49 protein-coding genes, 4 tRNA genes and 1 pseudogene (2 of these 54 cut by a window edge) are annotated in these 57,671 nt (G+C 56.6%); 42 read left to right on the top strand and 12 right to left on the bottom strand.

Translation table 11 applies throughout. The features are described 5' to 3' along the window. Positions 1–1,801, top strand: the 3' portion of a protein-coding gene (locus RQ935_RS01525) for a DNA topoisomerase IV subunit B (protein ID WP_311496904.1). The gene continues 311 nt to the left of window position 1, outside the view; the window shows 1,801 of its 2,112 coding nt (coding positions 312–2,112); its start codon lies off the left edge, out of view; it ends in the stop codon at positions 1,799–1,801. 94 nt (positions 1,802–1,895) lie between these two features. After that, entirely contained in the window at positions 1,896–2,966 is a 1,071-nt protein-coding gene (locus RQ935_RS01520; RefSeq protein WP_311496903.1) for an N-acetyltransferase, read from the top strand. 98 nt (positions 2,967–3,064) lie between these two features. On the opposite strand, the gene RQ935_RS01515 is transcribed toward RQ935_RS01520, so the two are convergent. Next, complete coding sequence (locus tag RQ935_RS01515; protein ID WP_311496902.1) at positions 3,065–5,611, bottom strand: DNA topoisomerase (ATP-hydrolyzing); 2,547 nt, start codon at positions 5,609–5,611, stop codon at positions 3,065–3,067. 77 nt (positions 5,612–5,688) lie between these two features. Here RQ935_RS01515 and RQ935_RS01510 point away from each other — a divergent pair, with 77 nt between their 5' ends. Next, positions 5,689–6,864, top strand: coding sequence for an alkaline phosphatase family protein (locus RQ935_RS01510; protein WP_311496901.1), 1,176 nt, complete (start codon positions 5,689–5,691; stop codon positions 6,862–6,864). Between the two features lie 7 nt (positions 6,865–6,871). Here the strand turns inward: RQ935_RS01510 and sepH are convergent, their stop codons facing one another. After that, positions 6,872–7,957, bottom strand: coding sequence for a septation protein SepH (gene sepH / locus RQ935_RS01505; protein WP_311496900.1), 1,086 nt, complete (start codon positions 7,955–7,957; stop codon positions 6,872–6,874). Positions 7,958–8,096: 139 nt separating this feature from the next. Between sepH and RQ935_RS01500 the strand changes: the two genes are divergently transcribed. From RQ935_RS01500 to RQ935_RS01485, 4 genes and pseudogenes are all read left to right on the top strand, one after another. Further along, positions 8,097–8,402 carry a DUF4193 domain-containing protein gene (locus tag RQ935_RS01500; protein ID WP_297721864.1) on the top strand — a complete coding sequence of 102 codons (306 nt, stop codon included), beginning with the start codon at positions 8,097–8,099 and terminating at the stop codon, positions 8,400–8,402. Then, positions 8,402–9,133 (top strand): DUF3710 domain-containing protein, encoded by a 732-nt coding sequence (locus RQ935_RS01495; RefSeq protein ID WP_311496899.1) that lies wholly within the window; start codon positions 8,402–8,404, stop codon positions 9,131–9,133. The genes RQ935_RS01500 and RQ935_RS01495 overlap by 1 nt, the downstream gene beginning before the upstream one ends. A 25-nt stretch (positions 9,134–9,158) precedes the next feature. Beyond that, complete coding sequence (locus tag RQ935_RS01490) at positions 9,159–9,410, top strand: hypothetical protein (RefSeq protein WP_311496898.1); 252 nt, start codon at positions 9,159–9,161, stop codon at positions 9,408–9,410. Continuing rightward, a pseudogene (locus RQ935_RS01485) lies at positions 9,407–10,024 on the top strand (DUF3159 domain-containing protein); the annotation flags it as partial. The gene RQ935_RS01490 and the pseudogene RQ935_RS01485, both read left to right, overlap by 4 nt. A gap of 12 nt (positions 10,025–10,036) precedes the next feature. Here the strand turns inward: RQ935_RS01485 and RQ935_RS01480 are convergent. Further along, positions 10,037–10,888, bottom strand: a complete 852-nt coding sequence (locus RQ935_RS01480; RefSeq protein WP_311496897.1) for a TrkA family potassium uptake protein — start codon at positions 10,886–10,888, stop codon at positions 10,037–10,039. Then, complete coding sequence (locus RQ935_RS01475; protein WP_311496896.1) at positions 10,885–11,547, bottom strand: TrkA family potassium uptake protein; 663 nt, start codon at positions 11,545–11,547, stop codon at positions 10,885–10,887. The genes RQ935_RS01480 and RQ935_RS01475 overlap by 4 nt, the downstream gene beginning before the upstream one ends. 98 nt (positions 11,548–11,645) lie before the next feature. Between RQ935_RS01475 and RQ935_RS01470 the strand changes: the two genes are divergently transcribed. The 6 genes from RQ935_RS01470 (at position 11,646) to RQ935_RS01445 (ending at position 17,856) form a co-directional block, all read left to right on the top strand. Beyond that, positions 11,646–13,481, top strand: a complete 1,836-nt coding sequence (locus RQ935_RS01470; protein WP_311496895.1) for an amino acid transporter — start codon at positions 11,646–11,648, stop codon at positions 13,479–13,481. Positions 13,482–13,491: 10 nt separating this feature from the next. Then, positions 13,492–14,736 (top strand): TRAM domain-containing protein, encoded by a 1,245-nt coding sequence (locus RQ935_RS01465; protein WP_311496894.1) that lies wholly within the window; start codon positions 13,492–13,494, stop codon positions 14,734–14,736. Positions 14,737–14,740: 4 nt separating this feature from the next. Continuing rightward, the gene (locus RQ935_RS01460) at positions 14,741–15,310 is read left to right on the top strand and encodes a GNAT family N-acetyltransferase (protein ID WP_311496893.1); all 570 of its coding nucleotides are present in this window, start codon (positions 14,741–14,743) and stop codon (positions 15,308–15,310) included. Positions 15,311–15,570: 260 nt separating this feature from the next. Next, positions 15,571–16,146 carry a hypothetical protein gene (locus tag RQ935_RS01455; protein ID WP_311496892.1) on the top strand — a complete coding sequence of 192 codons (576 nt, stop codon included), beginning with the start codon at positions 15,571–15,573 and terminating at the stop codon, positions 16,144–16,146. Positions 16,147–16,199: 53 nt separating this feature from the next. Beyond that, complete coding sequence (locus RQ935_RS01450; RefSeq protein WP_311496891.1) at positions 16,200–16,799, top strand: DNA alkylation repair protein; 600 nt, start codon at positions 16,200–16,202, stop codon at positions 16,797–16,799. A 166-nt stretch (positions 16,800–16,965) separates the two neighbouring features. Further along, complete coding sequence (locus tag RQ935_RS01445) at positions 16,966–17,856, top strand: hypothetical protein (protein ID WP_311496890.1); 891 nt, start codon at positions 16,966–16,968, stop codon at positions 17,854–17,856. A 136-nt stretch (positions 17,857–17,992) separates the two neighbouring features. On the opposite strand, the gene RQ935_RS01440 is transcribed toward RQ935_RS01445, so the two are convergent. Next, the gene (locus RQ935_RS01440; protein ID WP_311496889.1) at positions 17,993–18,271 is read right to left on the bottom strand and encodes a type II toxin-antitoxin system YafQ family toxin; all 279 of its coding nucleotides are present in this window, start codon (positions 18,269–18,271) and stop codon (positions 17,993–17,995) included. 3 nt (positions 18,272–18,274) lie between these two features. Next, on the bottom strand, positions 18,275–18,559 hold the full coding sequence (locus tag RQ935_RS01435; protein ID WP_311496888.1) for a type II toxin-antitoxin system RelB/DinJ family antitoxin: 285 nt from the start codon (positions 18,557–18,559) through the stop codon (positions 18,275–18,277). A 484-nt stretch (positions 18,560–19,043) separates the two neighbouring features. Between RQ935_RS01435 and acnA the strand changes: the two genes are divergently transcribed. Further along, the gene (gene acnA / locus RQ935_RS01430) at positions 19,044–21,728 is read left to right on the top strand and encodes an aconitate hydratase AcnA (protein WP_311496887.1); all 2,685 of its coding nucleotides are present in this window, start codon (positions 19,044–19,046) and stop codon (positions 21,726–21,728) included. 184 nt (positions 21,729–21,912) lie between these two features. After that, positions 21,913–23,880, top strand: coding sequence for a 1-deoxy-D-xylulose-5-phosphate synthase (dxs, locus tag RQ935_RS01425; RefSeq protein WP_399531763.1), 1,968 nt, complete (start codon positions 21,913–21,915; stop codon positions 23,878–23,880). On the opposite strand, the gene RQ935_RS01420 is transcribed toward dxs, so the two are convergent. The 5 genes from RQ935_RS01420 to RQ935_RS01400 form a co-directional block, all read right to left on the bottom strand. Then, on the bottom strand, positions 23,864–25,096 hold the full coding sequence (locus RQ935_RS01420; protein ID WP_311496885.1) for an HRDC domain-containing protein: 1,233 nt from the start codon (positions 25,094–25,096) through the stop codon (positions 23,864–23,866). The two genes, dxs and RQ935_RS01420, sit on opposite strands and share 17 nt — an antisense overlap. Positions 25,097–25,200: 104 nt before the next feature. Further along, positions 25,201–25,776, bottom strand: a complete 576-nt coding sequence (locus RQ935_RS01415; RefSeq protein ID WP_311496884.1) for a DUF3000 domain-containing protein — start codon at positions 25,774–25,776, stop codon at positions 25,201–25,203. 92 nt (positions 25,777–25,868) lie between these two features. Then, positions 25,869–28,013, bottom strand: a complete 2,145-nt coding sequence (gene glgX, locus RQ935_RS01410) for a glycogen debranching protein GlgX (protein WP_311496883.1) — start codon at positions 28,011–28,013, stop codon at positions 25,869–25,871. A gap of 43 nt (positions 28,014–28,056) precedes the next feature. Continuing rightward, positions 28,057–29,157 (bottom strand): SGNH/GDSL hydrolase family protein, encoded by a 1,101-nt coding sequence (locus RQ935_RS01405; protein ID WP_311496882.1) that lies wholly within the window; start codon positions 29,155–29,157, stop codon positions 28,057–28,059. A 51-nt stretch (positions 29,158–29,208) separates the two neighbouring features. Further along, a tRNA-Val gene (locus RQ935_RS01400) sits at positions 29,209–29,283 on the bottom strand. A 243-nt stretch (positions 29,284–29,526) separates the two neighbouring features. On the opposite strand from RQ935_RS01400, the gene RQ935_RS01395 reads away from it, so the two are divergent. The 22 genes from RQ935_RS01395 (at position 29,527) to RQ935_RS01290 (ending at position 49,934) form a co-directional block, all read left to right on the top strand. Continuing rightward, positions 29,527–30,525 (top strand): LacI family DNA-binding transcriptional regulator, encoded by a 999-nt coding sequence (locus RQ935_RS01395; RefSeq protein ID WP_311496881.1) that lies wholly within the window; start codon positions 29,527–29,529, stop codon positions 30,523–30,525. A gap of 107 nt (positions 30,526–30,632) precedes the next feature. After that, a tRNA-Gly gene (locus tag RQ935_RS01390) sits at positions 30,633–30,705 on the top strand. 121 nt (positions 30,706–30,826) lie between these two features. Further along, a tRNA-Cys gene (locus RQ935_RS01385) sits at positions 30,827–30,897 on the top strand. Between the two features lie 4 nt (positions 30,898–30,901). Further along, positions 30,902–30,978 (top strand) — tRNA-Val (locus RQ935_RS01380). A gap of 579 nt (positions 30,979–31,557) precedes the next feature. Further along, complete coding sequence (locus RQ935_RS01375; RefSeq protein ID WP_311496880.1) at positions 31,558–31,842, top strand: transposase; 285 nt, start codon at positions 31,558–31,560, stop codon at positions 31,840–31,842. After that, positions 31,812–32,693, top strand: a complete 882-nt coding sequence (locus RQ935_RS01370) for an IS3 family transposase (RefSeq protein WP_311496879.1) — start codon at positions 31,812–31,814, stop codon at positions 32,691–32,693. Before RQ935_RS01375 ends, RQ935_RS01370 begins: the two co-directional genes overlap by 31 nt. A 111-nt stretch (positions 32,694–32,804) precedes the next feature. Further along, a complete protein-coding gene (thrS, locus tag RQ935_RS01365; protein WP_311496878.1) occupies positions 32,805–34,814 on the top strand; it encodes a threonine--tRNA ligase in 2,010 nt (669 codons plus the stop codon). Position 34,815: 1 nt separating this feature from the next. Then, entirely contained in the window at positions 34,816–35,373 is a 558-nt protein-coding gene (locus RQ935_RS01360; protein ID WP_311496877.1) for an HIT domain-containing protein, read from the top strand. Between the two features lie 42 nt (positions 35,374–35,415). Further along, positions 35,416–35,889 (top strand): Cys-tRNA(Pro) deacylase, encoded by a 474-nt coding sequence (gene ybaK / locus RQ935_RS01355; RefSeq protein WP_299293972.1) that lies wholly within the window; start codon positions 35,416–35,418, stop codon positions 35,887–35,889. Between the two features lie 61 nt (positions 35,890–35,950). Continuing rightward, positions 35,951–36,850 carry a pyridoxal 5'-phosphate synthase lyase subunit PdxS gene (gene pdxS, locus RQ935_RS01350; protein ID WP_311496876.1) on the top strand — a complete coding sequence of 300 codons (900 nt, stop codon included), beginning with the start codon at positions 35,951–35,953 and terminating at the stop codon, positions 36,848–36,850. Between the two features lie 42 nt (positions 36,851–36,892). After that, positions 36,893–37,519: a pyridoxal 5'-phosphate synthase glutaminase subunit PdxT gene (gene pdxT / locus RQ935_RS01345; RefSeq protein ID WP_311496875.1), complete on the top strand. Its 627-nt coding sequence runs from the start codon at positions 36,893–36,895 to the stop codon at positions 37,517–37,519. A 30-nt stretch (positions 37,520–37,549) separates the two neighbouring features. Continuing rightward, positions 37,550–38,182: an NUDIX domain-containing protein gene (locus tag RQ935_RS01340; RefSeq protein ID WP_311496874.1), complete on the top strand. Its 633-nt coding sequence runs from the start codon at positions 37,550–37,552 to the stop codon at positions 38,180–38,182. Between the two features lie 180 nt (positions 38,183–38,362). Continuing rightward, positions 38,363–39,802 carry an L-serine ammonia-lyase gene (locus RQ935_RS01335; protein ID WP_311496873.1) on the top strand — a complete coding sequence of 480 codons (1,440 nt, stop codon included), beginning with the start codon at positions 38,363–38,365 and terminating at the stop codon, positions 39,800–39,802. A 149-nt stretch (positions 39,803–39,951) separates the two neighbouring features. Then, complete coding sequence (locus RQ935_RS01330) at positions 39,952–40,713, top strand: YebC/PmpR family DNA-binding transcriptional regulator (protein ID WP_311496872.1); 762 nt, start codon at positions 39,952–39,954, stop codon at positions 40,711–40,713. A gap of 8 nt (positions 40,714–40,721) precedes the next feature. Further along, entirely contained in the window at positions 40,722–41,363 is a 642-nt protein-coding gene (ruvC, locus tag RQ935_RS01325; protein WP_311496871.1) for a crossover junction endodeoxyribonuclease RuvC, read from the top strand. 36 nt (positions 41,364–41,399) lie between these two features. Further along, positions 41,400–41,984 (top strand): Holliday junction branch migration protein RuvA, encoded by a 585-nt coding sequence (ruvA, locus tag RQ935_RS01320; protein ID WP_311496870.1) that lies wholly within the window; start codon positions 41,400–41,402, stop codon positions 41,982–41,984. Further along, entirely contained in the window at positions 41,977–43,014 is a 1,038-nt protein-coding gene (ruvB, locus tag RQ935_RS01315; protein ID WP_311496869.1) for a Holliday junction branch migration DNA helicase RuvB, read from the top strand. The genes ruvA and ruvB overlap by 8 nt, the downstream gene beginning before the upstream one ends. Positions 43,015–43,086: 72 nt before the next feature. Continuing rightward, positions 43,087–43,575: a preprotein translocase subunit YajC gene (gene yajC, locus RQ935_RS01310; RefSeq protein ID WP_311496868.1), complete on the top strand. Its 489-nt coding sequence runs from the start codon at positions 43,087–43,089 to the stop codon at positions 43,573–43,575. 55 nt (positions 43,576–43,630) lie between these two features. Next, entirely contained in the window at positions 43,631–45,808 is a 2,178-nt protein-coding gene (gene secD / locus RQ935_RS01305) for a protein translocase subunit SecD (RefSeq protein ID WP_311496867.1), read from the top strand. Next, positions 45,805–46,920, top strand: coding sequence for a protein translocase subunit SecF (gene secF / locus RQ935_RS01300; protein ID WP_311496866.1), 1,116 nt, complete (start codon positions 45,805–45,807; stop codon positions 46,918–46,920). The genes secD and secF overlap by 4 nt, the downstream gene beginning before the upstream one ends. Continuing rightward, the gene (locus tag RQ935_RS01295; protein ID WP_311496865.1) at positions 46,917–47,462 is read left to right on the top strand and encodes an adenine phosphoribosyltransferase; all 546 of its coding nucleotides are present in this window, start codon (positions 46,917–46,919) and stop codon (positions 47,460–47,462) included. The genes secF and RQ935_RS01295 overlap by 4 nt, the downstream gene beginning before the upstream one ends. 129 nt (positions 47,463–47,591) lie before the next feature. Then, positions 47,592–49,934, top strand: a complete 2,343-nt coding sequence (locus RQ935_RS01290) for a bifunctional (p)ppGpp synthetase/guanosine-3',5'-bis(diphosphate) 3'-pyrophosphohydrolase (protein WP_311496864.1) — start codon at positions 47,592–47,594, stop codon at positions 49,932–49,934. A gap of 49 nt (positions 49,935–49,983) precedes the next feature. Here RQ935_RS01290 and RQ935_RS01285 read toward each other — a convergent pair whose 3' ends face one another. Beyond that, positions 49,984–51,561 (bottom strand): DUF349 domain-containing protein, encoded by a 1,578-nt coding sequence (locus RQ935_RS01285; RefSeq protein WP_311496863.1) that lies wholly within the window; start codon positions 51,559–51,561, stop codon positions 49,984–49,986. Between the two features lie 150 nt (positions 51,562–51,711). On the opposite strand from RQ935_RS01285, the gene RQ935_RS01280 reads away from it, so the two are divergent. The 5 genes from RQ935_RS01280 to aspS form a co-directional block, all read left to right on the top strand. Beyond that, positions 51,712–52,422, top strand: coding sequence for an MBL fold metallo-hydrolase (locus tag RQ935_RS01280; RefSeq protein ID WP_311496862.1), 711 nt, complete (start codon positions 51,712–51,714; stop codon positions 52,420–52,422). A 19-nt stretch (positions 52,423–52,441) separates the two neighbouring features. Continuing rightward, positions 52,442–53,761, top strand: coding sequence for a histidine--tRNA ligase (gene hisS / locus RQ935_RS01275; RefSeq protein ID WP_311496861.1), 1,320 nt, complete (start codon positions 52,442–52,444; stop codon positions 53,759–53,761). Then, a complete protein-coding gene (locus RQ935_RS01270; protein WP_311496860.1) occupies positions 53,754–55,448 on the top strand; it encodes a dynamin family protein in 1,695 nt (564 codons plus the stop codon). The genes hisS and RQ935_RS01270 overlap by 8 nt, the downstream gene beginning before the upstream one ends. Beyond that, positions 55,448–57,322 carry an ABC transporter gene (locus RQ935_RS01265; protein ID WP_311496859.1) on the top strand — a complete coding sequence of 625 codons (1,875 nt, stop codon included), beginning with the start codon at positions 55,448–55,450 and terminating at the stop codon, positions 57,320–57,322. The genes RQ935_RS01270 and RQ935_RS01265 overlap by 1 nt, the downstream gene beginning before the upstream one ends. A gap of 143 nt (positions 57,323–57,465) precedes the next feature. Continuing rightward, on the top strand, positions 57,466–57,671 hold the beginning of the coding sequence (gene aspS / locus RQ935_RS01260) for an aspartate--tRNA ligase (RefSeq protein ID WP_311496858.1). It continues 1,621 nt past the right edge of the window; only the first 206 of its 1,827 coding nucleotides appear in the window; the start codon lies at positions 57,466–57,468; the stop codon falls past the right edge of the window.

The following is a 57,671-nucleotide window of genomic DNA, read 5'->3' as shown; positions in this document are numbered from 1 at the left end:
GGGCGGCAAATTCGACGCGGGGCTGTACAAGGTCGCGGGAGGCTTGCACGGGGTGGGAGCCTCGGTGGTCAACGCCCTGTCGGCCCGAATGGACGTGGCGGTAGACCGGGGCGGGGTCACCCACGGCTTACAGTTTCGTCGGGGCGAACCCGGGGTGTTCAGCGACAAGGAGGAACTGAACCCCAACAATGACTTCCATCCTTTTGAACACTCTTCAAAGCTGACAAAGCTCGGCAAGGTTAAGAAAGGCACCACCGGGACGCGGGTACGGTTCTGGGCGGACTACCAGATTTTCCCCAAGGACGTTGACTTCAGTTACGAGGACCTGTCCAACCGGGCGCGCAAAACTTCGTTCCTGGTTCCCGGATTATCCATCACCGTCACCGACCTGCGCGGGGAGGAAACCCTCACCGACACGTTCTTGCACAAGGGCGGCACGGTCGACTTTGTGGACTATCTTGCACCGGACCGAGCCATCACCGACACCTGGCAGCTACAGGGGAGCGGCACCTTCACGGAGACTGTGCAAGTGCCGAACCAGAAAACGGGTCACCTGGAACCCAAAGAGATGGAGCGCACCTGTGAGGTTGACGTGGCGCTGCGCTGGGGAGTGGGCTATGACACCGTGGAACAAAGCTACGTGAACATTATCGAGACCCCGGTCGGTGGCACGCACCTGGCCGGCTTCGAGGCAGGACTGGTGAAAACCCTACGCGCGGCAATCCAAGCCAACTCGCGGCGCCTGAAACTGGGCGCTAAAGAATCGAAAATCGAGAAAGAGGACATTCTGGCGGGCATGACCGCCATCATCACCGTGCGCCTGCCCGAACCGGAATTTGAGGGGCAAACGAAAGAAGCCCTGGGCAGCGCCAAAGTTAAGCCGATTGTGACCAAAGTCGTAACTGAGGGGCTCGAAGCGAAACTGAATTCCCGGAAGCGCGAGGACAAGAACCAAGTTTCCGCCCTTCTGGACAAAATCGTGGCCGAGATGCGTTCGCGCCTGTCCGCCCGGCTGTCCAAAGAAATCACGCGGCGGAAAAACGCGTTGGAAACCTCGACACTTCCGACGAAACTTGTGGATTGCCGCAGTGACGATGTTCAGAAATCCGAGCTGTTTATCGTGGAGGGCGATTCTGCGCTCGGCACCGCGAAAGCCGCCCGGAACTCCGAATTCCAAGCCCTGTTCCCGATTCGCGGCAAAATCCTCAACGTGCAAAAGACCGGAACCGCCCAGATGCTGGCGAACGCGGAGTGCGCGGCGATTATCCAGGTGCTTGGGGCCGGGTCGGGGCGGACTTTCGACATTTCACAAGCCCGGTACGGCAAAGTCATCATGATGACGGATGCGGACGTGGATGGGGCGCATATCCGCACGCTGCTGTTGACCCTGTTCTTCCGCTATATGCGGCCCATGATTGCCGCAGGTCGGGTTTTTGCGGCCGTTCCGCCGCTGCACCGGATTCAGGTCAACGCGAAAGGCAAGACGCCGGGCGAGTTCCGCTACACCTATTCCGAGGAACAGCTGCACAAAGAACTGGGGAAACTGGAGCAGACCGGGCGAACCTATAAGGAACCCATTCAGCGCTACAAGGGCCTGGGCGAGATGGACGCCGACCAGTTGGCAGAAACGACCATGGATCCGTTACATCGCACGCTGCGGAGAATCCGTTTAAGTGATGAAGCCGCTGTCAACCGGGCGGAAGAAGTCTTTGAACTGTTGATGGGTTCGGCGGTGCCGCCGCGGCGGGAATTCATCATCGAGGGAGCCTCCAAGTTGGACGCCGAGATGATTGACGCCTAGAATCGTCAGATAAGCTCCAGGTTTATATGCGGTTTTTTCACCGGTCGCATTAACCGAGCTCACGGCAACGGCTCCTAACAAGCGAGGGAGAGACTTGGCTCAACTTTTTGCGTATCCAGCTGCCACTCCAGGCATCACCTGGAAACCGCTGGAAGCCGCGCATAAGCGGGACCTGATGCGGCTCATAGTCGATATGGAACGTATCGACAATCCGCCCTATCGCACTTCGCAGGCAGAAGTTGATTCGATTTTTCAATCCGATTTTTGTGGCCTGAGCGCTTGGGACCAGGACTCGCGGATGGTCGCCTACGCCATCGTGCGTGTCGAGGAAACCGATGGATTCCAGGCGGTTTGTTCCGGGGGCGTGGAGGCGAGTTGGCGGAATCGCGGAGTCGGTTCCATCATTTTCCAATGGGAAGTTCAAACCGCTCACGCCATGCTGGCGGAAAAGCCGCGACCGGCCCAGATTGTGTGTTTCGTGGATCGAGCGGCGAGAGATGCGGCGCACCAACTGCAGGAGAATGGTTTTCAGCCCGCCCATACTTACCTGGAACTGCGCCGAGATTTGGCAGCACCGGGGGAACTGGTGGCACCCGGCCAGTATCTGGAAATTATCCCGTGGTCTGCGGATTTCGATGACCATGTGCGCCGGGCTCACAATGAGTTGATGGCTCTGGCGACGGGGGCTCCCGCCCAAGATTTGCAAACGTGGCAGTCGAATCGGCCTTTCTTTGCTCCACAGTGGTCTTTTATAGCCTTGGACAAGTCCAGCGATGTCGCCGAGGTCGCGGGTTATCTGCTTTCCGCTCGCTACGAGCAGGACTGGGAGGCGATGGGGTTCACCCAAGGCTATACCGAAATCCTGGGAGTTTTGCCCGATTATGCGGAAACACAGGTCGCCGCGGCACTGCTGTCACACGCCATTGCGGCTTACCAGGAATCGGGAATGCAGTTCGCGGCGGTAGGGCTGGACCAGGAAAATCCGACAGAAGTCGCGAAGCTTTATACTGATTTTGGGTATGAAGTTACCGGAGGCTCGACCGAGTGGGTGGTGAACTTGCCTGTTGAGGCGCAAAAGTCAGTGGATCCCTCAGTTTTGCGTGAGGAAGTCGCTCAGATGAACCGCCAGTCAGCCGCTGCGTTGCCGACACGAAAAAGCGAGTGAGAACGGGCTTGAGGCTCTGAACATCGCGCCGCGAGTGCAATGTATTGCCTTTGCCATGGCCCCGTTAGACAGAAAAGGAAATATACTGAAATCCTGTATCAACCAAAATAGGCGATATTAGATTTCAAGTTCGAACCGGAAGCGTCCCGACGTTCGTCCAGTTCCGGCAGTTTGACCGGCTTACCTTTCGCGTCCACAGCATGAACCGGATCAGGACCCACAAAAGCCATATCGAGCACGTACTCGCCCTTCAGGAAACGCTGCACCCGCACCCCTTGTGCACCCCGGCCTTTTATGGGATAGCGATCCAGAGGCGTGAGCTTGATGGAACTTTGGTTTGCTCCGGGCATGGCGTTCATAATGGCGGCAACAGTGGCTACAGTGGTAGCGGCGACCAGCTCATCAGGGACGATTGCCCCGGCAATAACCTGCGTATTTTCTTTCAGGTTCATACCCGCGACCCCGCCCGCGTTGCGCCCTTGGGGGCGAACTTTACTCGCCGGGGTGCGCAGCAGCTGGGCATCCGTTGAAATCATCACAATTTGGGCGTCATCCGGGCAAGCCCCGGCGTAAACCAACTGGTCAGTGCCCTCTAGGTTGATGATGCTAAACCGGTTTTGAGTGCTGGGATAGTCCGGACGCATCCGTTTCACGATGCCCTGTTCGGTCACCATTCCGACCGTTTCATCCTCATCCAAGGTGAGGATACCGACCACGGTTTCCCCATCCTCCAATCGAGCTGCTGCTGACAGCTGCGGTGCTCCGTCCAAAGACCAGAGTGGCGCGCTTTCCTCGAGGCTCGCCGCAACGTTTGCCGCGGCACTTGCCGTCGCGGCCGATTCTGTTGACCCGGCAGCATTGGAACTGGCAGAGCCAGCCAGCGGGGACTTTTCTCCTGGAGGAAGATTCAATACGTCCAGGCGCACCACAAAACCCGATGAGGTAACGACCCCGAAAGACCCCCGCGTATGGGTCAAGATAGAGCCGGCGACCGTACTGTTGAACCCCTCTAAGCGCGTTACGGGACCGGTATGCGCCAAACGGATAGCCCGCCCGTCGGCACCCAGGACAATCCGGCACGGCACATCGGGAACCTCCAAGGGCACATCCGTAACCGTCATTGCTCCGAAAACCGGCAGCGCGGCGTCTTCGGAAGCCGCCACGGCCGAACCGTCCTCTTCCATCAACACGGTACGCCGCGGCGTGGAGAGTCTCGCCGCAGTCTGGCGCAGATCATTTCGCACCACGTCATGCAGTTTCTCGGTGGACGCCAAAATCTGTTCTAGCTCGGCAATCGCTTGGCGCAGCTCGTCAGCTTCTGCTTCCAGTTCCAGCCGAGAAAACTTGGTCAACCGGCGCAACCGCAGCTCCAGGATGAACTCCGCTTGGGCTTCGGACAAATCGAATACCGCCATCAAGCGTTGGCGGGCCGCGGCGGAATCATCCGAGGTCCGAATGACCTCGATGACTTCGTCCAGGTTCAGTACGGCGATGAGCAATCCATCGACCAAATGCAGACGTTCCTGCTTTTTCTTCAATCGGAACTCGCTGCGCCGCCGCGTGACCTCAATGCGGTGATCGACAAACACTTGCAGGGCTGCTTTCAGACCCAGCGTGCGCGGCTGACCATCGACTAGGGCGACCGTATTAATGCCGAAAGATTCCTGTAGGGGAGTGTACTTGTACAGCGAAGCCAAAACAGCCTCGGGATGAAAACCGTTCTTAACCTCGACCACCAGGCGCATTCCGTGAGTTCGGTCAGACAGATCCTGCCAGCCCGAAACGCCTTTGACCTTGCCGGAGCTGACGGTTTCTTTCAGCTTTTCAGCCACCCTTTCGGGGCCGACCTGGTAAGGCAGTTCGGTAATGACGATGCCGCGCTTGCGCGCCGTGACCTGCTCGATAGTCGCCCGGGCACGAGTGGTGAAAATTCCTCTCCCGGTTTCGTAGGCTTCGCGGATTCCGTCCAAGCCCACAATAATTCCGCCGCCGGGAAGGTCCGGGCCGGGGCAGTACTTCATGAGTTCCGCGGTATCGGCTTGCGGATGATCCAGCAGGTAGATGGCGGCGTTGATGGTTTCGCCCACATTGTGGGGCGGGATGTTGGTGGCCATGCCCACCGCGATGCCATTCGCGCCGTTGACCAGCAGGTTAGGGAACGCTGCGGGGAGTACCGCGGGCTGGGTGAGCTGATTGTCATAGTTCGGGACAAAGTCAACAACGTCCTCGTCCAAGTCGTCCACCAGCGCTAAGGCGGCGGGAGCCAGTCGCGCCTCCGTGTAGCGCGCTGCGGCGGGACCGTCATCGAGGGAACCAAAGTTGCCGTGTCCATCGATAAGCGGCACGCGCATGGTGAAAGGCTGAGCCAGACGCACTAGAGCATCGTAGATGGCCGAATCTCCGTGTGGGTGCAGCTTACCCATGACGTCACCCACGACGCGCTGGGACTTTACGTGCCCTTTGTCCGGGGTCAAGCCCATTTGTTTCATCTGGAACAGGATGCGGCGTTGTACCGGTTTCAGACCGTCTTTCGCATCTGGCAGGGCGCGCGCATGAATGACTGAATAGGCATATTCCAGGAAGGAATGCTCCATTTCCTCGTTAATGTCGATGTCTTGGATGTGTTCGAGGGGGGAGTCAGACATGACATCAATTCTTACGATTTTTCCCGCTCTTACGCCGCTTGCCACACCGGCGGGGCCGGAAATGATTGAATGGAAGGGTGAGTGAGACGGAATTTCACACTGAAATCATGACCGCGAACGATCCTGATTTGCGCCTTGACGCCCTGCTGGTAGGTGAGTTCGAGGCAGCCGGGTGGCCCCGTTTACCTCAGGGGCTGCCTGTGGAAACCGATGCGGCGGGTAGCCCCGCCGGCGCCCCACTCGTTCTCGTGTTGATTGACGGACTGGGGTGGTGGAACCTGAACGAATATCTGGGACACGCGCCGAACTTACGTGCCCTGGTGAAGACCGCCGCAGCCTCAGAGCAGCCCTTGACCGGCCGCAGTGTATGCCCCTCCACTACCGCGGCCGCCATCACTTCCACCCTGACCGGCATGGCCCCCGGAGGACACAATATGTTGTCCTACCAGCTGATAGACCCGGTGGCGCAGGCGAAATTCAACTTGATTACGTTCGAGGATTACCCGGGAGGGGTAGAGGAATTCCAAACCGAACCGACTTGGTTTGAACGTCTCAGCGCAGCAAAAATTCCGGCTTTTGCTTTGGGACCGAAAAAATTTATTGGCGGCGGACTGACGCGAGCTGCCCTGCGGGGCGCCACGTATGTGGCTTCGGAAAACTTGGATGCGCGAGCTCGTGATGCCGCGAGCGTGTCGAAACAGGGCGGACTGACGTATTTCTATATGGCGGAAGTCGATCATGCCGGACATGGTTACGGGGTGGGGTCTGAGAAGTGGGTGAAGAACCTGGAAAAGGCCGATCGTGCGGTGGGAATCATGCTGGATAGCCTGGCACCTGGCGTGAGGGTCATCATCACCGCGGACCACGGAATGTTGAACACATCCCCAGAGGTCACCGTGGATTTGGCGAAAACTGCGGCGGCCGAATTCATCGCGGACACCAGCGGGGAAGGGCGAGCCCTGCACGTCCATGCCAAACCGGGAGCCGCCGCGGCGTTGCAAGTTAGCCTGCAGACGCTGCTGCCCGAAGCCAAAGTATTGAATCGCAGCGAAACTGAGGCGTTGTTTGCCTCCTATAACGGCACGCCGGTGCGCCGAACGGAACTGTTGGGCGATGTGGTGGTGTTCGCCGCGGGGACAGGCCAAACCTTGGATTCGCGCTTTTTTAAAGAACAGGTGTTCCAGATGAAAGGCTTGCACGGAGGCTTGAGCGAGCAGGAAATGCGCGTCCCGATGCTGCGTTATTGCAGCTGAGAATGTCTCAGTCGGCCTTAGAGCCGAACAGAATCTCGTCCCAAGAGGGCATGGCGGCACGACCCCGGCGCGTGGTGTGTTTAGCAGTATCGGCGGGGGGCTGAGCCGGATTCGGTTGCAAATCCTCCATCCCCGGCAACACGCCGTTTTCTGTATTCTGTGTGGGTGGTTGAGCTGTCTTGGAGGACTGCCGTTTCGCGGCATCGAGGGGCAAAACGTCCGCGTCTGGTTGATCCGCAGCGGCGTCCGGAGCGGGTGCGGCGGGCGGTGCGGTCTGAGCGTCGGGAGCAAACCCGGAGGCGATAGCGGCTTCCATCGCGGAAACGTCGTCCTCTTCGTCCCCGGTCACCACGGAAAGCCGGGTTCCTCGAGCAGCGTTCAACTCATCGAGCAGAGCTTCGGTGGCGCTGGTTTCTGGCGACTGTGCTGGGACAGGTTTTGTGGCAGTGGTAGGGGAGGCATCAGCCTCTGAGCCGAAATCAAAACGGAAATGTCCCCGGTTCAACAGGGCGTCGGAACCGGCGGGGGTGGCGGTCTCGGTCAGCCAGCGCGCTTGTTCGTCCAATGCTGTCAAAGTGCGGTTTTCGTGGTCAAATTCCCAGTTCGCCTCCAGCGCTTTGGCGTCCTGCACAAACTCCAGGTGAACCAGCCAGTTTTCGCCGGGCTGCCGGGTCGCGTCCCAGCTCAGAGACGCGGGGCTAACTCCGCGAGTGGCCAGACGGTCTATCACCAGTTCGCCCAAGGCCGGAGCGTCCTTTTCCGGGGAAACACGAGTTTCCTGAGCCTGACGGGCGGCGTAAATCCGTTCCGCTAAAACTGGGGCTTCATAGCGCTTGACCTGTGCCAAGTCCAGACCGGCACTGGTGGCAACCTCTTGGGCGGAGGCGCCGCCGCGAATCAAAGTTTGAATGTCCCTTGGACGCAAGTCCTGAGCGTCAGAGGTGGACAGGGCTGCTACGACTTTTCGGCGCTGCTGGCGCACGATGGAGCGCAGCTCTTCATCAAGGGGTAAAAGGAAGCGCTCACCGTCTGTGTCAACCAAGACGAGGTGCTCGCTGTCAGTATGAATTCCAAGCAAAGAAAGACTGCGCATATTTCCTCCTAAACTACACATTGCCAAAATCGTGGGCAGTTTTCACGTCAACCCGCCGTAACGTTGCCGAGAGGTCGCATTTTCCTTAAAGTAGTGCTAATATCGCGACGCACCGAAACTATTACTTTAAGGGAGTGCAATGGCTACCGATTACGATGCCCCGCGCAAGCGAGACGAGGAGAACCCTGAGGAATCTATCGAGGAGTTAAAGACTCAGCGAAAAAATTCCGAAGATGCTTCCGTTGATGAGGACGAAAATGAAGCTGCGGATTCCTTCGAGTTGCCTGGCGCGGATCTTTCCAATGAAGAACTCTCAGTTCGGGTAGTCCCCAAGCAAGACGACGAATTCGTGTGTTCACAATGCTTTATTGTGCATCATGCGTCCCAGCTGGCAGGGATAGAAGACGGCCAGCCGGTGTGCATGGATTGTGCGGGTGTAGCCTGATGGGACTTTTCTCAAAGAAACGCAAAACGGTTGAAGTTTCTCAAGAGGTAGAGGACAATTCCTCTGGTGAGCTCGAGAACCCGTCCCCTAACAGTGAATTAGTGGAGGAGCGCGCTTCGGCCCCAGCTTCGCCTGACAACACGGGGACAAAAGACCAACCCGCAGGCCCCCTGGACGTCAAACAACTTGCTGACCAGGACACCTCCCAGTATGCAGACTTTGGAGTGTTCTTGCTGCCCCAGATTCCCGGGTTGGCGGTTCACCCCGAATCCCCGCTGGACGAAAAAACTTTTGGCTCTCTGACCATGCAGATTGGTAAGGCAGCTGTAGAGCTGCTGGCGGTAGCCGCACCAAAGTCGAAACGCTTGTGGCCTGAGCTGCGCGCGCAGGTTCGCGGAGAAACCACCGCTGCGGGCAACACTTGTGACGAACGCGTGGGCAGTTTCGGTACGGAACTGTTCGTACAGTTAGCGGCACAAGACGCCCAGGGCAACCGGGGGCGCGTGCAGGTTCGCTATTGCGGAGTGGACGGCCCGAACTGGTTTGTGCGCCTGGTCTTTAACGGCATGGTGCAAGCCGAGGATCCGGATTTGCAAGCCTTGGAACAGGCCGTCCGTCAGGTCGTGGTGGTGCGTGGTTCCCGACCAATGAGTCCGCGTTCGGTCATTCCCGTGGTTTTGCCTGACGACTTAGCACGTCAGCTGGCTTCTCTGCGCGAGCAGCAGGCCTAGCCGGTGCAGGCAGAGGGAGTTCACCATGTCGCCGCGTCAACAGATTACCCGGGTCGGCACCGTGCTTTCCACGTCTTTCCTGTCTCCCTCTGACGTGCCGTCTTTCCGGATTTGCCTGGAGACCGCAGGAGGGTTCATCAACGTGCGCTGGCTGGGGAGGACGGAAGTTCCCGGAGTGACCTTGGGACGCCGCCTGCAAGTGTGCGGAATCCCGCTGCAGGGCGAGGACGGGGTGGAACTCATTAACCCGGATTATCACCTCTTGGGGGCAAAATGAGCGAGGAAAAAGACCAGGAAACTGTTGCAGCTGGGCTCAACGATTTTAAGGATACCCTGGGTCGAAACATGGGAGGCAGACTGGATGCCGAAGAATTCTCCCTTCGCCAAGCAGTAGGAGGGTGGCGCGGCATGGTCGAGTCCATCGGGCCGACGCTGGTTTTCGTGGTGGCGTTTGTGGCTGGCTGGGACGTCATGAAGGCCGGGGCGGTATCGCTCGGGTTTGCCGTGGGTCTGATTATCGCGCGGCTCATTGGGCATTCCTCGATTATGCAGGCGTTTGCGGGGTTCTGGGTCGTCATCATCGGTGTGCTCTGGGCTATGTTCAGCGGCAAAGGCGAGAACTACTTTTTGATGAGCCTGATTATTAATGCGGTTTATGCCAGCGTGATTCTGGTGTCGATTCTGGTGCGTTTCCCCGTTATCGGCCTGTTGGTCGGGTGGTTTCGCGCCCAAGGTTTGAGCTGGCGGACAGATCCGAGGCTGAAAGCAGATAAACAGGCATACTACGCTGTAACCATCATCTGGCTGGGGGTTTTCCTGCTTCGCCTGGCTGTAAAAACGCCTCTCTACCTGGGAGGAAACGTACCCTGGCTGGGCACCTTCCAAATCTTGTTGGGCGTGCCGTTATTCGCCTTGGCGCTCTACCTCAGCTGGCTCCTGCTGCGCCGCACCCACGGTAAGTTCCTCGACTCCGGCCTTACCGACGTCGACACCTCCGACACCGGCGCTGCTGACGTCCCCGACCGTGCTTCTGACACCCCCGACACCCTCGACGACGCCCGCTGAATCCGCGGCATCCTCGGCCGGAGCGGCGGTCAAAAGTTTTCCGACTTGGTCTACAGTGTCCTCATTTTGCTCGGGGAACAGGAACAGCAACTGATCTGAGGCGTGTAAACTCGCGACCTTGTGGGGAGCCAGCGCCTTCCCATCTTGAATAACCGCGGTCAGCAAAACCCCCAACGGCCACTCCAGTTCGCCCGCGGGACGGCCCAGAACCGGGGAATCAGCGGAAAGGACTATTGAGAACAATCCGTTGCGGGAGTTAAAGAACCGGAAAATCGGCACTAAGGTACCTACGCTGAGGGCCTCCTCGACCAGGGCAGTCATCATCCGGGGGGTAGAAATCGGCACGTCCACGCCCCAAGACTCATTGAACATCCACTCATTCTTGGGATTATTAATCCGACCCACCACCCGAGGCACCCCGAACTGGGTCTTGGCCAGCAGCGCAATCACCAGATTAGCCTGATCATTGCCGGTAGTGGCGACGACGACATCGGCTTGCGCCCCGCCCGCTTGTTCCATCGTTTCGGGGGTGGACAAGTCTCCCAGAATCCAGTTCGCTTCCGGTACGGAGGAAACTTTCATCGCCTCGGGGCTGGAGTCGGCGATTGTGACCTGATGACCCCTGGCTAGCAGTTCCCTGGCGATGGAGCGGCCGATTGAGCCCGCCCCGGCAATAACAATCAGCATCATTTCTCCTTGGAATTTCGAGCCAAACGGGAGGCCACCGCTTCACGCTGAGACTCGGTAACAAAATAAAACAACTCGTCGTTTTCCTGTAACACGGTAGAGGCCTCAACCATCAGCACTTTGGAAAACCGCAGCACATAGGCGGCCCGAATCTCCAGTTCAGCTTCTAAAGCGGAAACCTCGTGACCGACCCAGTCGGGTCCCACGGGCGCGCGGCACAGGCTCAAGTGCCCGGTTTCCTCGGTAAATACGACATCCGGGGGTAGCGGCAACACCCGAGCCAGCAATAATGCGGCGGTGCGGTCCACGGAGCCAACCGTGGGAATCCCCAGCCGTTCATAAACCTCGGCACGGCGCGGGTCGGAAATGCGTGCCACCACTTTCTTTACGTGGTAAATCTCGCGGGCTACGCGTGCCGCCAGGATATTAGCGTTGTCATCATCAGCTACCGCCGCAAAAGCATAGGCGTCCTCAATCCCGGCTTGCAGCTGAGTGTTGCGGTCATACCCTTCACCAGTCAGCTTTTGCCCTTGGAAATTTTTGTACAGCCGACGGAAAGATTCCGTGTTGTTGTCGATAATCGCCAGGGTATGTCCCCGGTCCTCAATCGCTTTCGCCAGCGTGGTCCCGACGCGACCACAGCCCATGATTACAAAATGCACTCTTAAAACATAACCTGAAAGCCACAAATTCGGCTACATTTCACGGGTTAGGTAGGGAAATTCTTTCCGGTTTGAATCCGAGCGGCTAAAGTTGAGACGTGCTGAAGAATCTTACTCCGAGGGAGGGTTGGCTGGAGACCTTTACCCAGCTGGCGTTCTTCGCACCAAAATTTTGGTTTCCAGCCCTCATTGCAGCTTCGGTTTTTCCGTCTTTGATTGCGTATTCGGGGCCGATTTTCTCGGCGGTAGCCCTGTGGATTGTGGCGTTTGTCCTGATAGCCGGGTTGATAACAACGCTGGCCCACGGGTATTCTCTGGGGCAAACCCACCGTTTAGATTCCACGGCTGCCCTGGTGCAAGCCAACTTGGGGTCTTTCCTCGGAGCTCTCACGGCTGCCGCCTCGCTGCTGGCGATGGTCGTCGCCGTAGCTGCCCTGGTTTCTACCGCCACCACTTTCATCGTAGTTTCCGCGGGGCTTCCCGAGGACTATCGGGTGTGGATTCTCATTGCCGGTTTCATCTTGCTGTTGCTGGCACTGTTCCGCCCCGAACCTATCCGCAGGGCGATTCCTTGGCTCACCCTGGTGATATTAGTGGTGGGTTTTCTGTTGCTGGCATACGGTTTTTGGCACTACCTGCGCAACGGAGCCAAGCCCGGTTTGTTCGAGCTGCTCAGCTCCACCACGAAAGCTAAGGAAGCGGTCGCTGACTCTAATCTGCAATCCGGTTGGAAAGCCGCTGCTGTAGCGGCGCTGCTGCTGGTTCCGGTGACCCCGGCGGTAACACTATTCCGCAACGAGAATCGCCAGCCCCTGTCCGGCCTCATGTTCAGGATTTTGGGCGGTTCCGCCGCCGCCATGTTTGCCGCCACGGTTTATCTGTCGTTTACGGTGGCCGGATTCCACTGGACCCGCCTGGATACGGTCATTCAAGGGCCGGGTAACCTGGCTTTATTGTTGGGGGTTTTGCTGGACAAGAACGGGTGGCTGGTCGTCCCGGTGATGTCTCTGTTTGCGGTGGGGTGCTTGATTAGCGCCTACATCTATATCTCCAGCGTCTCCACTTTGCTAATGGATTTGAGCGGGCATGACTTGGCGGTGCATCAGGTTCCCGTGTCTTGGGTGCGCCGAGGGCGTTCGGTTTCGATTTTGTCGTTCATGGTCGTTACGTTCGCGGCAGCGCTGACGGTACACAGCCGGATGGGGGTGGCAGCGCTCACCTGGGTGACTTTCGTAGCTATCTCTAGCTTCTTAGGTCAAGTCGCCCGGATGCGTATGTGGCGTTCCCGGTTCCATAGCGGGGCAACTTTCGTGAAGCGTCGCCAATCCAAGCGGTACTACCGTATCGCCATCATCAGCGTGATTATCAGCCTAATTATCCTGATTGTGGTTTCGGTGGCATTCAACTCTATCTTTGAGCTCTATGTGCTGGGCGCCTGGGTCGGACTGGGATTGCTTATCTATTTCCTCAACTTCTACTACCGAAGGGTGCAAAACAAAATGTCGCAGCTTGAACACGCCGAAACCCCGGTGAAGCATACTCTCGCCCTTGTGCTGGTGTCACGTTTCGATGCGTCCGCCCTAAAAACCATTCGTTACGCGTGGGCCGCGCACCACCCCAATGTCGAGGTCGTTCACGTCCTTGAGCCGGATGAGGATGAAACCCAGGTTCGCCGCCAGTGGCAGGAGTTGGAAATTACTGCCGCGCTGACCCTGATTCCTGATGAGGGCGGCAATCATCTGGGGTCGGTTCAGAAATATCTCAACGCCAAACTCGATATGGATCCTCTGACCTCTATCTCGGTTTATTTACAGCGTTACATCCCGAAATGCAGGGCTCTAGGATTGCTACACAACGCGGCTGAACGCACTTACGCCCGTCATTTAGCGCGCCTAGAACGAGTGACGATTACTTGGGTCAGCTTGACGGCTTGAAGGGAATCTGATGCAGACAGAAATAATCGAGCTGGGCGGACCGGCTCACGGCGGATACTGCGTGGGTCGTCTGGCATCAGGCAAAGTCATCATGGTGCGTGGGGGACTTCCGGGGGAAACTGTCGAGGTTGAGGTCACCTCGGAACGTTCCCAAGTCGCCTATGGGCGAGTCGTGCAGGTGAAAACCGCCAGCGCGGACCGGGTCGCACATATCTGGCCCGAGGGAGAAGCAAAAGACCTCGGCGGGGTAGAACTGGGACACGTTGCCTATCCAGCTCAACTCCGCTGGAAGCGTGACGTGGTACATGACGCTATCAGGCGAAATGGTAGCCCGGAACTGCTGGAACAGCTGGACCAAGCTCACCCCGGGTGGGAAGTGGAATCGTTGGGCCCCGAGCCGGGGCGTACCCGCGTGAGCTTTACCATCAGTGAGGGTGGGGGACTGGGCATGTACGAAGCTGCGGCGCATAACGTCCACACCGTGCGTTCTTTTCCGCTGATGGTACCCGAATTGGTCGACTTGGATTTGTTTCGGCGGCATTGGGAGTTTGCGCCGGGAACCCGTCTGCGTGTCATTGCCCCGTCAAGTTCCGCGCCGGTGCTGTTCGTTGATGGCCAGACTTTGAGTGTGGATGGTGAGCCGACAACTTCGCGGGTACGAGAGACAGTCAGCGTGGGAGACCGGACTTTTACGTACCGAATTTTTGCCGGGTCGTTTTGGCAGACTGACCGGCGAGCGCCCGCGACACTCGCGGCGGCGCTCCTGGATGCTATCGGGGAGGTAGAGGGGTTCGAGGCGTGGGAGCTGTATTCCGGTTCGGGGTTGTTTTCGCTGTTCTTGGCTCAGGCTCTGGGGGCACAAGGGAGTTTGACCACGGTGGAGGGCGACGGTCCGGCGACGAAATCGGCTGCCTATAATTTGGCGAAGGCCGGTTTCGAGCAGGTTGAGGTGCGGCGTGGCAACGTTTCGCCGCAGTTGTTGCATGACTTGCCGCTGGGCGAGATGGTCAGTGCCGGCACCTTGGTGGTGGCTGATCCGCCGCGCTCGGGGTTGGGTAAAGCAGTGGCACGAGCGATTTGTCAGCAGAATCCGGATTTGGTGGCGCTGTTTTCCTGCGACCCGGTTAGCTGTGCCAGAGACCTGGAAACCATGCGCCAGTTGGGTTACCGGGTTAAGACCTGGCGAGCTTTCGACCTGTTCCCCTACACCAGCCACGTAGAGAGTTTATGCTTGCTATCGGCTCAGGTTAGGTAAATGTATGCAGGTTATCGAAACACCACGCATGATACTGCGGAAACCTGAACTATCTGATTTAGAACCTCTATTTCAAATCCATGCGGATCCAGCTACTAATCGCTATAACCCAGCCGGACCAGTGCGTGACCGTGAGACTTTTCAGCAAGAATTGAAGACTTGGATTGAACACCACGAGAAGTACGGTTTTGGGTATTATGTCATTATCGATAAAAGCGATAGTGGTTACGTGGGTGTCTGTGGGCTTAAACACATCTTTATTCAAGAGCAGCGCTATTTGAATCTCTATTACCGGATTACTCCAGAAAAAATGCGACGCGGATATGTTAAGGAAGCAGCCCGAGCAATTATTGATACTGTGCTTCAAGATGATGTGTCAGATAGGGCGGGTGAGGCGGAATGTCCTTCGCCGCAATCTCGTATAGTTGTTGCCTTGACCTTGAATACAAATCTACCTTCCATTCGTACCGCTATATCGCTCGGTCTGAAACATTATCCTGAATTAGATGATTATGAGGGTGATGGGAACGTCTATTATTTTAACTCAGAATATTTTGAACAAAAAGAGCCTTAAATGACGGGAAAAGGGTAATACTTGAGTTTCACGATTTTACTGCCCCAGTTACGCTTCACTCCGAATGAATACCTGTCAATCTATAGGAAACTATTCACCGGCATCTATTCCCATGCTGGACGTATCCGAGATTACAACATCACGAAGAAGAATGGGTGCTCGACGGGGCGACTGTACTTTATGGAAGTGCTACGGAGCTGTGGGCGACTTTGGACTATGATTTTTCGGAGGAGAAGTAGTTTTCCTATAAGAATCTTTCTATGGATGAAATCATCCGCCATCTTGCCGTATTCGTATCCAGACTATGGCAGATCCACGTTTTCGGAGAGGGTAATACCAGAACAACGGCGGTCTTCGTTATCAAGTACCTGCCGACACTCGGCTTTGATGTAACAAATGACATCTTTGCAGAGAATGCCTGGTATTTTCGCAATTTACTCGTCCGCGCAAACTATAACGACCTGAAAAACGGCATTCATGATACGACGGAATTTTTGGACCTGTTCTTACGGAACCTTCTGCTGAACGAGAATCATCCGCTTCATAACCGGACATTGCATATCAGAGGTACGTTCAAAGAAATGGTAAAACCGGACATTGAAGAACTGAAAGCGGACATTGAGGGGATGTTCCAGCCCAAAACCGTGAGCCATATACTAAAGCTCCGTGAGGCATTTCCCGGTCAGACAATCTTTGGTCGGTCTAATGTGATGAGTACCATTGGTATTAAGTCGTCCAGAGCATCGGAGCTTCTGAAGGAACTAGTCGATGATGGTATCATTGAACCAGTATTAGGCCACGGGAAAGGGAAATACCGTTTCCGGCAGAAGGGTTGAGGCGGTGGTTTTTTTCACCATAACTGCAGTAGATAGTCTGGAGGACACGAAAAATGAATATCAAAGAAGAATTATTTGCGTTACAGGATATTTCATATGCAGATTTTCAGGCTAATTTGACTCCGAATATTTCGAGGTCACTGTTTATAGGGGTCAGAGTTCCGGAGGCCAGAAAGCTTGCCAAGAGGCTTGCCAATGAACCGGAAGCATATCAATTTCTGAGAGATCTGCCGCATAAATACTATGATGAAAATATGCTTCACGGGCTGCTTCTTTCTGAAATGAAGGACTATGATACATGTATAGCAGCTGTCGATAAATTTCTGCCCTACGTAGACAATTGGGCTGTTTGCGATATCATGAATCCGAAGATTTTTAAGAAGAATAAAAAGGCGCTTTTAGAAAAAATCAAAGAATGGTCCTTATCGGAAAAGACCTATACTTGCCGCTTTGGAATCGAGATGTTAATGTCGCACTTTCTTGATGATGATTTTAAGCCTGAGTATTTGGAAATACCCGTTTCTGTTCATAGTGGAGAGTATTATGTTCATATGATGGTTGCGTGGTTTTTTTGCAACCGCTTTGGCAAAGCAATGGGATGCGACAATAGAATACATCGAAGATCATCAGTTAGATACACAGATTCACAATAAGGCAATAACGAAAGCCCGTGAAAGTAACCGCATTACACCGAAACAAAAAGAGTATTTAAAGTCACTTAAACGATAATAAATTTTGTTTGCGGCTGGAGACCCTTGCGGTGTTAAATCGGGATTAAAGAGCTCGTTTACGGTGTGACGAAGGCAATTGGGAGGTGCGGTGAACTGGATTAACACTTTCGAAATTATTTGCTATCTGTTGACTATACTGTTGCTGGGAGACATTGCCAAGCAGCGAAACCGGGTGGAACTGCGTTTATTCCTGGCGGCGACTTTGGCAGGATTTATCCTCGAAATTCTGGCTGTGAGAGCCACCGATATCTATCACTACAGCAACGACTACTTTCTCAGCATCGGTGCGCCTCCCAATCAGTTTCCTGTTTTTGGTGGATTGATGTGGGGCGCGTTGGCTGTCTGTGGTTTCAGAATTGCGAGGAAATTTTCCGGCAGCAGTTTTGAAATCAGCCTTTTTACGGGCTGGCTGGTCGTTTCGATGGATTTATTACTGGATGTGGCCGCCATCCGACTCAACGGGGGGTTCTGGATCTGGGACGGACGTGTTCTTTCCTGGGACATCAATCATCATGTGTTCATGAGTGTGATTTGGGTAAACTTCCTAGGTTATCTGTTCGAAACTCCTGCAGTCGTTTACCTAACCTTGCGTCTGAATAAACTCGCAGAAAAGTCGCGGCTGATGGCAATCCTCGCCGTCCTCGGCGCAGGGTTGGGGGCAGTTATTACCGTCGGCGTGGGCAGCAGTTTGTCTCTGCTGCTAAACAAAATCAGTGATGAGTGGTTTGCCTTCGTCGCATTCTTAGTACTGTGGATGGCCATTTTGGTGAAGCTGGTAGCACAGATCGCAAAACGCTGGCACACTTTGACGTTAAGAGGGAATCACGACTTCGTTCTGGGGATTTTTTGGACCTTAATTTACGGTTACTGCTTGGTTGCGCTGTGGTCTCTGGGCGCGTTCCATACGAACATCGTTTATGCTCTTTTCGCTGCTTTCATAGCATTAGCTACCTTATTAATGTCTTTTGTCAGTACCTAAGTCAGCTGTGCGTTTCGGACAGTTGAGTGCTTTCTAACAGTATGCGAGATGCTGCCGAGTTCAAGCGCAACGGTGGCGTACAGAACCTTGCGTGAAGGGTGGATCAGATAGTAGAGTTTTGCGTTTCTGGCGAGATTTACATATTAAACAAGTCTGCGTGACTACCGGTGCGGGCAGCAACTAATATAAGTTTGTCTTTATCAATCGTGTAAATCAAAAGCCAATCAGGTTGAACATGGCATTCTCGGAAGCCTTTGTAAGCACCCATCAGTGCATGATCTTTATACTTTGCATCCAGCGATTTTTCTTCGCAGAGCGTCTCAAGCACATCTTGGAGCAAAGAAAGATTGTAACCGCGTTTTTTGATGCGTTTGTAATCTTTACGAAATTGTGCTGTTGTCTTAAGTTTTAGCATGAATTAGTCGTCGGTATCTAAGGATTCAAAGAGTTCTCTTGCAGAGTTATATGCCTTAGTCTTAACTCTGCCAGATATAATGTCTCGCGCTTCTTTTATAGCTGCTTCTGTTTCCGCGTTATATCGGGGTTGTTTGATAGCGAACGGAAACCCACCCTCCATAATGGAGGTGCGCAGGAAAATATTAATGGCATCGGTGACAGAGATACCAAAGCTGCTGAACAGTTTATCCGCTTCGTGTTTTATTTCTGGTTCTATACGAAGACTAATATTTGCGGTTTTGGCCATGAGATTTTCCTCCTCTGGCAAAAATTGTATTGCATATGTCAAACATTTGCAAGCATTTTAGTGTTCGTTACGTCGCCATAGTGCCACGCCGGATGCTGAGGCTTGGGCGAAGCTCATACTCCCGCAACGGTTTTGGCAAGTAGTCTTTGTTGGGTACCCATTGGGGGCTCGCTCTGAGTTGGTCTATGGGGTGTCGAGCTTGAGCCCGGGACATTTGTGCAACGCAGGTTTTGCGAATTGCCCACGCAAGAGAACCGACAAATCGGCGCGCAACGCCCTTGTGAATTCGAGACGCAGTTACGAGGCGAGCCAGTTTGCAACCTATAGCCCCAGGTAGAAGCCTATTTGCCGAAGTTCCGGGTCGGAAAACGACAAAATGCCCGCGGCGCAACATCTAGTGTGTTGTGAAATCAGGAAATTCAATATATCTTGATGTCGAGATAAATTCTTTGTGGCATTGTTGCCACCCTTTAGGAGGTTATTTATGGCCAGTTTGAACAGCTTAAATGCTCGCAAGACTTTGCAGGTGGGAGGTAAATCCTACGAGATTTTCTCTCTCGATGCCGTGGAAGGCTTAAAAAAGCTTCCTTACGCGCTGCGCATTTTGGGCGAAAACCTGCTGCGTAACGAGGACGGTGCCAACATCACTGCCGACCAAATTAAGGCTTTGGCGGCATGGAATCCCGATGCGCAGCCCAGCACAGAAATCCAGTTCACCCCGGCTCGCGTGGTGATGCAGGACTTCACCGGTGTGCCTTGCGTGGTTGATTTGGCCACCATGCGCGAAGCCGTGAAAGACCTGGGCGGGGACCCCGAGAAAATCAACCCTTTGGCTCCGGCTGAAATGGTCATCGACCACTCGGTCCAGATTGACTACTTCGGACGCCCTGACGCTCTGAAACTCAACACGGATAAGGAATACGAACGCAACTCGGAACGTTACAAGTTCCTGCGTTGGGGCCAGGGCGCCTTTAACAACTTCCGCGTGGTGCCGCCGGGGACCGGCATTATCCACCAGGTCAACATCGAGTACCTGGCGCGTTCCGTGTTCACCAAGGAACTGCCTGACGGCACAGTGCAGGCTTACCCCGACACCTGCGTCGGCACCGACTCCCACACCACGATGGTCAACGGCCTGGGCGTGCTGGGCTGGGGCGTCGGCGGTATCGAAGCCGAGGCCGCTATGCTCGGTCAGCCGGTGTCTATGCTGATTCCGCGCGTGGTCGGCTTCAAACTCAAGGGCTCCATCCCCCCCTCCGCTACCGCTACAGACGTGGTGCTCACCATCACCCAGATGCTGCGCGAGCACGGCGTGGTCGGCAAGTTTGTGGAGTTCTATGGCGAGGGCGTGTCGCAGGTGCCTCTGGCTAACCGCGCCACCATCGGCAATATGTCTCCCGAATTCGGTTCTACCGCAGCCATCTTCCCGATTGACCAGGTCACCGTGGACTACTTGCGCTTGACCGGACGTGACGAGGAGCGTTGCGCTCTGGTGGAGGCTTACGCCAAGGAGCAGGGCTTGTGGCACGATCCGAGCTTCGAGCCGAAGTACTCGGAGTACCTGGAACTCGACCTGTCCACCGTGGTGCCATCCATTGCCGGTCCGAAGCGTCCGCAAGACCGCATCAAGTTGAGCGAAGCCAAGCAAACCTTTGAAAAGACCCTGGTGCCCACCTACGCTCCTGAAGCGCACAAGCTCGTGGACCTGACCACCGCTGACGGCACCAAGACCAACCTGGATCATGGCCGCGTGGTCATTGCTTCCATCACGTCTTGCACGAACACTTCCAACCCCTCGGTGATGATGGCTGCCGGTATTCTGGCTCGCAACGCTCGCGCGAAGGGACTGAAGTCGAAGCCGTGGGTAAAGACGTCGGTGGCTCCCGGTTCTCAAGTCGTCACTGACTACTTTGACAAGGCCGGTCTGTGGGGTCCCCTGGATGAGCTGGGCTTTAACTTGGTAGGTTACGGCTGCGCGACCTGTATCGGTAACTCCGGTCCGGTTCCGCCCGAAATCTCGAAGGTCATCAATGATAACGACCTGGCCGTTACGGCGGTGCTGTCTGGTAACCGTAACTTCGAGGGACGTATTTCTCCCGACGTTAAGATGAACTACCTGGCTTCTCCGCCGCTGGTCGTGGCCTACGCCCTGGCCGGGACCATGGACTTCGATTTTGAGACGGAGCCCCTGGGTCAGGATCAAAACGGCAACGACGTGTTCCTGCGCGACATCTGGCCCGATCCCGACGAGGTGCAGCGGACTATCGACGAGACCATCAACCGCGACATGTACACGAAGGATTACGCGAACGTGTTTGCTGGTGATGAGCGCTGGCAGTCCCTGCCGACTCCGGAAGGCAGCCGCTTCACCTGGGACGATGCCTCGACCTATGTGCGCAAGGCACCGTTCTTTGACGGAATGAAGATGGATCCGGAACCTGTCAAGGACATCCACGGCGCTCGGGTTTTGCTGAAGCTGGGCGATTCCGTTACGACCGACCACATCTCTCCGGCCGGCGCTTTCAAGCCCGAAACTCCTGCTGGCCAATACCTGACCGGCAACGGGGTGCAGCCCAAGGACTTCAATTCATACGGCTCCCGCCGTGGCAACCATGAAGTCATGATGCGCGGCACGTTTGCCAACATCCGCATTAAGAACCAGCTGCTGGACGGGGTTGAGGGCGGTTTCACCCGCGACTTCACCCAGGAAGGCGGCCCCCAGTCCTACGTTTATGATGCCTCCATGAACTACCAGGCTGCGGGCATTCCGCTGGTCGTGCTGGGCGGCAAGGAGTACGGTACGGGTTCGAGCCGTGACTGGGCCGCAAAAGGCACGCGCCTGCTGGGTGTGAAAGCCGTTATCGCGCAGTCCTTCGAGCGTATTCACCGTTCCAACCTGATTGGGATGGGTATCTTGCCGCTGCAGTTCCCGGAGGGACAGTCAGCGGACTCGCTGGGTCTGGATGGGACGGAAACCTTTGACATCAGTGGCGTAACCGCTCTGAACGAAGGTAAAATTCCTGAGACTGTGAAAGTCTGCGCCACCAAGGCCGACGGCTCCAAGGTCGAGTTCGACGCGGTGGTGCGTATCGACACCCCCGGAGAAGCCGACTACTACCGCAACGACGGCATTCTGCGTTACGTGCTGCGTAACCTGGTGAAGGCCTAAGCGCCTGCGGTTCAACTGTCAATAGCTCCCCGGATCGACATCTGGTCGGTCCGGGGAGCTATTTTTTAACTGTCGCCGCCACCAAACCGTTGCAGGGACGCTGCTCCAAACCGGCGTGACATGAAAGAAAACGTGAAAACCGGATAGAATGGGACGGTATCTTCATGAGGAGTTTTACGAATCTATGTCCCAACTCGAACCCGTAAGTGCGTCAAACGCGGACTTGGCGTCGCTGCGCCTGCTACCGACGATTTCTTCGCCACGCGATTTGCGGAAACTCAATCACCAGGAACTCAATCGCCTGGCTGGTGAAATTCGCCATTTCCTGGTGGAATCAGTGGCGAAAACCGGGGGACATCTGGGTCCGAACCTCGGTGTCGTCGAGCTGACCATAGCTCTGCATCGCGTGTTTAACGCCACCAGAGACACCCTGGTTTTTGACACGGGACACCAAACTTACGTTCACAAGCTCCTGACGGGACGGCAAGATTTTTCCCGGTTGCGTCAACGCGGCGGCCTGTCCGGTTATCCCTCGCGGGCAGAATCCGAGACGGATGTGCTGGAAAACTCTCACGCTTCAGCCGCACTGTCCTGGGCGGACGGAATCGCCAGGGCTAACCGCCTGAACGGAAAGCGAGGCTGGGTCGTAGCGGTCATCGGCGATGGAGCGATGACCGGTGGCATGGCGTGGGAGGCTCTGAACAACATTGCCGAGGAAAACGAAGGCCGGCTGATTATCATCTTGAACGACAACGGGCGTTCCTATGCTCCAACCATCGGCGGGTTGGCTCATCACCTGGATGCGCTGCGAGTTACCCCCCAGTATGACAAGGCTTTGAAGTGGGGCAAACAAACCCTGAAAGGCGGCGGACCGGTGGGGAACCTGGTGTATTCCGGGCTGCACGCCGCGAAAGCCGGACTGCGCGACATGGTCGCCACCGACGAAGGAGTCCTGTTTGATGAGTTGGGCATCACCTATACCGGTCCCATTGATGGACACGACATCGCCGCCTTGGAGTTTAGCTTCACTAGGGCGAAGGCCGCCAAGAAACCCGTATTGATCCACGTCATCACCCAAAAGGGACGCGGCTACACCCCGGCGGAAGAAAACGTCTCCGACCACTTCCACGCGATTGGGCGGATTCACCCGGAGACCGGCCTGCCTATTGAGCCGGAACGCTTTGAATGGACCCAGGTTTTTGCCGAAGAAATCTGCAGCCTGGCGCGGGAAAACAAAAAAATCGTCGCCATAACCGCCGCGATGCTTCGCCCCGTAGGGTTGTGCCCGATGCAAAAGGAGTTCCCCGGCCGGGTTTTCGACGTAGGCATTGCCGAAGCGGATGCCCTAGCCACCGCCGCCGGCTTGGCATACGGTGGGATGCACCCGGTTATCGCCCTGTACTCCACGTTCTTAAACCGGGGATATGACCAGTTGCTGATGGATATCGCTCTGCACCGGGCTGGGGTGACGATTGTAGAGGATCGTTCCGGTATCACCGGCAGTGACGGCGCCAGCCACAACGGGATGTGGGATATGGCTTTGGCCGGGACTGTGCCCGGTCTGCGCCTAGCCGCGCCGCGCGACGCCGCGACTTTGCGCGAAGAACTGCGCGAGGCTCTCCAAGTTGAGGACGGACCCACCATCGTGCGCTATCCCAAGGGTTCGCTGCCCAAGCCTTTGCCCGCCCTGAAACGTGCTCACGGCAGCGATGTATTGTGGGAATCGGCGGACTTCGTAGCACCGTCAGCACCGACCCGCGAGGAAGAGGCCAGCTTAAACCGTCCGAAGAACCTTTTGATTGTGGCTACCGGAGCGTTTGCCCAACTGGGGGTGGAGGTCGCGAACGAACTCCAGGCCCTCAACAATCTGGCGGTGCGCGTAGTTGATCCGCGGTGGCTGATTCCCGTGTCCGCCGACTTGGTGGCGGCAGTAGAGGCCTACGACCGGGTCGTAACCCTGGAGGACGGCCTGGTGGAAGGCGGTTTTGGCTCCCAGCTACGCAACGCGGCAGCGGCGCAGGACATCTTTACTCCGGTGCTGTCTTACGGGATTCCGCGACAATTTTTGCACCACGCCACGCGCGACGAAATCCGCGAAGAACTGGGGCTGACCCCCCGGGCACTGGCTGATTCCATTAATTCTCGGATTTGAGGGCTTTCACCAGCGAATCCAAAGTATTTTCAATTTGCCAAGGCCGCGCCTGACTGGCCTGCAATACCTCCAGGACCTGGGACTCCGGGGCGTCGTCAGGCAGCACCCAAGCCAGTCGACGGATAGTTTTCGGTTCCAGCATGACCTCGTAGTTGACGTCTAACTGTGCAGCCACTTCGGCCACGGTTTCACGCAGACGCCGCCACCGATCGGCCTCCAGTGGGTGATTGTGCGTGAAAGTGCGTGAATCGGGAACCTCGCCGGGAACGCGCGGGGCACGACGCGGGGGGAGTTCCTTGGCGGACAGCTGATAGGACCTGCGCAAAGCCGCAAACCAGCGGTCGGCTCGTTTTCGGCCAGCCCGGTCGTGGCGAAAATCCTCCAAAGCCCCCATGTAACGTTTGCCCTTCGGCAGCCCCGCCGCGAGGGCAATCATTGCTGCGTTCGTCAGCACTTTGGTCGGTGCCAGGTCTTCTTGCTGAGCCAGTTCATCCCGGGAATACCACAGTTCCCGCAGGGCGGCGAGGTTGCGCGGGGCGTGGACTTTTCCAGAACCGGGGACGTGGCGCCACGGATCGGGTTTGGGTGCAGGGGGCTGAAAATCCAACACATAGTCGAATTCTTGCTCCGCCCAGTCGTCTTTATCCTCGTCTTGCAGCTGTAGCCACAGCTCATTGCGCAGGTCAATGAGATAATCCACGTCCAGGGCGGCGTAGGTTTGCCAATCGGAGGGCAGGGGGCGCGTGGACCAATCTGCCGCGGAATGTTCCTTCGCCAAGGTGATTCCCAGTACCTGCTCCATGACCGCGGCCAAGCCAAATCCCTCAAAGTTCAGCAGTTTCGCCGCCAGTTCCGTGTCAAACAGCAGCCGCGGGCGCATCCCTAAATCCGACAGACAGGGTAAATCTTGGGTCGCGTCGTGCAAAATCCATTCCGCCTTGCCAATGGCTCGGCTCAACGGCTCTAAATCGGGGAAAGCCACCGGGTCGATGAGGACAGTGCCCACGCCTTCGCGGCGCAATTGCACCAGGTAGGCGCCTTGAGAATAGCGAAACGATCCGGCTCGTTCGGTATCGAGAGCGACTGGACCCGTGGCGGCGGCGACAAGTTCACAGACGTGTTGCAGGGCTGCGGGGGTGTCCACAATCGGAGCTAAAGGCTCGCGAGTACGGGTGACCAGCCGTGGGGACTTCGATTTTGAGGTAGCGCTCGACATAACGTTTCTATGTTATAACCTGGCGCGCTCACCCCCGTTCTGCCGCACCGTAGGGGTGCTACCGCGGAGATGTCCGTGAGCGCACAAGGGCGGTGGGTAGGGTTCTAATGTCGCAGCTGAGTGACGTTTTCCTCGGGGGAGAGCCCGGTCGCCTGCAACATCGTGTCCAGCCACGCCAGAAAGTGGGCGCTCAAATCTGGACTGCCGGGGGTCCATGACGCGCGAATCTCTAGGGTAGCGGAGGTGGCGCGCAGTGCGAAGCCTTCAAAAGAACGGTTGATGGTAGTGGTGGCGGTGCCCACCAAATGTCCGTAATCAGCGTCTCGGCTCTCTAAACACTCGCGCAGCCAGGACCAAGCGACTTCTCCTGCCAGGGGATCTTCACCCAAAGCTAACTCTGTATCGGTCGCCACCAGAGCAATAACCCGAAACTCGCCGCCCCAGCCTTCTTGGGTCTGCGGATCGTAGAGACACACAAACCGGCCGGTAGCGGGAGCTTCCGCCTCCACGTGCAGTGCCGTTTCCGCACTAATCGCCACCGCGTAAGGGGCAATTTTCGCCGGGGCTGGAACCTCGTGAACGGAAACTCGAGGCGGTACGGACGCTTCGCGCAGTGACAAAAGAGCGAGCTCCCACGCCGGGGGGATCTGCGTCTGTGCCGTTGAACTCGCCTTGCTCACCCTCTCAGCGTAAGCGAGCAGGAAGGAAAACCGGCTGTACCACGCCCTGCAGACCCGAAATACCTCTGCGGACTGCCCGAGGCCCAAAACCTCTAGAGAGAACGGTCCGCCAAAGGAGAGGCTAAAACCACAATGGAACGCGAACGTACCGTTACGGTCTCGGGAGAACCCAATAGCTCGGCCCGCACGAAATCTGTCTCAATCGGCTGTGCCGCGGTGGTGTCAATGACCCGATACCACTGCAAATCATGAGTCCACTGCGGCATGGTGAACTCTAAGTCCTTTTCAGAGGCGTTAAACATGAGGATAAAATCATCGTCCTCCACGCGCTCGCCGCGCTTGCCCGGCTCATCAATAGAAGCCCCATTCAGGGAAATCGTCAGGGCTTTGGCGTAGGCGGTGGTCCACTCTTCATCGGTCATATGCTCGCCGTTGACGCTGAACCACTCGATGTCGCCGCGATCCGATTCCCCGCCGCGTGCCGCATCCCCAGCCAGGAACCGGCGCCGACGAAACACCGGGTGTTCGTTACGCAGGTGAATCAAGGCTCGGGTAAAGTCATACATCTTTTGGTCACGCGCGTCTTCGTTCCAATGAATCCAGGTGATTTCGTTGTCCTGGCAATACCCGTTGTTGTTGCCGCCCTGGGTGCGCCCCAACTCGTCGCCGTGGGAAATCATGGGGACCCCTTGGGATAGCAGCAGGGTGGTCAGGAAGTTGAAACGTTGGCGGCGGCGCAACTCGTTGATGGACTCGTCGCTACTGGGGCCTTCCTCCCCGTGATTCCAAGATTTGTTGTTATTGTCCCCGTCGACCCCGCCTTCGCCATTGGCTTCGTTATGTTTGTCGTTATAGGAAACCAGGTCCAGCAGGGTAAATCCGTCATGAGCGGTCACAAAGTTGATGGAGGCCACCGGCAGGCGCCCAGTGTGGGCATAGAGGTCTGCCGAACCGCTGAACCGGGACGCGAATTCGCCCAGTTTTGCTGGCTCGCCGCGCCAATAGTCCCGCACCGTGTCGCGATACTTGCCGTTCCATTCCGACCACAGAATCGGGAAACCGCCCACATTGTAGCCGCCTTCACCGACGTCCCAAGGTTCGGCAATGAGCTTGACCTGGGAAATGATCGGGTCTTGGTGGATGATGTCAAAGAATGCCGAAAGTTTGTCGACCGAGCTGAGCTCTCGTGCCAGGGTCGACGCGAGGTCGAACCGGAAACCATCGACGTGCATCTCGGTAATCCAGTAGCGCAGCGAATCCATGATTAGTTGCAGCACCGCGGGGGAGCGCATCAGCAGGGAGTTGCCGGTCCCGGTCGTGTCGAAGTAGTGTTCCCGGTCGCCCTCCACCAGGCGGTAGTACACTTCGTTGTCCAAGCCGCGGAAAGACAGCGTCGGTCCCATCTGGTTGCCCTCGGCGGTGTGATTATAGACGACGTCGAGGATGACTTCGATACCGGCCGAATGCAGGTCTTTGACCATTTGCTTAAATTCTTCGACCTGGCGGTCGCCGCGGCGATCCGAACAGTAGCCGTTATGCGGGGCAAAGTAGCCGATAGTGTTGTAACCCCAATAGTTTTTCAGGCCTTTTTCCTCTAGGGAAGGATCGGTGACGAATTGGTGTACCGGCATGAGTTCCACCGCGTTGACGCCTAGGTGTTTCAGGTAGGAAACGTTGTTCGGGTGCCCCATTCCCGCGTAAGTGCCCCGCAATGCTTCGGGAATGGCAGGGTTCAGCATAGTCATACCCTTGACGTGGGTTTCATAAATGACCAGGTCCGGGTAGTCCAAGCGGGGATGGCGGTCGTTGCCCCAATCAAAGAAGGGGTTGATGACGACTGAATGCATCGTGTGCGCTGCCGAATCCGCGTCCGAATATCCGTGCGGGTCTCCGGCCGGATAGGCAAAAATCGACATGTCGCCGTCTAGGTCGCCGGCGATGGCTTTGGCATAAGGGTCCAGCAACAGTTTGCTCGGATTGAAGCGCTGCCCGTTGGTGGGGTCATAAGAGCCGTGGACGCGGTACCCGTAGTGTTGCCCAGGGCGGAGGTTAGGGATGTAGCCGTGCCACACGTGGGCATCGACTTCATCCAGAGAGAAACGTTCAGTTTCCCGTCCATCGTCCTCGACTAAACACAGTTCTACCTTTTCAGCGTTGGCTGAATAGACTGCAAAATTGGTTCCGCTCCCATCATAAGTTGCCCCCAGCGGATAAGGCTTTCCTGGCCAAATTTCCATAACTTAAATATCTCATATTCGAGCGCGGTGCGCTGAATTTGGGTTATGAGGGCTGCTCCTGGCTAGGTGGGATGTCGCCAGAGTCTGTGGATTTGAGTTTCAGAAGTCCGCTCAACAGGTTGGGGCGGTTATCCTCCGTTTCGTCAGGCAGTTCGGGGACAATGTCTGCAGTCGAGGCTTGCCACCACCCGCGTTCCTGCAGTAACGGTTCGGCCATGCGCACAAACTCGGCAGCAATCTGGCGATAGGTGTCGGTGTTGGGGTGGAAACCGTCCTCGGCTCTAATCATGAATGTTCTCCACAGAGGCACATCTCCCAAGTGGCGCATGGGAACCAAAATATGGTCTGACTGAGAAACTACGTTGATAACGATATTATTCATCTCGACGGCGCGTTTATCCGCCGGGAGCGGTTTCGCCGGGGGAACCTCAGAAATCAAGGCGGGTACAGGCAGACTTTTGACGATAATTTCCATCTGTTTTTGAAAGTTTTCGGGGCTTTGACCCTCGGAGGAAAAGACATCGTTGCCGCCAATGTCCAGGGTGATGATATCCGGCGTTAGGCCCGTAGCCAGCAGCTGTGGAATCTCAACATTCACTACTGTCGAGGCAATGGCTCCGGAAATGGAAAAATTCAGCACAATAACGCGGCGCTGCGTGGCCCGTCGCAGATAGGAAGCAAACAGTGCCACGTAAGAGTCATGTACATCCTCACACCCCACCCCTTGTGCGGCGGAATCGCCGAGAGCCACGTAAATCAGGGGAGGGGCGTTCTTAATTTTAGAGGGACGATGCAGTTTCTGACCTGTTTGGGGAAAGATGGGTTTGTTAGAGTACCAGTCGCTGCGGCGCAGATAACGTTGCGCTCCGTCAGAAAACAGCTCGAAGCCGGGGGCGTAAATTTCTGGGTTTGCCAGCATTCCCAGTTCATTGAGCTTCGCCAGCCCGGAGATGACGTGGTCTTCCCAGAACCAACGGTGACTGGAGACCTCTTGATGGACCTTCCACATCCCCGCGGCGGCGTTGCCCGCCCAGAGCAGAGACGATGACGTTCCCAGCGCGGTGAGGGCGGAAACTTTTGAGGAAGCGGGTAGCTCGCGGAACAGCTCAAGCACCGTATCGACAGAAATCTTTTTTGCGGCCATGGCTCCAGCTTACCCGGCTGGCACCGTTTTAAGCGCGCCGGGAAACAAGTTTGGTGGGCCATACTGGGATCGAACCAGTGACCTCTTCCGTGTGAAGGAAGCGCGCTACCGCTGCGCTAATGGCCCAAGGCTTATCAAGTTTAGCCTTACGCAGCCCTGAACGCAAAACCTTGGTATCTCGTGGCAGAACGGTCGGCGACTGAGCATCGAAATGCCTTCGCGACGATCTGGTGAACTTGAGCAGCCGTCCAAGCTATGTAGGAGTTTTAGCCAAAAACGTCCTTGGCACAACTTAAACGAGGTTTATATGTTAAGACAAATGCCCAGATAATTTTCAGAAAACCTACAGTATAAGTTTAGAATTTCGATATGTACGAGGTTTCGGATTCCGCAACTTCCGTCAAAAGGCGAGTGACTCTGGACGACGCGGCAAAGGTGGCACACGTGGCGACTTCTACCGCTTCGCGAGCGTTGAATCGTCCGGGGCGTATCAATGCTGAGACGGAGGCTTTGGTGCGTCAGGTGGCGACTGATTTGGGCTACGAGCGGCCCGAGAATTTTTGGCTGCGAACACACTCGGTCACTCAAAAAATTGGGGTCACCATTGTTCCCGAGAAGTATCGTCTGTTGGCCGCGATACAGGAAAAGCTGTATGCGGAGCACTACCTGCCGGTTTTGTATTCTGCTGTTCCTGTCCAAGCCCTGCGAATCATTAAACAGGAGTTCGATAACGTCGATGGTCTGATTGTCGACAATCCGGAAATCCCCGGACGTTTCCGCCTGGAAATACCGAGCACTCAGCCGCTGGTGGTCACCAATTGCTTGATAGATGAGGCGACCTGCGTCATACCGGATACAGAACAGGGCGTAACGGTCATGCTGACGCATCTGAGGTCGCTGCGCCATCAATCGATAACATACTTCTACGCCAAGGATAGTTGGCTGGACGAGAGTGTTTTGCAGGCTTTGCGCACCGGCTGCGAACAAACCGGTTTAACCCTGCACACGGTGGGGAATGTGGGAAATAGCCTGGAGTCAGGATGTCGCGCGGTGTCGGCATGGCGCAAATATCTGGACAGCGCAGTGGTTTTTTGCGGGGCGCTTTCCGCCATCGGGTTTATGCAAGAATTGAACCGGTCGCTGAAAGTCGTGGTGCCGGACGATGTTTCCGTTGTTGCTATCGGCGATGCGTTCACGGGACACTTGCTCCAGACCAGAACGACCACTCTGGAGGTTCCTGACCGAAAGATTGGCGTGGAGGCCGTGCGCCAGCTGGTCAGCCAGATTCGCCATCGGTCCCGTTGTGAAAATCGGGTCAAGCATGTGAACATGAGGTTAGTAAACGGCGACACCACAGGTTTTTTCTAAGTTCTAATTGTCGCGGTGTCTGAGGTGGATATTTCCGGCGTGCCGAGTATTTGCAACCCTCGCTCACTTATGTGTAAGATACTGGGGTTGGATTTTTCCGGCTTGTCGCGGATGTGGCTCAGTTGGTAGAGCATCACCTTGCCAAGGTGAGGGTCGCGGGTTCGAGTCCCGTCATCCGCTCGGTTTTTGGGGGAATCGAGCCTCGGTTCGGTTCCCCTCAAAAATTGGCTGTCTGAGGAGTTCTGCCAGGTTCGTACTGGGTTCGGGTTCCTCTTTAGAGTAAATTACTCAAAACCACATTGGTGGGTTGGCCGAGTGGCTAGGCAGCGGCCTGCAAAGCCGTATACACCGGTTCGAATCCGGTACCCACTTCGACGGGCGGTTGGCGCAGCTGGTTAGCGCGTTTCCTTGACACGGAAGAGGTCGCAGGTTCGAGTCCTGTATCGCCCACCACGACGCAGGTCGAGGATAAAGCCGCGACCTGCGTGTTTTGGTTTTATGAGCCGGGCAAGCTTGCTTGCAAAGGCTCATAAAACCAAAACACGTCAGCGGGGGACACGCTGGCGGCTTTATCTGAGGCCAAGGAAGTGGCGCGCAGTTTTGCGGAGCAAAATTGCTGGCACCGCGATGTGGGTTGAGCGCAATTTTGCGTAGCAAAATTGCTGGCACCATGGCGTGTGCTTGCTTGCAAAGGCTCATAAAACCAAAACACGTCAGCGGGGGACACGCTGGCGGCTTTATCCGAGGCCAAGGAAGTGGCGCGCAGTTTTGCGGAGCAAAATTGCTGGCACCGCGGCGTGCCCGTAAGCAAATTTGCGCGGTCTAATTCCCGAATTTCGTGTCTTTTCCGTCATATCGTTAGAGGACGTGCGTATGAAATCTGCGATTAAATCGGGGTACGTGGCTATATAGACCACCAACCCCGATTTAATCGCAGATTTCGATCGATGGTGGAGTGTCCTTGGTTTTTGGGTCCAGGTGACTTGAGTGTTGTCCATTGATGTCCCGCCACTAGGTGGGGAGAATGGAGCAATGGTGAAAAAGTTCAGTAAGCACACGCCCGAACAAATTGTTCGTAAGCTCGACAAATCACGGGAGTTGAGGGAATCAGGATTGACGACGGCTCAGATTCTCACAGAGCTCGGGATTAGCGAAGCCACGCTGAATCGGTGGCAGGCAACGTATGGGTCGATGACGAAGAGCGAAGCGAAAGAACTCCAGCGCCTACGTGAGGAAAACACGCGCCTGAAGCGCCTCCTTGGTCAGGCTGAGCTGGAGAAAGCGGCGTGGAAAGAGCTATCGGAGGGAAACTTCTAAGACCAGCTCGCCGCCATGATGCCGTCTGGCATCTGGTCGGGCTGGGCTATTCCCAAAGATTTGCCTGCCGGATTGTCGGGCTCTCCCGTAGCGCCTATCGTCGTGCGAGAGCCCGTGAGGGTCAGTCGGATAAGTACGCGGACCTACGTGCGTGGATGCATGAGTTTGCGAAGAATCGTCGTCGGTGGGGACACCGGCGTGCCTGGATGACGGCTTTTGCTGAAGGGTATGGGGTGGGCCGGGAGACGTTCCGCCGCCTGTGGTGTGAAGAAGGACTGCGCGTGTTGCCACGTAAGAAGCGCAAGCGTCTGGCTGCGGCTACAGATCGTGATGTTCCTGCTGGCCAGTACCCGGGTGACGTGTGGGCTCTTGATTTCCAGTTCGATTCAACTTGGCACGGTAAGACAATCAAAATCTGCAACATTATCGATGAATACACCCGCGAACACGTCGCTTTCGTAGTTGATAGGAAGCTTGATGCTGCTTCGGTGATTGAACTGCTCGACTTTGCCTGCCTCGAGCATGGTGGACGTCCCAGGGTGATCCGGATGGATAACGGCCCCGAATTCATCTCTCACGCACTGCAAGAGTGGGCAACCGAGGATGGGACAATCCAAGCGTTTATCCCGCCCGGTCAGCCATGGCATAACGGGTTCGTTGAATCGTTCCACAACCGGATGAGAGACGAGCTGTTAGAGGACAACAGTATCGAGAACCTGGAGCACGCTCGCCTGCTCGTAAATCTGTGGTCACGGCGTTACAATGACTTCCATCCGCATTCCTCGCTGGGCTACCTCAGCCCACGACAATATGCGGAACAATGGAGACAAGAAAACACGGTCAACGCTTAAACCACCTGGACCTAATTCCTAGGCCACTCCAATGGCCCAAAGAAACTTTTTCCGTTTAATTCTCTCGCGTATAAGATTATCTCTGTAAACCCAGACTGAGAAAGGCGCAAAGTGTCCGAAATCAACGTCACTATTGACGGGAAAGCAACCCAAATTGAATCCACCATCACCGGCGAGGACCTGTACCGCGACCGCAAAGAAGTCATTGCTTACTTCATCAACGGTCAGGCCCGCGACCTGTATCGCGAACTTCACGACGGGGACACAGTCGAAGCCATCACTATTGACTCCGAGATGGGCTTGAACATTCTGCGCCACTCCTGCACTCACGTGATGGCCCAGGCCGTCAAGCAGGTTCGCCCGAACGTAAAGTACGGCATCGGCCCCTTCATTGAAAACGGCTTTTATTACGATTTCGGCGTCGATGAGCCTTTCACCCCGGAGGACTTGAAAGCCATTGAAAAATACATGGCGCGGATTTGTAAAGAAGACCAAAAGTTTGTGCGCCGGGTCGTCACCGAAGAGGAAGGTCGCCAAGAACTCGCCGATCAGCCTTACAAGCTGGAATTGATTGGCTTGAAGGGAACGGATGCAGATAATGACCAGGCTGCTGCCGGGGCTTCGGTGGAAGTCGGCGGTACCGAACTGACGATTTACGACAACGTGCGCAAGAACGGTGAGGTTGCCTGGAAGGACTTGTGCCGCGGCCCGCACGTACCTTCGACCCGACTGTTGAACGGTGTGTTTAAGCTGATGAAGGTGTCAGCCGCGTACTGGCGCGCCGACCAGGCCAACGACTCCTTGCAACGCATCTACGGCACCGCTTGGGCGACCAAAGACGACCTGAAAGAATACGTGACCCGCATGGAGGAAGCCGCCAAACGCGACCATCGCCGGCTGGGCAATGAGCTCGACCTGTTCAGTTTCCCGGAGGAAATCGGTTCTGGTTTGGCCGTGTTCCACCCCAAGGGCGCGATGGTGCGCATGGAGATGGAAAACTATTCCCGACGCCGCCACCTCGAGGAGGGGTACTCGTTCGTCTACACTCCGCACGTCACCAAGGGGCAGCTGTTTGAAACGTCGGGGCACCTGGAATGGTACAAAGACGGCATGTTCCCGCCCATGCGCGTGGACGAGGAATGCGACGACCAGGGCAACGTCACCAAGGAAGGCTTCGACTACTACTTGAAGCCCATGAACTGCCCCATGCACAATCTCATCTACAAATCTCGTTCGCGTTCCTATCGAGAGCTGCCGCTACGTTTGTTCGAATTCGGGACCGTTTACCGCTACGAGAAATCCGGCGTGGTTCACGGCCTGACCCGCGGACGCGGCTTTACCCAAGACGACAGTCACATCTATTGCACGCGCGAACAGATGAAAGACGAGTTGACGAAACTGTTGAACTTCGTGCTGGATTTGCTCAAAGACTACGGTTTGGATGACTTTTATCTGGAGCTTTCCACGAAGGATCCGCACAAGTTCGTCGGCACGGACGAGATCTGGGAGGAAGCGACCAATACGTTGGCCGAAGTCGCCACGGCCTCGGGCTTAGAGCTGGTGCCGGATCCTGAGGGGGCGGCGTTCTACGGTCCCAAGATTTCCGTGCAAGCTCGCGATGCGATTGGGCGGACCTGGCAGATGTCAACCATTCAGCTGGACTTTAACCTGCCCGAACGTTTCGATTTGGAATACACCGCGGCGGATGGCACCCGGCAGCGTCCCGTCATGATTCACCGCGCCCTATTCGGTTCTATCGAGCGCTTCTTTGGGGTGCTCACCGAACACTACGCTGGAGCGTTCCCGGCTTGGCTGGCGCCGGTGCAGGTACGTTTGGTGCCGGTGGCAGAGGCGTTCAACGACTACTGCGATGACATTGCCAATCGGCTGCGGGCGGAAAATGTGCGGGTCGAGGTTGATGAGACAGACGACCGCTTTGGCAAGAAAATCCGCAATGCCGCCAAGGACAAGATTCCTTTCACCCTCATTGCTGGCGGGGAAGACGCCCAGGCGAACGCAGTGTCCTTTAGGTACCGCGGTGGCGAGCAAAAGAACGGTGTCCCGATTGACCAGGCGATAGCGGAGATCCTGGAGGCCATCCGCAGCCGCAGGAACGATTAACATGACTGACTTACCCGCGGAATCAAGCGAAAACTTCGGTGCGCAAGCTGACGGGCTGGAGCGCCTGTGGACCCCTCATCGGATGGTGTACATCGACGATGGGCCACATCGTGACGTGAAAGCGTGCCCGTTTTGCGAGGGTCCGAAAGGCGATGACGAGCAGAACCTGATTGTGTATCGGGGCAAGACTTGCTTCGTGGTGATGAACCTGTTTCCCTACAATCCCGGTCATGTTTTGGTTTTGCCTTACCGTCACGTTCCTGACTACACCGATTTGGACTTCGCCGAACGCATCGAATTCGGTGAACTGACCGCGCAGACTATGGAGGTCATTCGCCAGGTCAAAGCGCCGCAGGGCTTTAACCTGGGGATGAACCAGGGCGCGGTCGCGGGTGCCGGAATCGCGGGCCACCTGCATCAACACATCGTGCCGCGCTGGGCGGGGGACGCGAATTTCTTTCCCATCGTGGCGCGCACGAAAGCTGTCCCGGAACTGTTGGGTCAGACCCGCCAGGCCCTGGCTGAGGCGTTCGGCGACTGGCAGCCGCGCGAAATCTGAAACCTCCCGGCACGGGACTCGTGAAACTGCAGCTCAATTACGATGAAAACCACCAAGACCAACGCGATGCGACTGCTGGACGGCGCCGGGGTAGCCTATGAAACCTCAAGCTACCCGACGGACGGGGATATCGGTGCACTGCATACCGCCGAAGTCTTGGGGATATCCGCCGAACTTATCTACAAGACCCTGGTGTTGGAGGACGGGCAGGGCGGACACTATGTCGCGGTCGTTCCCGCCGATGCTGAGCTGGATTTGAAAAAGACGGCCGCGCATTTCGGCGTGAAACATGTCCAGCTCATCAACTGGCGGACACTGCGAGACGTGACGGGGTATATCCGCGGGGGATGCTCTCCGTTGGGGATGAAAAAATTGTTCCCCACCGTCATCGAGGAAACCGCCGTTTTGCACGATAAGTTCTACGTTTCGGCAGGGCTGCGTGGTCGGCAAATTGTGGTCAATCCTCAGGATTTGGCACAAGTGGTGTCGGCCGGTTTCGCCGATATCGTGCAGTAATCGCTAAAATAGGGACGACTGAGAAATCGTAACCAGAATTTGAACAAGGAAAGAAGGCAAAATGTCTGATCAACTGGCGCAAGGAACCGGGACTGATTTGGTGAAGCGGGGCATGGCTCAAATGCTCAAGGGCGGTGTCATTATGGATGTCGTTAACGCGGAGCAGGCCAAGATTGCCCAAGATGCCGGTGCCGTAGCGGTGATGGCTTTGGAGCGTGTTCCGGCGGATATTCGGGCTGAAGGCGGCGTCGCGCGGATGAGCGACCCTGATCTGATTGACGGCATCATCAACGCGGTGTCTATTCCTGTGATGGCAAAAGCCCGGATTGGTCATTTTGCTGAAGCTCAGGTGTTGCAGAGCCTGGGGGTGGACTACATCGACGAGTCCGAAGTTTTGACCCCGGCGGACTACAAGCATCACATCAACAAGTGGGATTTCACCGTGCCTTTCGTGTGCGGAGCCACTAACCTCGGTGAGGCTTTGCGCCGTATCAGTGAGGGCGCGGCCATGATTCGTTCCAAGGGCGAAGCCGGTACCGGGGACGTGTCCAATGCGGTAACCCATATGCGCACCATGACTTCGCAAATCAACCACTTGACCACCATGCGTCCCGATGAACTGTTTGACGCCGCCAAGGAATTGCAGGCTCCCTATCCGCTGGTCAAAGAGGTTGCGGAAACCGGGAAGCTGCCGGTCGTGCTGTTTACCGCGGGCGGTATCGCCACTCCGGCTGACGCGGCATTGATGATGCAGCTGGGTTCCGAAGGCGTGTTCGTGGGTTCCGGCATCTTTAAGTCAGGTGATCCGGCGAAACGCGCGGCGGCGATTGTCAAGGCCACAGCCCGCTACAACGAACCGGAAGTCGTCGCTGAGGTGTCCCGTTCCTTGGGTGAAGCCATGGTCGGCATCAACGTCCACGACATTCCTGACGACGCGCGCTTGGCTCAGCGCGGCTGGTAATCCTCGGTATCGCTGAGTTTTGCCGAAACACCAGAGAAAAGGATGACTTTGGAGCAAAATCAATGGCGCGTGGGCGTCTTAGCTCTGCAAGGTTCGGTGGTTGAGCACGTGCGGGCTTTGCGCGCGCTGGGAGCCGTACCGGTGGAGGTGAAAGTTCCTTCCCACCTGCAGGATTTGGACGGTCTGATTATTCCGGGCGGGGAATCGACCACTATGTACAAGTTGGCGCGCGCCTTCGATTTGTTCGACCCGTTGAAAGCCTTTGTCCACAGTGGAAAAGCCATTTATGGTAGCTGCGCGGGCATGATTATGCTGGCGGATCACATTGTTGACGGGATAGACGGCCAAGAAACTCTGGGCGGACTGGACGTGGTCGTGCGGCGCAACGCGTTTGGCCGGCAAGTCGATTCGGCGCAAAGCTTCGTCGACCCCGGTTCTTTTGGTGGTGACCAGCCCCTCCCAGCTGTATTCATTCGCGCCCCCTGGGTGGAATCGGTCGGAGCGGGGGTGGAAGTTCTCTCGACTTGGCAGCAGACCCCAAACTCGGCTCCGCGGGTGGTGGCGGTGCGCCAAGGCCCCTTGCTAGCGACGTCATTCCATCCCGAAGTCACCGACGACCTGCGCGTACACCGCTACTTCCTGGACCTTGTGAAGACTCAAGCCGACTGAGACGACACCGAAAGGGCGAGGGAATAGGTCATGGACGAGGTTTTGCACTCCGGCGGGCACGACGGAACCGAGCCGAGCACCAGGCCCGACAACGACACCGAAACCTCTATTGACGACTATTTCCTGCGGGAATGGCCCCGGGACGAGGCCGGCTATTATCATCGCCAAGCGGCCCGAGTCGTGGCTTTGAACAGCCGCGATGAACTGCTGTTGCTGCGCGGGCATGACTTTTCAGACTTCGAGCACTGGTGGTGGTTCACCGTCGGGGGCGGACTGGAAGCGGGGGAGGACCCGCGCGACGGGGCCGTGCGGGAGTTTTTTGAAGAAACGGGCTACCGCCTCAGTCCGGATGCGCTGGTTGGACCGGTGCTGCGCCGTCACGCCACCTTCGACTTTCACGCCTTGACCTGCCGTCAGGACGAACTTTTCTTTCTCACAAGTCTTCCCGGGTCGCCCGTGTTTGTGCGTGACGGGTTTACGGCGGTCGAACAGGAAGTTTTAGATGAACTGAAATGGTGGGACCTCGACGCTTTACAGCGCGAAATAGCTGGCGGGGCAGTAGTTTACCCGCTGGATTTGGTTTCCCTGGCTCGCGGATGGGTGCGAGGCTGGGATGGGACCTGCCCGGAAATCAGCGAAGGTACCGTCGGGAAACGCCACTAAACCGGTTAAACGTTTGGTGCCCGGCCAAAGACCAGAACTTGCGGTTCATAGTCACGACGTATTCCTGAATGTAGTTCGTCTGGTTGGCTGGCGATAGAGGCGTGCGCCTGACGTCGCCAGATTAGCAATCGACCGAGTGGTGCTATCCCCGAAGCCGCTTTCGGGCTAGAATTCATATTTATGCTCGCTTCCTCACTTTCAGTGTTTGATGTTATCCAAGTCGGTGTCGGCCCATCCGCTTCGCACACCGTCGGTCCGATGCGGGCCGGTGCGGATTTCGCGGCATTATTGCTGGATTCCGGGCAGCCCTGTAGGCGTTTAGAGATTGAGCTCCAGGGCTCTTTGGGGGCTACCGGCCGCGGCCACCTCAGTGATGGCGCCGTGCTGTGCGGGCTCTCCGGTTTTGTTCCGGCTACGGTTCAGCCTGGTGGGGTGGCACGTCTGTTAGATGCGGTGACTCCCGAGGGGTCACTAGTCTTGCCGGGCGGGTTGACGGTGCCTTTCTGTTTTGAACGGGATTTGCTGTTTCGACCGCAAACAATAGCCCCGTTCCACGCGAATTCTTTGGTGATACGAGCCTACGACGATGCCCAGGTCACCTTTTCGAAACGCTACTATTCGATTGGCGGGGGATTTGTCACCCGTGACGAGGCGGATTATGGGGAACCCGGAGAGCTGACCTCGCTGGATGAAAGTACCGCCGCAACTGCCGTGCCTTACCCGTACAACTCTATGGACGACCTTCTGCAACTGGCGCAAAGCGAGGGCAAATCCCTCGGTGACCTGGTGCGTGCCAACGAGTTAAGCCGCATGACCCGGGCAGAGTTGGGACATGGGCTGGACAATTTGCGCAAGATGATGAACAAATGCATCGATAACGGCTGCGCGAACAAGGAAACCATCCTGCCGGGCGGGTTGTCTGTGCCGCGCCGGGCCAACCGGCTGTTCACTCACTTGCGAGCTCGTGACGGCAAGCCCGGAACTCCCGCCATTTGGCGCAGTTTCGCCCAAGACCCCATGCGAGCGATGGACTGGGTCAACCTCTGGGCGCTGTCAGTAAACGAGGAAAACGCGGCTGGCGGAATGGTGGTGCGAGCCCCCACGAACGGCTCGGCGGGTATCGTGGCCGCGGTGGGACGCTATCTGCAGTGGTTTTGTCCCGAAGTGGAAACGAAATGCGGTCCGGCACAACGGGACTACCTGACGGTAGCCGGAGCTGTGGGCGGAATCATTAAAACGAACGCCTCCGTGGCCGGGGCGGAAGTCGGCTGCCAGGGCGAAGTCGGATCTGCGGCGGCGATGGCTGCGGGAGGTTTGGCGGCGGCACTGGGGGGCAGTCCTCATCAGATTGAAAATGCGGCTGAAATCGCGATGGAGCATAATCTGGGGCTGACCTGCGATCCTATCGGAGGACTGGTGCAGGTGCCCTGTATCGAGCGCAATGCTATCGCCGCAGTTCACGCTATCAACGCCGCCCGGATGAGCCTGTGGGGAGACGGAACACATCGGGTCAGCTTTGACGAAGTCATCGAAACTATGTACGAAACCGGGTTGGATATGAGCTCGAAATACAAAGAAACCGCCACCGGGGGACTGGCGGTCAACGTTGTGGAATGCTGAGAAAGTTTCGCTCGAGAGGCGAAATTTGGATTTGTCACGACTGAGGTTCGGGAATTGAGTCGGATTTGCGGTAACCTCAGTTAGACGATTCGAGGAATGTTTTATTAAAATGTCTTCGTTATAGGCGAGAAGTTTAAGGAGATACATCAATGTCGGGTCACTCAAAATGGGCCACCACGAAACATAAAAAGGCTGCCATCGACGCCAAGCGCGGCAAGCTGTTTGCGCGCCTGATTAAGAACATCGAAGTGGCGGCGCGTACCGGCGGTGGCGATCCTGCCGGTAATCCGACCCTTTTCGACGCCATTCAGAAAGCTAAAAAATCTTCCGTTCCCGCGGATAACATTGATCGCGCGGTGAAGCGCGGTTCCGGTGCTGAATCTGGCGGGGCCGACTGGCAGTCCATCACCTACGAAGGCTATGGACCCAGTGGGGTGGGCTTCATCGTGGAGTGCCTGACCGACAATAAGAATCGTGCCGTGTCCGAAGTGCGTACCATCTTTAGCCGTAACGGCGGCAACATGGCAGATTCCGGCTCGGTGTCCTATCAGTTCGCCCGCCGCGGGGTCATCGAGGTCGCCAAAGTCGACGGCTTGGACGAGGACAAGATTCTTGACGCGGTACTGGCCGCCGGTGCCGATGACGTGGAAGATGCTGGTGAACTCTTTGTTATCGAGACCGAACCGGCGGATTTGGTGGCGGTGCGCACCGCTTTGCAGGATGCGGGGATTGACTACGATTCGGCCGAATCCCAGTTTGTTCCCTCGGTTAAGGTCGATCTTGATTTAGAGGCCTATCGCAAGGTTATGCGCCTGTTTGACGCCCTTGACGACAGCGACGACGTTCAGAACGTGTTTATGAACGGCGACGCCTCCGACGACGTCATCGCGCAATACGAAGCTGAAGAGTAAACAACTTCATGAGGGTTTTGGGCATCGACCCCGGTATCACCAGGTGTGGTATCGGGGTCGTTGACTTTGACACGAGTCGGCAGTGTACCTTAGTTTATGTTGACGTCGTGCGCAGTGACCCGAACACCGCTACTCAGTTTCGGCTGTTGACGATTTCGCAGGGCATAGCGGAGGCTATCGCTCGATTTCAGCCGGACATCGTGGCTCTGGAGCGTCCTTTCGCGAAAGAAAATCGTCAGTCCGTGGCTACCACTATGCAGGCTATGGGCATCGCGATGGTCGAGGCTGCCCGCCGAGGTCTGCCCGTGGCGGTGCACACTCCCTCGGAGGTGAAAGCGGCTGTGAGCGGCAACGGGAGTGCCTCGAAAGCGCAGGTGCAAGCCATGGTAGCGCGAATCCTGCGGTTAGATAAACCTCCGAAACCCGCCGATGCGGCCGACGCGTTGGCCATTGCCATCACCCAAGCTTGGCGCGGAACGGGGATTCTCGGTGCCGGGTCAGACGGAGACTTTAGCGTCAGTCTGAGCGGAAAAGTGAAAACTCCGGCCGGAACCCACTTGACCGCCGCCCAACGCTTGTGGGCGGAAGCGGAAGCAAAAACTCGACGTTCCGGCGCGGTGGATCCGCGGCGGCACCAGAAACCGCTATAGTACAAGTGTTCGAATTTATAACCGCGAGGACAACCAGTGATTTCGATAATTAAAGGGGAAGTCGTCTCTAAGAAGCTCGACCGCGCCACGGTGCTGGCGGGGGGACTGGGACTGGAATTTTTTGCCACCCCCAATACTCTGGCCGCTTTGGTTCCCGAAACGGTCGCCACGGTGCAAACCTACCTGGTGGTTCGCGAAGATTCCCTCACGCTTTATGGGTTTGCCACCGCTTCGGAACGTGATACTTTCGCGACTTTGATGCAGGTCAAGGGGATAGGTCCCAAGCTCGGTCTGGCCGCCCTGTCGGTTTTGAGTCCCGAGGCTTTGGCGGCGGCGGTAGCTAACAGTGACGTGGCTACCTTGCAAAGTATTCCCGGAGTGGGCAAGAAATCTGCCGAACGAATGATTCTGGAAATCGGGGACAAGCTTGGCGGCGTTCCTGGCTCGGCGGCGCCCGCGGGGACGGCATCCGGATTCAACATCTCCACCGTCGTCGAAGCGCTGAGCAATCTGGGATACAGCCAAGCCCTCGCGGCTGAAGCTGTAGGCGCGGTGCAGGCCAGCGACGCCCCAACCGCTCTGCGGGAAGCTTTGAAGTACCTGGGGAGTAAACGTGGCTGAAGATACCGATTTTTCCTACGAACAGCGGTTGGTCGATTCCTCCGCTCCCGATGCGGAACGTGCCGCGGAAGCGGCTTTGCGGCCGAAAACACTCAGCGATTTCATCGGTCAGGAAACCGTCAAAACCCAGTTGAACCTGGTACTTTCGGCTGCCAAAGAGCGCGGGGAGGCCGCTGACCATGTTTTGTTAGCGGGTCCTCCAGGTCTGGGTAAGACGACTTTGGCGATGATTATCGCCGCGGAAATGTCGTCCTCGCTGCGCCTGACTTCCGGGCCGGCTATCGGTCACGCTGGGGATTTAGCGGCGATACTGTCCTCCCTGCAAGAGGGCGACGTGTTGTTTATCGACGAAATTCATCGTTTGGCGCGTCCCGCCGAAGAAATGCTTTACCTGGCGATGGAAGATTTCCGGGTCGATGTCGTGGTGGGCAAGGGTCCGGGAGCGACTTCGATTCCTCTGACTCTGCCGCCCTTTACGCTGGTCGGAGCCACGACTAGGGCGGGTCTGCTGCCCGCCCCGCTGCGTGACCGTTTCGGTTTTACCGCGCATCTGGAACCCTACCAGCCCCCGGATTTGGCTTTGATCGTGAAACGTTCCGCCAGCTTGCTGGGTGCTGAAATTACCGAGGACGCGGCCGGCGAAATCGCCAGCCGATCCCGCGGTACACCCCGGGTGGCAAACCGTTTGCTGCGTCGGGTCATCGACTTTGCCCTGGTCCACGACCATCCTCGCTGTGACCTGGAGTCGGCTCGCCGTGCCCTGGAACTCTTTGAAGTCGACGAACTTGGCTTGGACCGCTTGGATCGTAGTGTTTTGCGGGCGGTAATAGAGAGGTTTGCCGGCGGCCCGGTCGGGTTGCACACCCTCGCGGTGTCGGTCGGTGAGGAACCGGAGACGATTGAAGAAGTCGTAGAACCTTTCCTGGTTAGAGAAGGCCTTTTGGTGCGTACCAATCGCGGACGAGCCATTACTCCGAGAGGCTGCGAACACCTCGGGGTCACCCCGCCGGCCGAAAATGCCTTGTTTTAGTGGGTATATTTTCCGTTTTTAACTCGCAGGCTTTAGACTTGGAAGGTCGCCTATTTTAAGGAAGGTTTATCTGTGCTGCCATTTCAGAATGCTGCAACCAACGCCCAAAATCCCATTATTACCTGGGTGATACTAGGTCTCGCGTTTGTGGTGATGATTGTCTTCATGCGCCGCTCCGGTCAGAAACGAGTGTCTCAGATGGAGGAGCAGCGCAAGAGCATGGAACAGATGATGACTCCGGGAACCTGGGTGCGTACCACTTCCGGGTTCTTCGGTAAAGTCGTCGAAGTCAGTGGGGAAGTCATTACCCTGTCGAATCTGACCGGCGAGGAAACCCTGTGGGATATCCGAGCCATCGCTAAAGTGGAGGATCCGAACTTCGGGACGGTCACAGACTCGGATGCTGGTGTGCAAACGGCTACGGAGGCGTCGGATTCGGAGGGACAGTCCGCTCCACAAGCGCCTGATACCAAATCGGACGAGTCCGGTTTTGGCTCCAATATGGACCAAGATTCCCCCCACGGTGAAGACACCGAAACAGGCGAGGGTCACACCTACTGACCCCAAAGACTCTTTAGAGAAAACATTGCAAGTTAGATAAAAAGAAGGAAAATCTGTGGCTGCCAAAAAGACTAAGAACAAGGCGTTGCGCACACTTATATTTTTCATCGTGATTGTGGTGGCTCTGGCCGGGACTTTGGTTGGTTCGACCATTTTCTCAAACGGCTCGTTTGCCCCGAAGCTGGCAATCGACCTGGAAGGCGGAACCCAGCTGATTCTCACTCCGAAGAATACAGAAGCCAAGGCCAAGGCCATCTCGGATGCTGATATTGAACAGGCTATTGAGGTTATTCGCCAGCGTATCGACGCCTCCGGCGTGGCCGAAGCTGAGATCGCCCGTAACGGTCAGGAAAACATTTCGGTCGGTATCCCGGGCAACCCCAGTGAAGAAACTTTGGCTTTGATCCAGCAGTCCGCGGTTATGCGGTTCCGTACCGTCCTGCTCAGTGCGCCGGGCAACGCTACGAACAATGAAGATCCTCAAGCGCTCTTGGGGCAGCTGACCGGCGCCGCGGCTCCTGCTGGGCAAAACCAACCGGCGGCAGGTGAAAATAGTGGCCAAGAGACTCAGACCAAGGTGGGTGAAGGCAACAACACGGTGACGATTCCGCCTGCTGCACCGGCTGAGAAGGGCCAGACGCAGTCTTTGGTGTTCAACTCAACGGACCCCAGCGCCACGCCCACACCGAGCGCTCCGAAACAGACTGCTCCCGCTATCGCCCCGGCTGCTAAGCAGCCGTCCTCCGCGGCGATACCTTTCGATGAACTCATGAAAGAGGCGGAAAAATATCCTGATACCCCGGCAGGCCAATCCAACGTCATAAACGACCGGAAGCACATCACCGTGCGGGATATGTTCATCTTTAATCACCTGGATTGTACCGACCCGGCTTCTCTCAAGGGTGGCTCCCTAGACGACCCGAAAAAGAACCTGGTGGCCTGCTCTAAGGAAGGCTACGAGAAATACATCTTGGGTCCTCAGGTGCTTTCGGGTACCGACTTGGTTTCTGCGTCTTCCGGGATGGGAACCAACCAGCAGGGTAACGCCACCGGTCAGTGGGAAGTTGCGCTGAAACTCGATGCCGATGGGGCGAAGAAATTCGACGATGTAGCCAAGGTGCTGTACCCAAACCAATCCAAGGGGACGAACCGCAATCCTGACAATAACCGTTTCGCCATTGTGCTGGACTCCTTGGTCGTCAGCGCGCCGGGGGTCAACGCCCCGGCGTTTGGCGGCTCCGCATCTATTTCCGGTTCCTTGACGCGAGAATCCTCCGCAACTTTGGCTAATCAGCTCCAGTTCGGTTCTCTACCTTTGAACTTTGAACAGCAGTCCAAGCAGTCCATCTCCGCGACCTTGGGCGGGGAGCACCTGAAAGTCGGGTTCTATGCCGCTATTGTCGGTTTGATTCTGGTCGTGCTGTACTTGCTGCAGCAATACCACGCTTTGGCAGGTTTGGCGACGGCCTCCCTGTTCCTGGCGGGCGGCATCGTGTATCTGGCTGTGGCTATCCTGTCGTGGGCGATGGGATACCGTCTGTCTCTAGCGGGCGTGGTCGGTTTGATTGTGGCAGTCGGCGTGACCATGGACTCGTTCATCATCTATTTCGAACGTATCCGAGACGAGGTGCGTGATGGCAAGCCCTTGGCCACCGCGGTGGAAACCGGCTGGAACCGGGCGAAACGTACCATCGTGGTGTCCGATATTGTGAACATCGTGGCTGCGGTGGTGCTCTATGTTCTGGCTGTCGGCGGCGTGCAGGGCTTCGCGTTTACCTTGGGCTTGACTACCCTGGTGGACTTGGGAATCATCTTCCTGTTTACCCACCCGATGATGTCGTTGCTAATCAAGACCCGTTACTTCGGGGAAGGCCGGAAGTTCAGCGGTCTGGATCCGCTGCACCTCGGTGCTAGCAGCGACCGCATCTATATGCAGTCTGCCTCGACGACGTCTTCGCCCCGCAAAAAGAAATCTACACAAAATGTTGCCGCGCCAACCATTTCACTGGCACGCCAAAAGGCCGGTTTGCCTCAGGTCGATGAGGAACAGGCCGAAGAGACGTCTGCGACCCCGGCTGAGGACACCACGCCGGAAACTCTCGCGAAAGAACCTGAGTCGGACGCATCCCCGAAAGACCCGGAAGACCTCACTTCTGAAACAGCGGAAGCTGCTGGAAGCGAGGACACCGCCCCGAAAGACGAACCCGCCCAGACAGAGGAGGACGCGAAATGATGAGTTACGCCCAGTGGGGTAATGCGCTTTACTCCGGGAAAAAGTCTTACCGAATCATTCAGAAACGCCGGATTCCGCTCACGGTCGGGGCTATTCTGATGACCATTTCTGTCATCGGTATCGCGATTTTCGGGTTGAATCCGTCTATTGAGTTCACCGGCGGCGCCGAATTTGTGGTTACGAACACGGCACCGAATCCACCTCAGCAACCTGCTTACAACGCGGTGAAAGCTGCCGGGCTCAACGAACAGACCAAGGTTGCCCAGATGGGCACGAACGGTTTGCGGGTCCAAACCAGTCAGCAGCCCACCGACGTGGAAGTGAAAATTCAAAAGGAGCTGGCCAAAGCCTACAACGTGGACATTAAGAAAGTCTCTAAGACTTCGATTGGTCCGTCTTGGGGTGCTTCGGTGTCCAAGCAGGCTTTGATTGGTTTGTTGGTGTTCATGGGCATGATTGCATTGCTACTGATGGCATACTTCCGCACGTGGACCATGTCATTCTCCGCACTGTTTGCGTTGATGCATGACTTCCTCATTACTCTGGGGGTTTTTGCATACACGCAGATTGAGATTACCCCGGCAACGATTATCGGTTTGCTGACCATCTTGGGTTACTCCCTGTACGACACGGTGGTGGTTTTCGATAAAATTCGCGAAAACACCCGCGATATGTTCAATCAGTCGCGCTCCAAGTTCAACGAGCTGGCGAACCTCTCCATTAACCAAACCATGGTGCGTTCCATCAACACCTCCATCACCGGTATTCTGCCGGTATCGGCGATTCTGTTCCTGGGGGCGGCGCTGCTGGGGACATCCACCCTGCTGGATATCTCGATGCCGCTGTTTATCGGCATGATTGTCGGTACTTTCAGTTCTATCTTTATCGCTACACCGATGCTGACGCTGATTCGGGGTCGTTCGCAAGTCATCAAGGACCATAACGCCAAAGTGGACAAGGCACGCGCCGCCGCTGTGGAATCTGGTGCCGCCACCCTCAACGAGGACGGCTCGTTCAAAGAGGTCACGCCCGCCGTGGTGGCCGCCCCCATGATTCCCGGACACCATCAGGGGCAGGCTGCACAACCAAAACGGAAGAAGACTAAGAAATGAATACCGCTGTCGACTTAGACCCGCGGCTCGGCGAGATTATTGCCGCGCACCTGACTTCGATTCCTGATTTTCCCCGGCCCGGTATTCTGTTTCGGGATTTTTCCCCGTTGCTCGCTTCGGGGGAGCCTTTCCAGGAACTGATTTCGGGGATTGCCGAATACTATCGGGGGCGTGTCAACGCGGTCGCCGGTCTGGAGTCGCGCGGTTTTATCCTGTCCTCGCCCTTGGCAGTCGAGCTGAGCGTGCCGATGATTATGGTGCGCAAAGCTGGGAAGCTGCCCGGACACGTAGTCAGCGAATCCTACGATTTGGAATACGGCTCCGCCTCTATCCAGGTTCAGCCGGAAACCGTGAATGGCTTTGACAACATTTTGGTGGTTGACGATCTGTTGGCGACGGGTGGCACCGCGGCCGCGTCCGTGAAGCTGTTGGAGAAGGCCGGGGGACACGTGTCGGAAATCCTGGTACTGATGGAGCTAAAGGCTCTGAACGGGCGTGCCCTCTTGGGCAATACCCCGTTCCAGTCGCTGTTGGAGCTGTAGGCACATTCCTCGCGGTTCGTTAGGCTTCCTGCCTGGGAAGTTGTTTACGCGGCGGCTGATTTTGGAAAAAAATCCAGGTCACGCCCGGTTCAACTAACGCTTATCGGGCAAAACAATTAGAATCTCTGTATGGAGCAAGCGCCGGAGATTGTCAATGAGCCCAGTGAGAATACTGGCGCTTTGCGTGGTTCTTTGTTCCGTTTGGCCCGTGCCCGCGGTTCTTATCGTGAGCTGGAGCCTGTGTTGCGAGCCGTCAAGGGAAACCACCCGAAAGCCGACTTTGCCCTTTTGGAGCGAGCTTATGTGACCGCTGAGCGCTACCACCGGGGTCAGTTTCGCAAGTCCGGCGAGCCCTACATTACGCATCCGGTCGCGGTCGCGACGATCCTCGCCGAACTAGGCATGTCGGAAACTACGGTAGCCGCGGGGCTGCTACACGATACGGTAGAGGACACCGATTATTCTTTGGAGCAATGTCGGCGTGACTTTGGCGAGGACATCGCCGCTTTGGTCGATGGGGTCACCAAGCTCGACAAAGTGAAGTACGGCGATTCCGCCCCGGCCGAAACTATCCGAAAAATGCTGGTCGCGATGGCGAAAGACATCCGGGTCTTGCTCATCAAACTCTCTGACCGTCTGCATAATGCGCGCACCTGGCGCTATGTCAGTAAAGAAAGCGCGGCGCGCAAGGCAAAAGAAACCCTGGAAATTTATGCCCCGCTAGCTCACCGGATGGGGCTCAATGCCATTAAATGGGAGCTGGAGGATCTGGCTTTTAAAACCCTCTACCCTCAGATTTACCAAGAAATCGACAAGCTTATTCAAGAGGCCGCGCCCCGGCGAGAGGAACAGCTCAGCGCCATCATCCAGACTATTGAAGGCGACTTACGGGAATCGAAAATCAAGGGGACAGTGACCGGGCGCCCGAAACACCACTACTCGATTTATCAAAAGATGATTGTGCGCGGCCGTGACTTTAACGATATTTATGACTTGGTGGCGGTGCGTGTGCTGGTGGAATCCGTGCGGGATTGCTACGCCGTGCTGGGGCTGATGCACTCGCGGTGGTCTCCGATGCTGGGCCGGTTCAAAGACTATATTGCAATGCCGAAATACAACCTGTACCAGTCGCTGCACACCACGGTCATCGGTCCCAAAGGCAAACCTGTAGAGATTCAGATTCGCACCTATGAAATGCACCGCCGTGCCGAATTTGGGATTGCCGCCCACTGGAAATACAAGGAAAACCCCAACGCAAAATCGCTGAAAAAGTCCGAGGGTGGCAAAGTCTTAGACCTGGAAAATGAGATGGGCTGGCTGCGCCAGTTGGTTGATTGGCAAAAGCAAACCCAAGACTCAGGGGAGTTCCTGGACTCGCTGCGTTACGAAATCAACTCTGCACAGGTCTATGTTTTCACCCCGAAAGGCCAAGTCGTGGTGCTGGCTGCGGGATCCACCCCGGTAGATTTCGCCTATTCCGTACACACCGAAGTAGGAAACAAGACGGTCGGCGCTAAAGTCAACGGCAAGCTGGTTCCCCTGGAGTCGAAGCTGGAAAACGGCGACACGGTGGAAATTTTCACGTCCAAGTCTCCTGGCGCGTCCCCCAGCCGGGATTGGCTGTCTTTTGTGGCCACCCCGCGCGCGAAATCAAAGATTAAAGCCTGGTTTTCAAAGGAGCGCCGCGAGGAATCCATCGATAAAGGCCGCGAAATTCTGGCGAAGGAAATTCGCAAACAGAAACTGCCGATTCACCAAATCGCCAGCCACGAATTTTTGGAATCGGTGGCAAACCAGTTGGGATTGCCCAACGTCGATACCCTCTATGCGACCATCGGAGACGCCCACGTCAGCGCACAAAACGTGGTGGAACGCCTGCTGAACTTTACGGGCTCCCTGACGGTAGACGATGACGAGGAAGTTTTGGTGGAGGAAGAAGCCGTCCCCACCCACACACCTACGACTGAATCTCGTGCCGGGGGTTCCGGGGTGTTGGTTGACGGTCAGGATGCCGATGACCTGTGGGTTAAGCTGGCAAAGTGCTGCACCCCGGTTCCCGGAGACGACATCATGGGATTTGTCACGAGGGGTCACGGGGTTTCCGTACACCGGGTGGACTGCGTGAATGCCAAGAATCTCAGTGTGGCGCAACCGGAACGTGTCACCGCCGTCAAGTGGGCGCAACACGCCAAGACCCCGTTCCTGGTACAGGTGCAAATCGAGGCTCTGGACCGCGGGGGGCTGTTGAGTGATGTGACCCGGGTCCTCACCGACAATCACGTGAACATTCTCTCGGGCAATATTTCCACCACCCGCGACCGGGTGGCGTATTCACGGTGGTCTTTTGAGCTGGCCGAACCTTCCCACCTGCAAGACATTCTCAATGATCTGGGACGCATCTCAGGGGTTTATTCCGCTACTCGCGTGACTCCCGGAAAAAACGGCACCTTAGAGCCGACCTCGCCGTCTTAGACAGCGGGGGAAACTCAATAAAAGTATTGGCCTAAAGTACAGCGGGGCGTTACTCAGCCGCGGCTTTCCGAGCCTGGTCAAGCCAGCCCTTCCGAGCCTGCAAATCCTCTTCCAGTTTCTTAGTGTCCTTGCCATCCTGTTTTGCGGTGGCAATTTCGGCTTCGAGCTTAGAGATTTTCTCTTCGAGCTGGCCTACTAGGCCCTCAGCACGAGCTTTCGTCTCTGGATTGGACTTGACCCACGCCTCATTTTCGGCCTTTGCAATTGCCTGTTCCACGGAGCGCAAACCGTTTTCCAAGCGCTGCATATCGCCGCGGGGAACCCGCCCAGCTTCGTCCCATTTATCCAACAGGTCGCGGAACTTTGCCTTGGCGGTTTCCAAGTCCTTCACCGGCATGAGGGCTTTCGCCTGTTCCAGCAGCTTTTCCTTAACCTCAAGGTTGGCTTGTTCTTCCGTGTTGGTTTTAGCGTTGTCAGCGCTGCGGGCGTCAAAGAAGACTTGCTGAGCGGCGCGGAAACGCTCCCACAGAGCGTCGTCGTCTTTCCGGGAAGCCCGCCCGGCAGCTTTCCATTCCGCCATCAAGTCGCGGTAAGCCGCGGAGGTTCGCGCCCAGTCGGTCGAGTTAGCGAGTTCCTCAGCGCGTTTGATCAGGGCTTCCTTGGCGTTTCGAACTTCCGCCCGCTTGGCGTCGAGCTGCGAAAAGAATGACTTGCGGTGCCGGTCAAAAGACGTGCGGGCAGCCGAAAAGCGCTTCCACAAGGCGTCCTCGGTGGCGCGGTCGATACGCGGTCCCTTACGCTGCGAATCTTTCCATGAATCCAGCAGCTCGCGCAGGCGTTCTCCGGATTGCTTCCACTGGGTGCGTTCCGGGTCTTGGGCGGCAATTTTTTCGGCGGCCTCCACAATCTTGTTGCGCGTCTCAAGGGCTTGTGCCTTGGCAACTTCGCGTTCCTCAGCCAGTTGTTCCTTTCGTGCCGTGCCCAGCTCCCGCAGTTTTTCGACGCGAGAACGTAGCCCAGCCAGGTTGCCCACCACCATCGGGGACTCCATCGCCTTGTCCAAAGACTTCAACGTGGCATCAATGTCATGCGCCTTTAACGTGGCCAAACGTGCTTGAGCCAAATCGACCTGGGCTTGCAAATCCAGGAAACGGCGCACGTAGAGGGCAAAAGGCTGTTCAGGAATACCGTCTGCGTATTGGCCGACTTCCCGTTCCGTATCTCCGTCTTTGACAAAAACGCGCCCCTCCGCGTCGATACGTCCATATTGGGCAGCCTCATCCATAGCAATTTTCTCAACAGGGCCCACGGGCTGGTTTTGATTGGTGCTCTCGAGGTGTACCGGGGTGATTTGCGCGGCCTTTTCAGTAGCTTGGGGCGCGGGAGTTTCCTTAGCCGGGGTTGGTTCGGGAGCCGGGGTTGGTTCAGGAGCTGGGGCTGGTTCGGGTGTTGCGGGAGTTTCCTCAGTCAGGGTAGATTCGGGAGCCGGAGCCGCTGGCGTTTCGGTCGTGGGTTCGCCGCCTGTTTCAGCTGCAGTCTGGGCAGGTCCGGTTGAGGTTTCACCAGGTTGGTTTTCCTGCGGTTCCTTGATTTCGCTGGTGTTAGATTCCTGTTCAGACGTGGCCATGAATTTTTCCTCCTGACGGGGTTGGTGCCGCGGCACGTTCCGTTCGCGTTGGTAAGTATATTTCCAGGATTACTTTACTTGAAAAGACACGCATTCGGGAAACTGGGCGAAAGAAAATTCGTGATGCAAAAAATCAGTTAGCCTTGAACTATGGATGTGTTACGGATTGTTTCGCCGATTTACGGTGAAAATTGCTATGTCGTGGTTACTGCGAACAAATCCGCTTTGGTTATTGATCCCGGCGCGAAAACCGCCGTGCGTATCAAAGAACTTCTGACTCAGCTCGATGCTGAACTGGCTGGGGTCTTGTTGACTCACGGCCACGCTGATCACCTGTGGAACACGGCTCAGGTGGCTTCCTATAACCCCGAGGCTCCAATCTATCTGGCGAAACCGGATCACTTCTGGATGGATGCTCCCGGTCCGGGGGTTCAACTGGGGGTAGACAAATACTTCACTGAAATGGACGGGGCATGGGAGCCCGTCACGGTGCAGGCCCCACCCGATGAACTCTTCTCTGGCGGGGGAGCGCAAATTATTCCCGATTTAATGCTGCGTGCCCTGCCGGCTCCGGGTCACTCGCCCGGATGCACGATGTTCTTTGGCGCCTCGAAAGGCGAAGATCACGGTCAGGGACTCGGTTTCGATGGCCGTGACAATCAGGCATTTTGCTTCTCTGGGGACGTGGTTTTCAAAGGCTCGATTGGCCGCACCGACCTACCTCATTCCGACCCTGAAGTGATGACGGAAACCTTGCGAACGCTCAAAATCAGCATCAACCCCGACACTCTGCTGCTGCCCGGTCACGGAGAGACGACCACCTGGGCGGCGGAGCTTGCGAACAACCCATTTCTGAGATGACTTGCGAAAATGAGAGAATATGCCCATGATGACATCACTGTCGGGTTTTCCTGAGTTCACCCCGGAGGAAAAAATCCTTGAGGACGAGTTAATTTCTCGTTTAACCAGGGTGTTTGAACTGCACGGCTTTTCTCACTTAGAGACGCGTGCCATCGAGCCTCTCAGTGAGCTGGAACGCAAGGGAGAAACCTCCAAAGAGGTTTACGTACTGTCCCGGCTGCAGGACAAGGAAGGCAAAGAGGACCGCAAGAACGGGCTGCACTTTGACCTCACTGTCCCGCTGGCTCGTTACGTGCTGGAAAACTCCCACCTGTTGCGCTTTCCTTTCAAGCGTTACCAAATTCAAAAGGTGTGGCGTGGTGAGCGTCCCCAGGAGGGTCGCTTTCGCGAGTTCGTTCAGGCCGATATCGATATGGTGGCTGCAGAAACTTTACCGCCCCAGTTTGAGATTGAAGCCCCGCTGATTATGGCGCAAGCTTTGGAATCCCTGCCGATTCCCACCCCGGTGGTACACGTGAATTCTCGCAAGATTCTGCAGGGCGCCTGCAACGCCCTGGGTATCACGCAAGTGGACGAGGTTCTGCAAGTCATCGATAAACACGACAAGGTGCGTCCCGAAGATTTTACGCAAATGCTGAGTGAACTCGGGCTTGATACGTCCCAGGTGCAAAACCTGGTGAGCTTGGCAGACATTTGCGGTGCCGATGAACAAGTTATCCAGCAGGTGCGCGACTTGGGACTGCACGATGACCTGTTAGAGGAAGGTCTGGCGGATGTGGCGCGAATGCTACGCAGCGTCCCCGATCACGAGCGCGGTAATGTGGTGGCTGACTTTAAGATTGCCCGCGGGCTCGATTACTACACCGGCATGGTTTACGAAACGTTTATCACGGGAGCTGAATCCTATGGTTCTATCTGTTCCGGGGGCCGCTACGATAACCTCGTTTCGCAGGGCAAACGTCACTTCCCGGGGGTGGGGATGTCTATCGGTTTGACCCGGCTCATCTCGATTATTCTGGCCAATGATTGGGCGAAAGTGTCCCGCCCGGTTCCGACCTGTGTGTTGGTCGCGGTGGATAGCGAGGAAACCAGGGGACAAGCCGAGGCGGTGGCTTGGCAGCTGCGTGCCCGCGGTATCAACACGGAAGTCAGCCCCACTGCCGCCAAGTACGGTAAACAAATCAAATATGCGGTGACTCGCGGCATCCCTTACGTGTGGTTTGTGGAATCCGGGGAAGTCAAGAACCTCATCAACGAAACCCAGGAAAGTGCCCAAGCTGACACGTTCACGCCCGCCCCCGAACTTTTGAAACCGCAGGTGATTGCGAACTATGAGTGAATCGCCATCGATAGCTCTAGATGAGTTGGCTGGGCAGCTGGAGGATCTGAAATTTGGTTTTCCGGCAGCGCAGGCTGATGCCATCAAGCTGCGAAAAACAGCGATTTCCCGGCTGCGCGAACATCTCAGCGCGCGGGGTACCGACCTGGACGGCCCTCTCGTGGCGGTGCTGGCGGGCTCCACCGGAGTGGGCAAATCCACCATTCTTAATTCTTTGGTCGGAGCCCAAGTACCGACTTCCGTGAGGCGTCCCACGACCCTCACCCCGGTACTGGTGTACCACCCCGACGACGAGTTATGGCTGTCGGCAGACCGTATTTTGGGAGGATTTGAAAAGATCCGCCTGTTAGACGACGACGCCTGGGACGACCCTGCGGCCACGTCTGCCGTGCCGGAACGTGCCTCCGCGGGCGAAGATACCGATACGACACCGCAGCCGCAGCTCATTTTGCGTTCGACCGCAAAGATGACTCCGGGAATGTGCCTCATCGATTGTCCCGATTTGGATTCCTATCTGGACACGAACCGAGATTTAGCCCAACACCTGTTGGAAGTTGCTGACCTGTGGATTTTCGTAACCACCGCCAACCGCTACCGGGACGAGCCGGGTCTGGAGTTGCTGAGGAAGGCCGCTCGGCGCGATGTCGCTATCGGCGCGGTGCTAAACAGGGTCTCGCAAGGCTCCCTTTTGGCGGCAAAACAGGATCTAGGCGCGGAAATCGCCCACAGCAATCTCAAAGACGTCCCGATTTTTGCCATTATGGAAACCCAAATCGCCGACGGGGAGCTTCCCGCCGAAGATTTAGTTCCCCTGCGCAACTGGATCGATAACCTGGCTGGCGACGCCTTAATGCATTCCGCCATGGCGCGCCAGACCCTGTTTGGTTCCTTGCACGAAGTCCTGGATTTGAGCGAAACAGTATTCGATGCCGCCGCCGCTGAGACGCAACTGCGCCATGACGCGCAGCAAACCGTGGACCGGCTAGAACAGCAACTGCTGGATTTTGTTGAGACCCAGATTGCAGCTCCCACCTGGTTCCAAGGTGAGCCCGCCGACCTTTTGGAACCTTGCGTGCGTCGCCAACTCGAGGAGCGTCGGGCTGAAAACAGCTGGATACGTCAGCGGTTGAAATGGAAAAATACTTGGCTCAATCAGCGGGTGCGCCCGGATTTGGCGCTGGATGCCGTAAAGAGGGCGGTGGCTAGCAGCGTGTCGAACCTGGACTTTCAGATGGAACAAATCATTGCTGCGGGTATTCAGGACTCCGCGCTACCCGACTCCGGCCAGCTTATAGATGAAACCGAGTCATCCCGGGACGGTAGCGAACTTATGGAACAGTGGTCTTTGACCCCCGCGGAATGCTGCCGTCAGGCTGGATGGAATCGGAACCAGGAACTCTCAGCAGACGAGTCCCAGACGCTTTTCCTGGCGGTTCTTTTTGCCGGGGTCGCCTCGCCCGAAACTTGTCAGTTCACCGGGGTTGACGAGCTGCTGGGGGCTTTCTGTGACGCCGCGACGCGCTTGCGGCTGCGGTCGTGGAGCCGGTCTACGCTGCGCCGTGGGTTGCAAGTTCGGGTCTCCCAGCGTATCGCCGCGCTACGGCAAAGCATTCCTGATCCCGATAACTCTGAACTGATTTCTGCGGGACGAAAAACGTTGCGTATCTTGCGAGAGGAGTGGTCCTAGTGCCTCGGAACAATTCCGAACAACGCAAAAATCGGATGCAAACCGCCCTGCACCGCGCGGTGGAGTGTCTCGATGCCGCTCAGGTTACTTCCGGTTCTGAGGCATTCCTAGCTCAGGCCCTCGAAGATTTGCGACGGTTAGAGGATCAGCTGGAACGCCGGGATGCCTTAGACCCCCGAGTCACCGTAATAGCGGTAGCCGGACCTAGCGGCACCGGAAAATCCACGGTAGTGAACACTTTGGCTCGCCGCACCAGCCTAGTGACGACTGGGACGCACCGGCCGACCACGACGGAGCTGGTCGCCCAGGTGGACGCGGACGTGGATGCCGCACCGTTTTTAGAGCTGAGCGGAATCCCGCGTAGTGTCAGCGTGGAGTTTTGTTCCAGCGGATCCAACCCGTTCGGGGAAAGCCTGGGGGCAGCAGGAGAGAGTTACCAGATCCGTTCAGCTCTTTCGGCGCAGTGTGGCCACCCGATTGTGGTGGAGGTTCCCGACACATTGTTGGTTCCGGAATTAGCTGCGGCCACGGCGCAGGTCTTGGAAACAGCGGATGTCATCTTGTGGACCACAGATTCCCAAAAATATGCCGATGCCGCTTTCCACAGCCAAATTTCAGCGTTTCCCCGTCACCGGAATTCTTACTTTGTCCTGACCCACACCGAGGGTTTGACAGAGACCCAGGTGCAGACCCTACACCAAGAGCTCGCCGCCATTGCCGAACGGTTGGGGGTCAGTCCCGAAATCTTGCAGATTTCAGTTTACGATGATTCGAGTTTGGCTAGATTCCGCGAAACCGTAGCTGGGTTGACCCGCGCGCCGGAAGCGCGCTGGAGGGGTGAACAGGCTGCGATTCATCATGCTGCCACGCGGCTGAGCCAGGACTTGGAACTGGCGAGAGATGACTGTGCAAAGCAGCCCGGTCAGGCCCAGTCCGTTTCCGCCCCACCGTCCGAAAATACCCTGGTGGATCAGGTGGCTCAGGTCAGTGGTATCGAAGCCGTGCAAGCGAACTTTTCCAAGCAATACCTACAGGCTGGCGGCTTTTGGACGCTGTGGCCGGTGCTGAACTGGCTGGCAGGAATCAAACCGTCGGCTCCCGTCAATCAGGATCCTGCAACCGCGCCGGGCGAACCCCACGAGGACGAACCTGCTGCCCCTGCCGGTGCGCCTTTCCCGGAGCCGGCGGCAAAAGATGGCGCAGCCTCTGCCGCGACTGACTCGCTCGCGGCTGATTCCTCGACAGAACCGGACCGCACTGCGTTAGAGACGACCCGGCAAATCGACGTGCTCAACCGGTTTTCAGCTCACGTCAACGCGGCGGGAATCACCAGTGCGGCTCGTGCTTACGCGGTGGCTGCCAGTGCGCAGTGCCCGCCTAAATGGGTGGATTTTGCCCAGCTCAAGGCGGTGGAACTGTCCGGCAACCTGGTCAGCGCCCTCAACCTAGCTTTGGAATCGTGGAAATTCCCGGCTCGTCCCGTCCGAGCCTGGTGGCGGGTATGGCGGTACGGACACTGGTTTTGGTTAGCGGCATTGCTGGTGGGGCTGCTGTGGAGCCTAGTCGCGGGGGTCGCGTGCCTCGGCGGAGCCGGCACCAGTGCGGCCGTGTGGATGGTCGGGCCCGTACCGTTCCCCCTCGTGGTGTTCGCTGCGGCCATCGCGGGCACACTGGTGTGGAGCCTGGTGGGAGCGAAAGTATTGCACCGCGGGGCGCAAAACTACGGGAAAGAGTGCGCCGACAAATTCCGTTCGCTCATCCTGGAAGTGACTCGTCAGGCTTTCCTGGTCAAAATGAATCAGAATTTAGATTTGTATCCGCAACTGTCTGAACTGGTTTCTGAGATGCGTTTGCGGGACACGGAATCCCGGTAACTTTCATCTGACGCCCGGTCGGGGTGTACTTCCAGGGTTTTCCCAAAGCTCAGATAGGCGTTAAACTTTAGAGAGCCCACTTTCTGGGTGCGGGGTATTGCGCCCCGATTGACTTGAGACGAACTTTCAAAGGAAGGCATAAGTTGCTGCGAACTCACAAATGTGCGGAATTGAACCTGAACCACGATGGTCAGACCGTCACCCTCTGCGGTTGGGTGGATCGGCGCCGAGACCACGGTGGGGTAGCTTTCATGGATCTGCGTGACGCTTCTGGGATTGTCCAGTTGGTCGTCAGTGAAGAAGTGGTGCGGGAAGTCCGTAACGAATACGTGCTCAAGGTCACAGGCAA

Source organism: uncultured Mobiluncus sp. (assembly GCF_963511525.1).
In the GTDB taxonomy this organism is placed as follows: domain Bacteria; phylum Actinomycetota; class Actinomycetes; order Actinomycetales; family Actinomycetaceae; genus Mobiluncus.
The sequence above is the reverse complement of the archived record's forward strand: the minus strand, read 5'-3'. Positions and strand labels throughout refer to the sequence as shown.

What these genes read in the sequence shown, in the direction of transcription:
- RQ935_RS01515 (WP_311496902.1), bottom strand. Translation starts at nt 5,611, where the DNA reads ATGTCTGACTCCCCCCTCGAACACATCCAAGACATCGACATTAACGAG.
- sepH (WP_311496900.1), bottom strand. Translation starts at nt 7,957, where the DNA reads ATGCGCAGTCTTTCTTTGCTTGGAATTCATACTGACAGCGAGCACCTC.
- RQ935_RS01500 (WP_297721864.1), top strand. Translation starts at nt 8,097, where the DNA reads ATGGCTACCGATTACGATGCCCCGCGCAAGCGAGACGAGGAGAACCCT.
- RQ935_RS01495 (WP_311496899.1), top strand. Translation starts at nt 8,402, where the DNA reads ATGGGACTTTTCTCAAAGAAACGCAAAACGGTTGAAGTTTCTCAAGAG.
- RQ935_RS01490 (WP_311496898.1), top strand. Translation starts at nt 9,159, where the DNA reads ATGTCGCCGCGTCAACAGATTACCCGGGTCGGCACCGTGCTTTCCACG.
- RQ935_RS01480 (WP_311496897.1), bottom strand. Translation starts at nt 10,888, where the DNA reads ATGATGCTGATTGTTATTGCCGGGGCGGGCTCAATCGGCCGCTCCATC.
- RQ935_RS01465 (WP_311496894.1), top strand. Translation starts at nt 13,492, where the DNA reads ATGCAGACAGAAATAATCGAGCTGGGCGGACCGGCTCACGGCGGATAC.
- RQ935_RS01460 (WP_311496893.1), top strand. Translation starts at nt 14,741, where the DNA reads ATGCAGGTTATCGAAACACCACGCATGATACTGCGGAAACCTGAACTA.
- RQ935_RS01455 (WP_311496892.1), top strand. Translation starts at nt 15,571, where the DNA reads ATGGATGAAATCATCCGCCATCTTGCCGTATTCGTATCCAGACTATGG.
- RQ935_RS01450 (WP_311496891.1), top strand. Translation starts at nt 16,200, where the DNA reads ATGAATATCAAAGAAGAATTATTTGCGTTACAGGATATTTCATATGCA.
- RQ935_RS01440 (WP_311496889.1), bottom strand. Translation starts at nt 18,271, where the DNA reads ATGCTAAAACTTAAGACAACAGCACAATTTCGTAAAGATTACAAACGC.
- RQ935_RS01435 (WP_311496888.1), bottom strand. Translation starts at nt 18,559, where the DNA reads ATGGCCAAAACCGCAAATATTAGTCTTCGTATAGAACCAGAAATAAAA.
- acnA (WP_311496887.1), top strand. Translation starts at nt 19,044, where the DNA reads ATGGCCAGTTTGAACAGCTTAAATGCTCGCAAGACTTTGCAGGTGGGA.
- dxs (WP_399531763.1), top strand. Translation starts at nt 21,913, where the DNA reads ATGTCCCAACTCGAACCCGTAAGTGCGTCAAACGCGGACTTGGCGTCG.
- RQ935_RS01420 (WP_311496885.1), bottom strand. Translation starts at nt 25,096, where the DNA reads ATGTCGAGCGCTACCTCAAAATCGAAGTCCCCACGGCTGGTCACCCGT.
- glgX (WP_311496883.1), bottom strand. Translation starts at nt 28,013, where the DNA reads ATGGAAATTTGGCCAGGAAAGCCTTATCCGCTGGGGGCAACTTATGAT.
- RQ935_RS01405 (WP_311496882.1), bottom strand. Translation starts at nt 29,157, where the DNA reads ATGGCCGCAAAAAAGATTTCTGTCGATACGGTGCTTGAGCTGTTCCGC.
- RQ935_RS01395 (WP_311496881.1), top strand. Translation starts at nt 29,527, where the DNA reads ATGTACGAGGTTTCGGATTCCGCAACTTCCGTCAAAAGGCGAGTGACT.
- RQ935_RS01375 (WP_311496880.1), top strand. Translation starts at nt 31,558, where the DNA reads ATGGTGAAAAAGTTCAGTAAGCACACGCCCGAACAAATTGTTCGTAAG.
- RQ935_RS01360 (WP_311496877.1), top strand. Translation starts at nt 34,816, where the DNA reads ATGACTGACTTACCCGCGGAATCAAGCGAAAACTTCGGTGCGCAAGCT.
- ybaK (WP_299293972.1), top strand. Translation starts at nt 35,416, where the DNA reads ATGAAAACCACCAAGACCAACGCGATGCGACTGCTGGACGGCGCCGGG.
- pdxS (WP_311496876.1), top strand. Translation starts at nt 35,951, where the DNA reads ATGTCTGATCAACTGGCGCAAGGAACCGGGACTGATTTGGTGAAGCGG.
- pdxT (WP_311496875.1), top strand. Translation starts at nt 36,893, where the DNA reads ATGACTTTGGAGCAAAATCAATGGCGCGTGGGCGTCTTAGCTCTGCAA.
- RQ935_RS01340 (WP_311496874.1), top strand. Translation starts at nt 37,550, where the DNA reads ATGGACGAGGTTTTGCACTCCGGCGGGCACGACGGAACCGAGCCGAGC.
- RQ935_RS01335 (WP_311496873.1), top strand. Translation starts at nt 38,363, where the DNA reads ATGCTCGCTTCCTCACTTTCAGTGTTTGATGTTATCCAAGTCGGTGTC.
- RQ935_RS01330 (WP_311496872.1), top strand. Translation starts at nt 39,952, where the DNA reads ATGTCGGGTCACTCAAAATGGGCCACCACGAAACATAAAAAGGCTGCC.
- ruvC (WP_311496871.1), top strand. Translation starts at nt 40,722, where the DNA reads ATGAGGGTTTTGGGCATCGACCCCGGTATCACCAGGTGTGGTATCGGG.
- secF (WP_311496866.1), top strand. Translation starts at nt 45,805, where the DNA reads ATGATGAGTTACGCCCAGTGGGGTAATGCGCTTTACTCCGGGAAAAAG.
- RQ935_RS01295 (WP_311496865.1), top strand. Translation starts at nt 46,917, where the DNA reads ATGAATACCGCTGTCGACTTAGACCCGCGGCTCGGCGAGATTATTGCC.
- RQ935_RS01290 (WP_311496864.1), top strand. Translation starts at nt 47,592, where the DNA reads ATGGAGCAAGCGCCGGAGATTGTCAATGAGCCCAGTGAGAATACTGGC.
- RQ935_RS01285 (WP_311496863.1), bottom strand. Translation starts at nt 51,561, where the DNA reads ATGGCCACGTCTGAACAGGAATCTAACACCAGCGAAATCAAGGAACCG.
- RQ935_RS01280 (WP_311496862.1), top strand. Translation starts at nt 51,712, where the DNA reads ATGGATGTGTTACGGATTGTTTCGCCGATTTACGGTGAAAATTGCTAT.
- hisS (WP_311496861.1), top strand. Translation starts at nt 52,442, where the DNA reads ATGCCCATGATGACATCACTGTCGGGTTTTCCTGAGTTCACCCCGGAG.
- RQ935_RS01270 (WP_311496860.1), top strand. Translation starts at nt 53,754, where the DNA reads ATGAGTGAATCGCCATCGATAGCTCTAGATGAGTTGGCTGGGCAGCTG.